The sequence below is a fragment of the Bacillus sp. LQ01 genome (assembly GCF_057624735.1).
Window position 1 is genome coordinate 1,271,141 of record NZ_JBYEZL010000001.1, and the last position, 57,671, is coordinate 1,328,811.

General features: G+C 33.0%; 48 protein-coding genes, 3 pseudogenes and 4 other annotated features (1 of these 55 cut by a window edge). Of the genes and pseudogenes, 34 read left to right on the top strand and 17 right to left on the bottom strand.

Annotated features, from left to right (window positions below; genetic code table 11):
* Positions 1 to 172 precede the first annotated feature (172 nt).
* Both ric and tolA read right to left on the bottom strand, forming a co-directional pair.
* Entirely contained in the window at positions 173 to 880 is a 708-nt protein-coding gene (ric, locus tag AC22L0_RS06765; protein WP_061654572.1) for an iron-sulfur cluster repair di-iron protein, read from the bottom strand.
* 202 nt (positions 881 to 1,082) lie between these two features.
* Positions 1,083 to 2,030, bottom strand: coding sequence for a cell envelope integrity protein TolA (gene tolA / locus AC22L0_RS06770; protein WP_276180292.1), 948 nt, complete (start codon positions 2,028 to 2,030; stop codon positions 1,083 to 1,085).
* Between the two features lie 208 nt (positions 2,031 to 2,238).
* On the opposite strand from tolA, the gene exsG reads away from it, so the two are divergent.
* A complete protein-coding gene (gene exsG / locus AC22L0_RS06775; protein WP_000395679.1) occupies positions 2,239 to 2,391 on the top strand; it encodes an exosporium protein ExsG in 153 nt (50 codons plus the stop codon).
* Positions 2,392 to 2,607: 216 nt separating this feature from the next.
* Positions 2,608 to 2,817, top strand: coding sequence for a hypothetical protein (locus AC22L0_RS06780; RefSeq protein WP_000824207.1), 210 nt, complete (start codon positions 2,608 to 2,610; stop codon positions 2,815 to 2,817).
* 96 nt (positions 2,818 to 2,913) lie between these two features.
* Here the strand turns inward: AC22L0_RS06780 and AC22L0_RS06785 are convergent, their stop codons facing one another.
* Positions 2,914 to 3,753 (bottom strand): arylamine N-acetyltransferase family protein, encoded by an 840-nt coding sequence (locus tag AC22L0_RS06785; protein WP_087967915.1) that lies wholly within the window; start codon positions 3,751 to 3,753, stop codon positions 2,914 to 2,916.
* A gap of 553 nt (positions 3,754 to 4,306) precedes the next feature.
* Between AC22L0_RS06785 and AC22L0_RS06790 the strand changes: the two genes are divergently transcribed.
* A complete protein-coding gene (locus AC22L0_RS06790; protein WP_087967913.1) occupies positions 4,307 to 5,908 on the top strand; it encodes a lipase family alpha/beta hydrolase in 1,602 nt (533 codons plus the stop codon).
* 153 nt (positions 5,909 to 6,061) lie between these two features.
* Here the strand turns inward: AC22L0_RS06790 and AC22L0_RS06795 are convergent, their stop codons facing one another.
* On the bottom strand, positions 6,062 to 6,610 hold the full coding sequence (locus AC22L0_RS06795) for a hypothetical protein (protein ID WP_000536153.1): 549 nt from the start codon (positions 6,608 to 6,610) through the stop codon (positions 6,062 to 6,064).
* A gap of 610 nt (positions 6,611 to 7,220) precedes the next feature.
* Here AC22L0_RS06795 and AC22L0_RS06800 point away from each other — a divergent pair.
* The gene (locus AC22L0_RS06800) at positions 7,221 to 7,496 is read left to right on the top strand and encodes a stage V sporulation protein S (RefSeq protein WP_000427801.1); all 276 of its coding nucleotides are present in this window, start codon (positions 7,221 to 7,223) and stop codon (positions 7,494 to 7,496) included.
* A gap of 220 nt (positions 7,497 to 7,716) precedes the next feature.
* Here AC22L0_RS06800 and AC22L0_RS06805 read toward each other — a convergent pair whose 3' ends face one another.
* Positions 7,717 to 7,956 (bottom strand): hypothetical protein, encoded by a 240-nt coding sequence (locus AC22L0_RS06805; protein ID WP_000071988.1) that lies wholly within the window; start codon positions 7,954 to 7,956, stop codon positions 7,717 to 7,719.
* A 250-nt stretch (positions 7,957 to 8,206) separates the two neighbouring features.
* Between AC22L0_RS06805 and AC22L0_RS06810 the strand changes: the two genes are divergently transcribed.
* Entirely contained in the window at positions 8,207 to 8,578 is a 372-nt protein-coding gene (locus tag AC22L0_RS06810; protein ID WP_069604964.1) for an HNH endonuclease, read from the top strand.
* A 262-nt stretch (positions 8,579 to 8,840) separates the two neighbouring features.
* Here the strand turns inward: AC22L0_RS06810 and AC22L0_RS06815 are convergent, their stop codons facing one another.
* Positions 8,841 to 9,188 carry a YolD-like family protein gene (locus AC22L0_RS06815; RefSeq protein ID WP_000541073.1) on the bottom strand — a complete coding sequence of 116 codons (348 nt, stop codon included), beginning with the start codon at positions 9,186 to 9,188 and terminating at the stop codon, positions 8,841 to 8,843.
* Between the two features lie 189 nt (positions 9,189 to 9,377).
* Between AC22L0_RS06815 and AC22L0_RS06820 the strand changes: the two genes are divergently transcribed.
* Together AC22L0_RS06820 and AC22L0_RS06825 are read left to right on the top strand one after the other, a co-directional pair.
* Complete coding sequence (locus AC22L0_RS06820) at positions 9,378 to 10,451, top strand: response regulator aspartate phosphatase (RefSeq protein WP_000109862.1); 1,074 nt, start codon at positions 9,378 to 9,380, stop codon at positions 10,449 to 10,451.
* Positions 10,448 to 10,573, top strand: coding sequence for a hypothetical protein (locus AC22L0_RS06825; RefSeq protein ID WP_000709202.1), 126 nt, complete (start codon positions 10,448 to 10,450; stop codon positions 10,571 to 10,573). Before AC22L0_RS06820 ends, AC22L0_RS06825 begins: the two co-directional genes overlap by 4 nt.
* Positions 10,574 to 10,869: 296 nt before the next feature.
* Here AC22L0_RS06825 and AC22L0_RS06830 read toward each other — a convergent pair whose 3' ends face one another.
* Positions 10,870 to 11,664 carry a hypothetical protein gene (locus AC22L0_RS06830; protein ID WP_087967911.1) on the bottom strand — a complete coding sequence of 265 codons (795 nt, stop codon included), beginning with the start codon at positions 11,662 to 11,664 and terminating at the stop codon, positions 10,870 to 10,872.
* Positions 11,665 to 11,773: 109 nt separating this feature from the next.
* Between AC22L0_RS06830 and AC22L0_RS06835 the strand changes: the two genes are divergently transcribed.
* The 10 genes and pseudogenes from AC22L0_RS06835 to AC22L0_RS06880 all read left to right on the top strand — a co-directional run bounded on the left by AC22L0_RS06835 (position 11,774) and on the right by AC22L0_RS06880 (position 22,369).
* A complete protein-coding gene (locus AC22L0_RS06835) occupies positions 11,774 to 12,421 on the top strand; it encodes an HD domain-containing protein (RefSeq protein ID WP_000165969.1) in 648 nt (215 codons plus the stop codon).
* Positions 12,418 to 14,313, top strand: a complete 1,896-nt coding sequence (locus AC22L0_RS06840) for an ABC-F family ATP-binding cassette domain-containing protein (RefSeq protein WP_087967909.1) — start codon at positions 12,418 to 12,420, stop codon at positions 14,311 to 14,313. Before AC22L0_RS06835 ends, AC22L0_RS06840 begins: the two co-directional genes overlap by 4 nt.
* A gap of 75 nt (positions 14,314 to 14,388) precedes the next feature.
* Positions 14,389 to 15,120 (top strand): Bax inhibitor-1/YccA family protein, encoded by a 732-nt coding sequence (locus AC22L0_RS06845; RefSeq protein ID WP_001260655.1) that lies wholly within the window; start codon positions 14,389 to 14,391, stop codon positions 15,118 to 15,120.
* A gap of 105 nt (positions 15,121 to 15,225) precedes the next feature.
* The gene (locus AC22L0_RS06850; RefSeq protein WP_000975130.1) at positions 15,226 to 15,480 is read left to right on the top strand and encodes a DUF4318 domain-containing protein; all 255 of its coding nucleotides are present in this window, start codon (positions 15,226 to 15,228) and stop codon (positions 15,478 to 15,480) included.
* Positions 15,481 to 15,641: 161 nt separating this feature from the next.
* Positions 15,642 to 15,800: pseudogene (locus AC22L0_RS06855) on the top strand (single-stranded DNA-binding protein); the annotation flags it as partial.
* A 940-nt stretch (positions 15,801 to 16,740) separates the two neighbouring features.
* Positions 16,741 to 16,935 (top strand): helix-turn-helix domain-containing protein, encoded by a 195-nt coding sequence (locus AC22L0_RS06860; protein ID WP_001992799.1) that lies wholly within the window; start codon positions 16,741 to 16,743, stop codon positions 16,933 to 16,935.
* Between the two features lie 29 nt (positions 16,936 to 16,964).
* The gene (locus AC22L0_RS06865) at positions 16,965 to 17,687 is read left to right on the top strand and encodes a DNA-methyltransferase (RefSeq protein ID WP_001992829.1); all 723 of its coding nucleotides are present in this window, start codon (positions 16,965 to 16,967) and stop codon (positions 17,685 to 17,687) included.
* Positions 17,687 to 18,745, top strand: a complete 1,059-nt coding sequence (locus AC22L0_RS06870; RefSeq protein ID WP_267414328.1) for a DNA cytosine methyltransferase — start codon at positions 17,687 to 17,689, stop codon at positions 18,743 to 18,745. The genes AC22L0_RS06865 and AC22L0_RS06870 overlap by 1 nt, the downstream gene beginning before the upstream one ends.
* A 4-nt stretch (positions 18,746 to 18,749) precedes the next feature.
* Positions 18,750 to 20,906, top strand: a complete 2,157-nt coding sequence (locus AC22L0_RS06875; protein WP_267414326.1) for an AAA family ATPase — start codon at positions 18,750 to 18,752, stop codon at positions 20,904 to 20,906.
* On the top strand, positions 20,906 to 22,369 hold the full coding sequence (locus AC22L0_RS06880; protein ID WP_267414324.1) for an LlaJI family restriction endonuclease: 1,464 nt from the start codon (positions 20,906 to 20,908) through the stop codon (positions 22,367 to 22,369). Before AC22L0_RS06875 ends, AC22L0_RS06880 begins: the two co-directional genes overlap by 1 nt.
* Positions 22,370 to 22,606: 237 nt before the next feature.
* Here the strand turns inward: AC22L0_RS06880 and AC22L0_RS06885 are convergent, their stop codons facing one another.
* From AC22L0_RS06885 to AC22L0_RS06900, 4 genes are read right to left on the bottom strand one after another with little or no spacing between them, the layout of a single operon-like run.
* Positions 22,607 to 23,296 carry a hypothetical protein gene (locus AC22L0_RS06885; protein WP_267414323.1) on the bottom strand — a complete coding sequence of 230 codons (690 nt, stop codon included), beginning with the start codon at positions 23,294 to 23,296 and terminating at the stop codon, positions 22,607 to 22,609.
* Positions 23,297 to 23,304: 8 nt separating this feature from the next.
* A complete protein-coding gene (locus AC22L0_RS06890; RefSeq protein WP_267414321.1) occupies positions 23,305 to 24,906 on the bottom strand; it encodes a site-specific integrase in 1,602 nt (533 codons plus the stop codon).
* A 27-nt stretch (positions 24,907 to 24,933) separates the two neighbouring features.
* A complete protein-coding gene (locus AC22L0_RS06895) occupies positions 24,934 to 27,855 on the bottom strand; it encodes a helix-turn-helix domain-containing protein (RefSeq protein ID WP_267414319.1) in 2,922 nt (973 codons plus the stop codon).
* A 32-nt stretch (positions 27,856 to 27,887) separates the two neighbouring features.
* The gene (locus AC22L0_RS06900) at positions 27,888 to 29,114 is read right to left on the bottom strand and encodes a hypothetical protein (RefSeq protein WP_267414318.1); all 1,227 of its coding nucleotides are present in this window, start codon (positions 29,112 to 29,114) and stop codon (positions 27,888 to 27,890) included.
* A 197-nt stretch (positions 29,115 to 29,311) separates the two neighbouring features.
* Here AC22L0_RS06900 and ssb point away from each other — a divergent pair.
* A pseudogene (gene ssb, locus AC22L0_RS06905) lies at positions 29,312 to 29,497 on the top strand (single-stranded DNA-binding protein); the annotation flags it as partial.
* Between the two features lie 338 nt (positions 29,498 to 29,835).
* On the opposite strand, the gene AC22L0_RS06910 reads toward ssb, so the two are convergent.
* The gene (locus AC22L0_RS06910; protein WP_000714950.1) at positions 29,836 to 30,396 is read right to left on the bottom strand and encodes an AAA family ATPase; all 561 of its coding nucleotides are present in this window, start codon (positions 30,394 to 30,396) and stop codon (positions 29,836 to 29,838) included.
* A 417-nt stretch (positions 30,397 to 30,813) separates the two neighbouring features.
* On the opposite strand from AC22L0_RS06910, the gene AC22L0_RS06915 reads away from it, so the two are divergent.
* The 10 genes and pseudogenes from AC22L0_RS06915 (at position 30,814) to ileS (ending at position 45,022) form a co-directional block, all read left to right on the top strand.
* On the top strand, positions 30,814 to 31,941 hold the full coding sequence (locus AC22L0_RS06915; RefSeq protein WP_087967907.1) for a conserved virulence factor C family protein: 1,128 nt from the start codon (positions 30,814 to 30,816) through the stop codon (positions 31,939 to 31,941).
* Between the two features lie 3 nt (positions 31,942 to 31,944).
* Positions 31,945 to 32,328, top strand: a complete 384-nt coding sequence (locus AC22L0_RS06920; protein WP_487272178.1) for a thiol-disulfide oxidoreductase DCC family protein — start codon at positions 31,945 to 31,947, stop codon at positions 32,326 to 32,328.
* Between the two features lie 83 nt (positions 32,329 to 32,411).
* Complete coding sequence (locus AC22L0_RS06925) at positions 32,412 to 32,846, top strand: BrxA/BrxB family bacilliredoxin (protein ID WP_000063706.1); 435 nt, start codon at positions 32,412 to 32,414, stop codon at positions 32,844 to 32,846.
* Between the two features lie 49 nt (positions 32,847 to 32,895).
* Positions 32,896 to 33,672 (top strand): class I SAM-dependent methyltransferase, encoded by a 777-nt coding sequence (locus AC22L0_RS06930; RefSeq protein ID WP_087967905.1) that lies wholly within the window; start codon positions 32,896 to 32,898, stop codon positions 33,670 to 33,672.
* Between the two features lie 40 nt (positions 33,673 to 33,712).
* Positions 33,713 to 33,927, top strand: a binding site (T-box leader).
* Positions 33,928 to 33,972: 45 nt separating this feature from the next.
* A complete protein-coding gene (argS, locus tag AC22L0_RS06935) occupies positions 33,973 to 35,661 on the top strand; it encodes an arginine--tRNA ligase (RefSeq protein ID WP_087967903.1) in 1,689 nt (562 codons plus the stop codon).
* Between the two features lie 112 nt (positions 35,662 to 35,773).
* Positions 35,774 to 36,103: a DUF2085 domain-containing protein gene (locus tag AC22L0_RS06940; protein ID WP_000621475.1), complete on the top strand. Its 330-nt coding sequence runs from the start codon at positions 35,774 to 35,776 to the stop codon at positions 36,101 to 36,103.
* A 29-nt stretch (positions 36,104 to 36,132) separates the two neighbouring features.
* Positions 36,133 to 36,351 carry a hypothetical protein gene (locus AC22L0_RS06945; protein WP_000498601.1) on the top strand — a complete coding sequence of 73 codons (219 nt, stop codon included), beginning with the start codon at positions 36,133 to 36,135 and terminating at the stop codon, positions 36,349 to 36,351.
* A gap of 117 nt (positions 36,352 to 36,468) precedes the next feature.
* Positions 36,469 to 36,954, top strand: a pseudogene (locus AC22L0_RS06950) (class I SAM-dependent methyltransferase); the annotation flags it as partial.
* 377 nt (positions 36,955 to 37,331) lie between these two features.
* Positions 37,332 to 41,534: a bacteriocin-processing peptidase family protein gene (locus AC22L0_RS06955; protein WP_087967901.1), complete on the top strand. Its 4,203-nt coding sequence runs from the start codon at positions 37,332 to 37,334 to the stop codon at positions 41,532 to 41,534.
* 92 nt (positions 41,535 to 41,626) lie between these two features.
* Positions 41,627 to 41,867 (top strand) — a binding site (T-box leader).
* Between the two features lie 53 nt (positions 41,868 to 41,920).
* Entirely contained in the window at positions 41,921 to 45,022 is a 3,102-nt protein-coding gene (ileS, locus tag AC22L0_RS06960; RefSeq protein ID WP_098326818.1) for an isoleucine--tRNA ligase, read from the top strand.
* A 51-nt stretch (positions 45,023 to 45,073) separates the two neighbouring features.
* Here the strand turns inward: ileS and AC22L0_RS06965 are convergent, their stop codons facing one another.
* Both AC22L0_RS06965 and AC22L0_RS06970 read right to left on the bottom strand, forming a co-directional pair.
* Positions 45,074 to 46,159, bottom strand: coding sequence for a DUF418 domain-containing protein (locus tag AC22L0_RS06965; protein WP_030025508.1), 1,086 nt, complete (start codon positions 46,157 to 46,159; stop codon positions 45,074 to 45,076).
* Position 46,160: 1 nt separating this feature from the next.
* On the bottom strand, positions 46,161 to 46,745 hold the full coding sequence (locus AC22L0_RS06970) for a TetR/AcrR family transcriptional regulator (RefSeq protein ID WP_000045224.1): 585 nt from the start codon (positions 46,743 to 46,745) through the stop codon (positions 46,161 to 46,163).
* 328 nt (positions 46,746 to 47,073) lie between these two features.
* Here AC22L0_RS06970 and AC22L0_RS06975 point away from each other — a divergent pair, with 328 nt between their 5' ends.
* On the top strand, positions 47,074 to 48,585 hold the full coding sequence (locus tag AC22L0_RS06975) for a M36 family metallopeptidase (RefSeq protein WP_000482274.1): 1,512 nt from the start codon (positions 47,074 to 47,076) through the stop codon (positions 48,583 to 48,585).
* Positions 48,586 to 48,692: 107 nt separating this feature from the next.
* Here AC22L0_RS06975 and AC22L0_RS06980 read toward each other — a convergent pair whose 3' ends face one another.
* The gene (locus AC22L0_RS06980; RefSeq protein WP_001167912.1) at positions 48,693 to 49,172 is read right to left on the bottom strand and encodes a hypothetical protein; all 480 of its coding nucleotides are present in this window, start codon (positions 49,170 to 49,172) and stop codon (positions 48,693 to 48,695) included.
* A gap of 222 nt (positions 49,173 to 49,394) precedes the next feature.
* Positions 49,395 to 49,608: a binding site (T-box leader), on the top strand.
* Positions 49,609 to 49,713: 105 nt separating this feature from the next.
* Here AC22L0_RS06980 and aspS point away from each other — a divergent pair.
* The 3 genes from aspS to AC22L0_RS06995 all read left to right on the top strand — a co-directional run bounded on the left by aspS (position 49,714) and on the right by AC22L0_RS06995 (position 53,878).
* A complete protein-coding gene (gene aspS / locus AC22L0_RS06985; RefSeq protein WP_000377332.1) occupies positions 49,714 to 51,012 on the top strand; it encodes an aspartate--tRNA(Asn) ligase in 1,299 nt (432 codons plus the stop codon).
* 207 nt (positions 51,013 to 51,219) lie between these two features.
* Positions 51,220 to 51,468 (top strand) — a binding site (T-box leader).
* Positions 51,469 to 51,584: 116 nt separating this feature from the next.
* Positions 51,585 to 52,925: a sodium-dependent transporter gene (locus AC22L0_RS06990; RefSeq protein ID WP_000814539.1), complete on the top strand. Its 1,341-nt coding sequence runs from the start codon at positions 51,585 to 51,587 to the stop codon at positions 52,923 to 52,925.
* Positions 52,926 to 53,002: 77 nt separating this feature from the next.
* Positions 53,003 to 53,878 carry an alpha/beta fold hydrolase gene (locus AC22L0_RS06995; RefSeq protein WP_002100944.1) on the top strand — a complete coding sequence of 292 codons (876 nt, stop codon included), beginning with the start codon at positions 53,003 to 53,005 and terminating at the stop codon, positions 53,876 to 53,878.
* 36 nt (positions 53,879 to 53,914) lie between these two features.
* On the opposite strand, the gene AC22L0_RS07000 is transcribed toward AC22L0_RS06995, so the two are convergent.
* Together AC22L0_RS07000 and AC22L0_RS07005 are read right to left on the bottom strand one after the other, a co-directional pair.
* Positions 53,915 to 54,490: a nucleotidyltransferase family protein gene (locus tag AC22L0_RS07000; protein WP_087967897.1), complete on the bottom strand. Its 576-nt coding sequence runs from the start codon at positions 54,488 to 54,490 to the stop codon at positions 53,915 to 53,917.
* A gap of 24 nt (positions 54,491 to 54,514) precedes the next feature.
* Positions 54,515 to 55,312, bottom strand: coding sequence for a lipid II flippase Amj family protein (locus tag AC22L0_RS07005; protein ID WP_000028915.1), 798 nt, complete (start codon positions 55,310 to 55,312; stop codon positions 54,515 to 54,517).
* Between the two features lie 190 nt (positions 55,313 to 55,502).
* Here AC22L0_RS07005 and AC22L0_RS07010 point away from each other — a divergent pair, with 190 nt between their 5' ends.
* A complete protein-coding gene (locus AC22L0_RS07010) occupies positions 55,503 to 56,168 on the top strand; it encodes an HAD family hydrolase (RefSeq protein WP_000278478.1) in 666 nt (221 codons plus the stop codon).
* A gap of 204 nt (positions 56,169 to 56,372) precedes the next feature.
* Positions 56,373 to 57,671 carry the 5' portion of a GntP family permease gene (locus AC22L0_RS07015; RefSeq protein WP_000424327.1) on the top strand. The gene runs 141 nt beyond the window's last position, so only the first 1,299 of its 1,440 coding nucleotides appear in the window; the start codon lies at positions 56,373 to 56,375; its stop codon lies off the right edge, out of view.

Genomic DNA, 57,671 nt, shown 5'->3' on the forward strand with positions numbered 1-57,671 from the left:
GGATTATATTTTTATTATAGAAAATATAATAAGGGGGAGATGTGATATTTATCACATCTTTATAATGATTCACAAATTGTTAAAATTCGGTTTTATGTGAAGGGGATGTGAATATTTTTCGCGAAACGAAAAAGCAGGCCATAAGTATTTACACTCATGTCCTGCACTTGATTTATGCTTTCGTAATGGCACGCGGAAATAAAATATTATTTTCTAAATGAATATGCTCAAATAAATCAGACTCTAGCGCTTCGAGGCGTTGGTAAACAAGTCGATAAGTACCGCAAGCACCTTCTGGAGGAGTAAAGTCATTTGTCACTTTACGAAGTTCTTTTATAATATTTCCAGCATGATTGTGCTCATTTTCTAGTTCATTTACTACTTTACGTAACTTAGCATAGTTTTCATTAGTTGGATTTTGTTCAAATTCTAAAATTAATGGAAAATCTTCCATTTCTTCTTTAATTAAATGCTGTTCTAATTCCATTCTAAGTTCATGAAATAGCTTATGAATTTGAGCAAAATGAGGCTGACTTGCCCCATGAACACGTAATACTTTTGTCACATATGGACTTAACTGTGGTAATTCTTCATTTAAATAGCGGTGATGCTTATTTATGACATAATCAATCAATTCACGATAAGAAGCATTTTTCCAATCAATTTCCGATTCATTTAATCGTTTCGTATTATGATAAAGCGTATTTAACTCTGTAAGCACTTCAGTAGCTGATAAATTTCTTTCATGAATTGCATCAATAAGTGGCTTATTACCGCCACAACAAAAATCTATTCTATATGATTTAAAAAGATCACTAGCTTTCGGAAATTGTGTAACAATCTCACCAACAATTGAAGTTTCAGTAAATGTATGTTCCATATGAATGCCTCCATAAAATTTTAATGTAATATCTGAATTAAGAATAGCGATAAATTAAAATCTATGTAGTGATTGAAATCACTTATTCTGTGTCGTTTTTGAGAATAATAAGAAGAATGTTATTAAAATAAGGGGGAAAGTAATAAGTGGTAATATTTTACGTTAATAAAAAAGAAGCTTAGTAAAAGCTTCTTTTTTATTACTATTTTTCACATGCAATTCCATCGCCATCACGATCAAGATGAGAGCTATAACCTGGTTGCCCTTTATGTAAAGGAGCTTTCCCAGCTGCTCTAACTGCAGCACAATTTTTGTAGTATGCACTATCAGTATTACCATTAGCTGGTTGTGTTTGAGCTTGCTGTGCTTTTTGTTCTTCTTGTTGTTTACGAGCTTGTTCATCAGCCTGACGTTTTTGTTCTTCTTGTTGTTTACGAGCTTGTTCATCAGCCTGACGTTTTTGTTCTTCTTGTTGTTTACGAGCTTGTTCATCAGCCTGACGTTTTTGTTCTTCTTGTTGTTTGCGAGCTTGTTCATCAGCCTGACGTTTTTCATCCTCTTGCTTACGAGCTTGTTCATCAGCCTGACGTTTTTCATCCTCTTGCTTACGAGCTTGTTCATCAGCCTGACGTTTTTCATCCTCTTGCTTACGAGCTTGTTCTTCGGCTAGACGCTTCTCATCTTCTTGCTTTTGAGTTTTTTCGTCCGCCTCTTTCTTTTCTAGCTCTTTTTTCTGTTCGCTATCTTTTGGCTCTTCATTATTAGAGGCAACTTTTGTACTAGTTGCTGTCGTTTTTTCAGAAGAAGGAGCTGAAATACCTAATAACGCAACAAAAATGACAAATAATACAGCTGTAATAATAAATTGTTTTTTCGCTACACCTGTTTTCTTAATAACAGATAAGATTGCTAGAACAAGGAAGAATATAAATAGAATGAAACTTAAAGTAGAAAAAAACTCGACGACGGGGTGTTCCGATTTTGTTGTACCGGCCGTTATTAATATAATAGAAATCATAAAAAGAATAACGGTAGGACGTCCATATTGTTTTGCTTTTCCATTTTTCTTAAAGAATGAAATGATACATAAGATTAAAAGAATAAAAGCAATAAAAAATAAAGCTGCACCAATATTACTTAAAATCGACATTTTCATACCTCCATTTGTAAGATTCTTCTTATTGATTATATAGGAATTTATTGGATATTACACGTTTTGTATAAATTTAGAAAATTAATATTTTTAATAGACTCATAAACATTTATTTTATATATAAGGAAAAATGGATATATTTCCTATTACTTTTTGAAAGAGATTTCATAAATTATAGTATATCGATTGAAAGGAGGAGATTTGAATGGAATTTCAATTGTTGGTAACTTGTATATTACAAGAAGGTAATGCTTACTTTTTAGTAACGAAGGTAGATGATGTTATTACGTTAAAAGTACCGATTACTGCGGGAGTAGCAGGTTTATTTTTAGCTTTAGGTGTACCAAGATGTTCTTAATTTAAATCTATAGTAGAAGAGGAAGGGACATGCCTTCCTCTTCTACTATTACATAATATAATTATGTAAACTTAAATATCATATTTGTGATAGCACGTTTGAAATGGACATGCATATACTATAATGTTTCATTGGATGTTAGCGGTGAAAGGTAGTTTTAATAAGTGCATCCAGTGATATTTTTAAGCTATGAAAATAAAAGAGGTGCTATTATATATGAAAAGAAAAACATTGGATATTCCAGTTACATTGCGAAGAGAGTGGTTTTTAATAGAGTTAGCTCATTTAACGAAAAAATATGGAATTGAAATTGCAACTAGTAAAATGGATGCTGCACCGTTTTTAAGAGATCAAGTTACGGAGTCAAAGATAGGGAAAGGGCTACAATACGATAAATATGATGATGAGTATATAATTGAAAATTAAAGGGTAACAACAAAATTAAATTAATTTATAACAAAATATAAAATAAAGCAGATTCTAAATATAGAATCTGCTTTATTATGAAATACTTGTAGTCAACTAGCCTCTTTCTAGTGTTTTTCCTACATATTTCTCTTGCGTTATTCCAAAAGAGTCACGAAGAATGCGAGCATAATCTTTAGATTCTATTGGTCGTTTATTTTTGGTGCCTTTAAAGGTTTCTGTATAATTTTTATTTGTTAATGATATGTGACCATAAGTAGTTAATTTACAAGTGATAGCTCCTTTATTAAAAGGAGATTCTTTATGCTCTACAATCACTTTTTGAATGTTATTCACTTTTTTCTCATCTATTGGATCTACAGTGAAAGCATAGCCTATTTTCCATTCGTTTGAAGGTTCAGATTGTAAGAAACTTGTAGATTCCCCGTTAGCTCCTTTTCTCATTTCTAAAATATGCGTACCTTTTCGAGTATTTCGCTTACGAATTCGATATTCTCCTGTTTGAGAGGAGATGACTTCTCCGTTAAAAGGGACTGGATGTAAAGGGAGATGAGATGCAAAACCTGCATCCACAACATAATCTTTATCCTCATGACTTAATATGATAATGACATGACCATCATCGGGTTTCCATTTATTATCGTAAAGATCATAAACAGTACCGGCTACTTTGTATACTTGAAACCCACAATCAATTAAAAAATAATACAATAGGGAGTTTAATTCATAACAAAGTCCACCTCGTTTTTGAATAAGTAACTTTTCTATTAAGTTATCTTTTGAGATATTTTTAATAGTACCAGCCATAATATCAAGATTTTCATAGGGGAGAATCATTCCCATCTTCAAGAGAATTTCATCTAAATCATCAAATGTTATTTCTTTTGCAGGAATTTCTAAGCGTTTAAAAAACTCCTTTTGTAATTTGGTCATCATAAAGTATTCTCCTTTCTTTTTACAGAATTTTCTTCTGCTCACCGATAGGTTAGTACTTCTAAAAAGTTAATTCAAGTGTGCGGAAATTATCATAATATATGTTTCTGGAAATATGATTTTCTATTCGGAAATTTCAGTTTAATTTTTAATCGTAGGAAAGTCTTATAATACAAGCTCCTTTAAAATTAGTTTGTATTTAATGAAAAGAAAGTACATATCTTTATTATATTTTTAAATAACTAACTAGTAATAAAATGTTTTTTTACTAAAATTTTTTCAAGATTTGTATGCTTTATATAAACAATAATGATTTAAAAAATATCTGGGTGTAGCGAAGTTAACAATTATTGAGAAACTTTTTTGTCGTATTCTATCAAAAGGAAGAGGTAGAAACAAAGAGAATAACGAGAGTTAAGGAAGAGGGTATACAACTAGTAACCTTCTAAAAATAGGGCTAACATCTTTTAAAAATAAAAGATTAGCTATTATTAAGGAAGGGAAAATATAAAATATTATAAAGAACACCTTCTTTCAAAAAAATAGGGGGAGTAATATGCGACTGATGAGAAGATGTGTGGCCTTACTAATTGTATTTTTTATCATGGCTCCAACGATTAGCACAAATGTACAGGCAGAAGTTGTAAAAGAGCTTGGAAAGGGGTTTCCTGATACAGAAGTATTCACACCTGGAGAATGGTTTTTAGGCCAAAAACCTGCTAATTATGATGAGAATAAACCGCCAATTCTCTTTGTACAAGGAAGAAATGGTAATGCTGATAGTTGGTATGGAAAGACAGTATATCATGATATAAATGATATGTATGATTATGCTTTAAAAGCAGGCTATCAAACAGTGTTTATACAATTGTATGATGCTGCAGGGAAAGGTTCGGCTAGTCAGTGGGATAACGGAAAATTGTTAGCACAAAAACTTGAAGAAATATATAATTATTTCGGTAAAAAAGTTAATATTGTAGCGCATAGTAAAGGTGGTATTGATACACAAGCCGCATTAGTTGAATATGGTGCGAATCGATTTGTTGGAAATGTTATTACACTTGCTACACCGCATCACGGCTCAAATTTAGCAGATTTGTCATATAGTTGGTGGGCAGGTTGGCTTGCTTCTATATTAGGTCAAAAAGATGATGGTACGTATTCGTTACAAATAGGTGAAATGGCAAAGTTTCGTTCAATAATAGATAACAACCCAGCAGCTAAATTAAACCGTTACTATACGGCTACTGGAACTAGCTGGGGGCCAACATTTTCTGCATTATCTATGGGCGGGTTATATTTATCATCGTACGGTTCAAATGATGGACTAGTAAATGAATGGAGTGCGAAGCTATCGTACGGTACACATTTATTTACAGATTCCAGATTTGATCATGACAATATAAGAAAAGGATCAGCTGTTTTTGTACGAATTGAACCATATTTACGTACGACAAATGTGGGATTACCAGCTTTAGTAGCATCCAGCACTAGTTCAAATGAAGATCTAGAACAATTAAATACAACTTCAAATCAAAATATTTTAGGAGGCGAATTACCACAAAATCAGTGGATAGAGCAAAGTATTTCTGTTGATAAAAAGGCTGAAGGAATAGTTTCTGTACTAACTGCTTCTTCTGATGTAGAAGTACAAATGGTATCTCCAAAAGGAAAAATCTATGCAAATAAAGATAGCGCTATAACTACTGGTGAAGGCGAATCTTTCTTTAATGGGGCGACAATTAGAACATTTAAGTTTGATAAATTGGAAGTAGGCGAATGGAAAATCAAAATGATGGCGAAGCAGTCGAAAGATGCATATTTAGTTGTAAGCGATTACAAGGATGACGCACCATTTGTTCTTCGAATGCCTACAAAAGTTAAAGTAAATAAACCTGAGTATAAACTGAAAAAATCACCTGTGGCACCTGAAATGAAAGGGGATCTTTCCATAACAGTAAGAGTCGTTAATAAAGAAGGTAAGTTAGTCTCTGAATTTAATGAATTACAAAATGTTAATACGAATACATTTACAGGTGCTTTGAAAGATATAAAACAACCGGGAGTATATAACGTTACGATGGATATAAAAGGGATGAATAAAGAAGGAAAACCATATAATCGTACGATTGTTAAGTCGGTTTATGTAGAGAAATAAGGAAGAATAAATAAGTATAATAAAAAAGTGCAGAAATCTTGTGTTAGAAAGAATTCTGCACTTGTTTATGTGGGGAGAGATAATAAAAGTTGAAAAAACTGTTATTCAATAAAAAAAGATGCTGAAATAGCATCTGAATGTGAAGAAATAATTTTAACTTAGTTTTGTAACTGTTAATTCAACTGAATTTATACCATTGTCACAAGTTACAATACTTTGACGATTAAAACCACTATTATTTCTAAGTTGAAGAGTTGAATTAGCAGGCACTGTAACAATCGTTTCGCCAACGAGTTGAAGACATTCGTTATTTGATGAAGTATTCATTTGAATAGCGAAGTCACCTTGACTATTAGCAAGTGGATTGTTATTTAAAAATATAGTTATGACTGGGATATGTGGAAATACAGGATTTAAAGTAGTATTAATACTGGAAATGAACGAAACTCTATAATCACCAGCTTGTCTAAAGTGTATAGTAGTAGGATTTAGTAAGGAAACACCTCCTGCTAAAGGTCCAACGTGATTAAATGGAAAAGGATCTCCAAAAGGAACAGTTATAAATTCAGTTTGCCAAAAAGTTCCGTATGCAGGACAGCTTCGTTTATGTGAATGGTCACATGAACATTTTTTATTTGAACTGGAAGAAGATTTGCATGAGCATTTTTTATACGAGTTTGAAGAATGATAGTATGAACCCAAAATATTACCTCCTATTCTTAATAAATTTAAACCACATAGTAGTTTATGAAGATGAATCACAATTGGCGTGTATGCTTGTACTATAAAAGGAAATAGATTTGGAATATAAAGTGGTCAAATGATGAAGTGTAGTATTTGGGTATTACCTGTAACACCTTTTGAAGATGATAAGGTTTATAATTTGATAGAAAAATAAATGGAATTTCTAAATAGATTGAAGTAACGAGGAAACGTTTATCCCGCTATTTTCCGAGCAGTAAGACTCCCATCTCAAAATTCAGCGAAAGCAAAGAAGTTAGGTGGGGGATGAATTAAACCCCCACTCATTAAAATTTCACTTTACTATATTTATTTAGTCTGACAAAACAGAAATATTACCTTTAGCTGTATGGATGTTATCATTTGGTGAAGTTATAATATTTAGCTATATTTATATTAGGTTATTCAGTTTATTTTTTATTTGCGTAGATGAGCAGGAAAAAGTCAGAAAATATAGAATAATATACATATGAAGCATCGTTTGTTTTTGGTGTGAATAGTAATTAAAGATACGCTAAAATATTTAAAATTGTAACGAAAGAGAGATTAAATAATAGAGGGAGCAACTTACATGGAAAATATATTAAAGGTATCTTCAAAATCAAGCCCAAATTCAGTCGCAGGTGCAATAGCAGGAGTACTAAGAACAAGTGGTAATGTGGAAATTCAAGCGATTGGGGCTGGAGCTATAAATCAAGCGATTAAAGCAATTGCGATTGCAAGAGGGTTCGTCGCTCCAAGTGGTATTGACTTAGCTTTTGTTCCAGCGTTTCAAGAGATTTCTATCAATAATGAAGAAAGAACAGCGATTAAATTAATTGTAGGCCCTAGAAAGAAAAGGTCTTAGTAGAAGAGAGCGTTACTATAAGGGAAAAAGGCCAATAGACTTCCCAGGTTAGATACGCTATTTTATGTAACCGATCCTTGGGTGCGGACACGGCATTATACCGGACTCATGTCTGTTAATTTCTCCTTAAATTTAGCGCGTGTTCTAGATACTTAAAAATGCCAAATCCTTTGTGATATAAGGGATTTGGCATTTTTGATGTTTTTAAAAATAAACAACCTTAAAACTGCTCATTTAGAAGATTTAGTTTTAGTAGCGGCCATTGAACGTTTTTATGATAGTTTACCTGATAAATGGTCTTTCTAATTCTTGCAGCTATAGACTGTTCGTGTTGGTATCTATTCAAGTCAATTTTATTACGCTCCATAACCTTTGTTTTAATTTGATTCAGTGTTCCTGCTCCATCTAGTTCGGTTAATATTGCTATAATTTCATCTAGCCATGAAGTGCTGTTGGACATACATATACCTCCTAATAAAACATGTGTACTTATTTTTATTTTAATCTTTTAAATTTATATATTCATATATTGATTCAACAAAATTAGCAAAATATAAATCTATTGATAATATTATTAAAGCGTTGAATGAGAGCTTTATTCTTTCTGAGGATGAGCAAGAGGAAGATATGTATCAGGCTAATATTGATTCGGATTTTAGTAAAGTAAAGATTGCAGAAGAAGAGAAACCGGAAAATCGAAAAAAACTAAAATGGAATCTGGTAGGGAAGTATGGCCTCGTGATCCGAAAAAAGCTAAACAAGCTATTAAACAGGCAGAATTTAAATGTGAAATAGATGACACACATGAAACATTTGTATCGGAAGCCAGCCGAAAAAATTATATGGAGGCCCATCATCTAATACCGTTAAGAATGCAACATGATTTTGAAAATAGTTTAGATGTTGTTGGAAATATAGTTAGTATATGTCCGAACTGTCATAGGTTGATTCATTATGGAAGAGACAAAGATAAGAAAAAAGTTTTAGAACTTCTCTTTGAACAAAGAAAAGATTCTTTGAAGAAGTTCGGTATTGAGGTATCTCTCAAAGAGCTATTTGGATACTATGGAATTCTAAAATAAGAATATTCATAGCTATAGTGAAGGTAGAATGTTTCATACTTAAACATAGCTATTATTGTGATGGAAATTTAAATTTCGTCTTTTGAAAGTATCAATAATTTGTATTATTTTTATAGGGTTATATATTTTTCTTTTGCTCTGCTGTATAGCAGAGCTCTTTTTTTTTGTCGTACAAAAGCCACCTATATATGTGAAGTGCACCCCAATTGTTAGGCTGTGTCTAACAATTGGGGTGCACTTCAGTCCTGTCGGGCGGCTTCTTTTAATTTATATTCACCAATTCATCAAACTTAAACTTAGTATTCAAACCAAAGGCATCTGTACAATATATAGTTTTCGTCATCGGTTCAATATGTAATACATTTATGTACATGTCTTGCACCATTCCATCACGATAGTATGAGATATGTATTTCTTCTTCCTCGTGAAAAGATTGCATTAACGCTCTTTCTATTCGTTCCATAGTATCTTGTGTTAAAAAAGGTTTAGGTACTTTATATTGTTCCTCAAACATTCTATGTATTTCCTCGTATTGCTCCGGTATTGAAGCAAACGGATTCCATTTCACCATACCTCTTCCACGTACTACAGGAAAGCTGTTATATCCCATGATGTAATACCTCACTTTTGTTTTTTTAACGCCACTACAAACAAACATGTGTTCTTTTTTAAGGTTTGAAAAGGGACCATTTTGTTAACATGAATATTCAAAAATAATTTTTTAAGTTAGAATATTCAAAAACTTATTTATGCAAACAAGCATGTCATGATAACATTTAACAAAAGGGGGTAGAAGTAGATGAGTGTTGACATTATTTCTAAAGAAGAAATCACAAAATTATTAAACGAATGGTATCAAGCTATGATTTCACAACGTGTATTACAGTCTCAGAAAATAAAAGAAGATATTGCAAATAAAATCAATAATATTAAGGAAGACCAAACAATATTAGTCTACTACGCTTTATTGAATGCACGGTATAAACTGCTAATTCGGGATATGGATAGTACAAAAGATATTCTGGACAAAATCGAGCCTTTACCAGAGTCTACAGAAACATTTTTAGAGTACTATCATCATTTATTTAAAGCAATTTACGCTATTAATAAAGCAAACCATAGTGAAGCAAGAATGCAATTTGAAAAAGCTGAAACGTTTTTAGAGTACATGCATGATGAAATTGAAAAAGCTGAATTTAATTATTGGCTTGCAGTCCATTACTATCACGTATTAAAACCGATCCTAGCAGTTCAATTTGCTACAAAGGCGAATGAAGTATTTTCAATTAGTCCAGGGTATGAATTAAAAACTGCAGCATGCTTAAATACTTTAGGAATGGCACACATTCGACTAAATGAATTCGAAAGTGCAGAGGAATATTTACTTTCAGCACTAGGTACCTTCCAAAAATCTAATGATGAACTTCTTATTAAACGAGTTAAGCATAATTTAGGACTTTTATACGCAAGTCAAAACATGCCAGAGTTAGCAATTAAACACTTAGAGGATTCATTAGAAAATAACGCTAAAACTATGTTTCTTTTAGCAAGAGAACATTTTAAGTTAGGTTATAGTCATATCGCTAATGAATATATTGAGAATGGCTATAAGATTAGCGACTTATGTTATCGCCATCATTTCCGAATTTTAAAAGCAGTACATAACTATGTACCGCAAGAAGAATTAGAAAATGTGGTTATAGAAGGTATTTCGTATTTTGAAAAAGAAGAATTATATGATTGGGTAAAAGAATATGCTTCTCTTTTAGGTGAAAGATTCTATGGTTCAGAAAATCACAGAAAAGCAAGCAAGTATTTGCACATCGCTTTAGATGCAGACAAAAAGAGCATAGAAAGAAGGGCGCTAAAATGAAAAAAGCAATCTTATTAATGATGATGTTATCCGCTGTTTTTACTTTTGGTCTTACTAATGTAAAAGATATACCACAAAACGAAGCAATTGAAGTGTTTATGGATCATGGAGAACATATTTAAAACCTAAGGAAGAGGGCGCTTATAGTGTCCTCTTTTTAATATCTATTATTTATATGATGAGGTTGCAGGTACGTCTTTTGGTTATTGTTTGATAAACGTAAGATGTTTCTAAAAATGTGTATACAAAGGTGTAATTTTGTACTGTATATGTTCACGTACTATATAAAAAAGTATGAAAATCTATAAAAATAATTATTTCAATAAAATTTGTTTTAGATATTAAAAAGTGCCAAAACCCTTGTGGTATAAGGGGTTTGGCACTTTTGTGTTTTTTATATTTTATCAAATAAACAATTCTAAAACTGTTCATTCTTCTCCCAAGATTCAACGATATAATGTGCGATCGTCGGATTGAAGCCTTTACCAACTAAAAACATAATCGCAGCAACTTCTGTTAATGCGTGTTCATGTGATGTATGTTTTGCTTCATTTAAACCGTAATCTACCCATGGTTTTACGAAATCTAGTACGGGTTTCTTGAAAGGTAAAAACTGTGTACCGACAACTTGTTGAATTTGTTGTTGTGTTGGTTCAGTAATTGGTCCAGGTGGTAAGATTTGTGGTTGTGTAATGTCTAGTGTTGGTCCAGGTGGTAAGATTTGTGGTTGAGTTGGATCTATTGTTGGTGGTTTAGGTGGTGAGACACGTGCGTCGTAGTTTGGTTGATACATTTGTTGTTGGTATTGCGGTTGTTGTGGTTGAGTTGTGTATGGGTTTTGTGGTGCTGCATATGGATTTTGTTGATATTGTTGTTCTTGGTTTTGTGGTGCTGCATATGGATTTTGTTGATATTGTTGTTCTTGGTTTTGTGGTATTACATATGGATTTTGAGGATATCGCTGTTCTTGATTTTGTGGTGCTGCATATGGATTTTGAGGATATTCATAATTTGGACGTGTGTCATATGGATTTTGTTGAAATTCAGTTTCTTGGTTTTGCGTTGTTGCATATGGGTTTTCGTCATATTGTGGTTCTTGCTGTTGTAACTCTTGTTCTTCGTATTGTTCTTCGTATTGTTCTGTGTATCTCTGTTCTTGTTGTTGAGGATACAATGGTTGCCTTGGATAAGGCGGTTGATTATTATAGAACATGTTTATTCCTCCTTCATGATGATGCCTACCACCTAGTGTATGGGCGGACAAGAAAATATGTGATGAAAAAATGCGGGCGTGTTACAATAAGTAACTGGGTGAAGATAAAATGACAAAACAAGAAAAAATTCAAAAAACAATTACTTTTGTAAAACATATTTTAGAAAAAGATGCGAGTGGGCATGATTGGTATCATATTGAACGTGTACATAAAATGGCGATTTCTTTATCTGAGCAAGAAGGTGGAAATCGTTTTATAATTGAAATGGCAGCATTACTTCACGATGTGGCAGATGAAAAGCTAAATGAAAGTGAAGAAGCAGGAATGAAAAAAGTTTCTGATTGGTTAGAAGAGCTACGTGTTGAAGAAAAGGAAAGTAAACATATTCTTCATATCATCGCCAATATGTCTTATAAAGGTGGCCATGGCGGTAAAGTGGATTCACTTGAAGGGAAGCTTGTTCAAGATGCGGATCGCTTAGACGCCCTTGGAGCAATTGGAATAGCTCGTACCTTTGCATATGGCGGGGCGAAAGGGAGATTAATGTATGACCCAACTATTCCGCCGCGTGAAGAAATGACGAAAGAAGAGTATAGAAAAAATAATGATCCATCTTTAAATCATTTTTATGAAAAACTTTTGAAATTAAAAGATTTAATGAATACGAATGCAGCAAAACAAGAGGCTGAAATTCGTCATCGTTATATGGAACAGTTTATTGAACAATTTATGAAAGAGTGGAATGCACAAATATGAAAATGTTAACTGTGGAGAACTTATCAAAATCATATGGAGAAAAGCCGTTATTTGATGGATTATCATGTAGTATTACAGAAGGACAACGTGTCGGAATTATCGGTGTAAACGGAACTGGTAAATCGACATTATTAAAAATAATTGCAGGATTAGAAACTCCTGATACAGGTGATATGACGTATTCACGTGGGTATACAATTAGTTATTTATCACAGCAACCAGAGTTTGATGAAAAACTAACAGTATTAGAGCAAGTGTTCCATGGTGATACACCTTTAATTCGTCTTCTTCGTGATTATGAAAAAGCACTATTAAATATTGAAAAAGATCCAAGTAATGAAAAAGTACAGGAACAATTATTTGCAGTGCAGCAACGTATGGATGCAATGAGTGCATGGGAAGCAAATGCAAGTGCGAAATCTCTTTTAACGAAATTAGGAATTACAGATTTCACTGCAATTGTTGGGAATTTATCTGGTGGACAGAAAAAACGTATCGCAATGGCACAATGTTTTATTGAAACACCTGATTTATTAATTTTAGACGAGCCTACGAACCATCTTGACCATGAGACAGTTGAATGGTTAGAAGAATATTTAGCAAGATATACAGGTGCGGTATTACTTGTAACCCATGATCGTTATTTCTTAGATCGTGTGACGAACCGTATTTTTGAATTAGATAATGGTAAATTATATAGCTACGAAGGAAACTATAGTACATTTTTAGAAGCGAAAGCACTTCGTGAAGAGCAAGAATTGGCACAAGAATCGAAACGCCAAAATTTATATCGTCGTGAACTTGCTTGGATTCGTCGTGGTGCAAAAGCCCGTTCTACGAAACAAAAGGCGCGTATTCAGCGTTTTGATGAGCTAAAGGAACTAGAAGGACCAGCTGCAAAACAGTCAGTTGATATTGCACTAAGCGGAAGTCGTCTAGGAAAGAAAGTACTTGAGTTAAAAGATGTAACGAAAAAATTTGGCGATAAGACGGTATTACATAATTTTAATCATATTGTGAAACCGGGTGATCGTATCGGAATTATTGGAGCGAATGGAAGCGGGAAATCTTCGCTATTAAATATGCTTGCAGGTAAGTTATCTCCTGATAGTGGTGAAATTGAAGTTGGGCAAACTGTAAAAGTTGCTTATTATACGCAAGAAAATGAAGAGATGAATTTAAATCAGCGTATGATTGAATACATTAAAGAGATTGCAGAAGTTATTCATACGACAGATGGAAAAGTAATTGGTGCATCTCAAATGTTAGAACGTTTCTTATTCCCGACGCATTCACATGGTACACCGCTTGGTAAACTATCTGGTGGTGAAAGAAGACGTTTATATTTATTACGTATTTTAATGGGAGAACCAAACGTACTTTTACTTGATGAACCTACGAATGATCTAGATACACAAACATTAACAGTACTAGAAGATTATTTAGAAGATTTCCCAGGTGTCGTTTTAACTGTATCGCATGACCGTTACTTCTTAGATAAAGTAGTAGATGAACTGTTCATCTTTACTGGCGGAGGCGAAGTGCGTGAATTCCTAGGTAGTTATACAGATTATTTAGAAATGGAAAAAACGAGAGAACTTATGGAGAAAGCGGAAGTTCAAAAAGAGAAAAAAGTAGTAGAAGAAGCTCCAAAACAACAACGTAAACGTAAACTTTCATATAATGAGCAGCGTGAATGGGAAACGATTGAAGATACAATTGCCGAACTTGAAGAGAAAATTGAGTCAATTGGAGAAGAACTTGCGAAAGTTGGATCTGACTTCACAAAGGCACAAGAATTATCTGAAGCACAGCAGAAAACAGAAGAAGAGCTAGAAAAAAAGATGGAAAGATGGAGTGAACTATCAGACATCGTTGAAGGATTAAAATAAAAACAAGCTGCATATATTGAAAAGTAAAGAGAAAAACTTTACACTATTGGTAGAACCTATTTTAGGAGGGAAAAAATGAGAACATCTAATCCAATGTTGAAAAAAGAGGCATTCCGTAAAGAGGGAGCAAGCGCTTCTGCGATGACGATTGGCGGAACAGTAGGCAAAACGTTCATTATGCTTATCTTGCTACTTGCAACGTCTGTCTATTCATACATACAGATGATGCAGGGGACGATGAAGATGCCAGTATTAATTGGTGCTTTAATCGTTGCGGCAATCATCGCATTCGCGTCTATGTTCTTCCCGCGTATTTCACCTTTTGGTGCACCAATCTATGCAGCGGTAGAAGGGGTTGTGTTAGGAAGTATTTCAGCAGTTTATACAATGAAATTTGGCGATTCTATCGTTTTAAATGCTGTATTACTAACAATCTCAATTCTATTTGCAATGTTAGTGTTATATGCAACACGCGTAGTAAAAGTAACGGATAAATTCCGTACAGGCGTGATGGCAGCAACACTTGGAATTATGGTTATGTATTTAGTCGTATTCCTACTAAATATGTTTGGCGTAACTGTTCCATACATTCACCAAGGTGGTACAATCGGTATTATTATTAGTGCAGTTGTTATTGTAGTTGCTGCATTAAACTTATTACTAGATTTCGATTTAATCGAAAATGGTGTACGTAGTCAAGCTCCGAAATATATGGAGTGGTATACTGCGATGGGACTAATGCTTACATTAGTATGGTTATACTTAGAAATTCTTCGTTTCGTTTCTTACTTTACGAAAAATGACTAATAAAAAAATCCTGCATGAAAAATGCAGGATTTTTTTATTTTCAAAGATATATTGAATGTATGGTATAATATGGATGATAGCAACTTGAAGTGAAGGAGATGGAATATGATGAAAGAGAAGAAAGGGATTATGAAAAAGCTATTTTCTAAAAGTTTTTTCATAGAACTAGATGATGCTTTAACGTATCCATCATCAAAAGTCATTACTTCAGCAATAGAGAGATATGCGGCTGAATGCAATGAAAGACTAAAATTTGAGAGTAAAGTTAAACCGATTACTTTCTACTTAGAAAATGTAATGTACCGTGCTGAAATAAAGATGGCTCGCGGAGGATATTACATATCTTGTACTGAAGTGTAATAAATTTTGAAACTATACATGTTTGAACTATGTATGGTTTCTTTTTTTGTTTTGTAAGGTCCAAAATAATACTTTCTACTTACGGATATATCATTTTGTGCTTTTTACCATTCAAACATTTCTCCTTACAATGAAGAAAAACATGTGAGGTGGTATAACTTATGATGAATCGAGTTGTATTAATCGGTAGATTGACAAAGGAGCCAGAATTATACTACACAAAACAAGGCGTCGCTTATGCACGAATATGTGTTGCGGTGAATAGAGGATTTCGAAATAGTTTAGGTGAACAACAAGTCGATTTTATTAATTGTCAGATAATATCTCCATAATCTCTAATGTACATAATTGTATTTTTAATCCCATCTATTAGCAGTATTAACGTTGAACTGAAATAGGTAGCTGTACAAAATTAATAACATGTACAAAAAGTATAGGTCATCATGATATATAATTGTACATAATAAAATAAACCTATATATAATAAATTAAAAATATTGCAAGTAATATAATTTGTGGTTTTATAAAAAAATTGATAATTTATAATAAATTTTGATAGAAATCATCTTTCTTCAATAGTTCATTAGAGGTACAGTGACTTTATATATTAAATATTAATAATAATCTAATTAAATGAAATGTTTAGATGTCTTTTTACCAAAAATCAAACAGAATTGTCTAGTTGGGTGTAGGGCATATCGACAACAAAACGTGAAGTTTGTACACTAAGCAAAATTTAGTATAAACCTACATTTATACTTAGAGTGAACGTTTTAAAAGTTAATCCAAGAATTAAATATGCTATTCCATAGTAGAATGATTTTAATTGAGCTTTATTCCAAACCAACATAATCACTTCCGATGAAAATAAAAATAGTGAAAATTTATTTTTCATGGGGATAATTTAGAAGTATTACGCCATTTACAAAATAATTATAGTAATTCAGTAGATATGATTTACATTGAAATATTAATAGGTAATTTAATACAATGTAAAATTAGCAGAGAGTGCTTGAATTAAAGGTTTCAGAGCCTATGCGGAATCTGAAGCCTTTTTATTTTGGTTTACATTTAGAGGAAGAGATAGTTTTATAATTTTTTTCTAAAGGAGTATTTAAATTAGAATGGGGTGTTACTGTATAAAAACAATAGGATTTAAATATCAACTAATATCAACTAATATTAAAATATATTGTAAAACAGAGTGACTTAAGGGTATAATATGAGAGTTATTTTTTTAATAGCATTGGAGTGAAAACCATGAATGAAAAAATTAATGATAGCTACATCAACATAGATGACGCTGCAAAATATTTAGGTATAAAAACGGTTACTCTGCGTAATTGGATAAAAAATGAAAATTGTGATATTCCGGCTCATAAAGTCGGAAGAATGTGGAAGTTTAAGTGTTCTGAGCTTGATGAATGGATAAAAAGTGGCAAAAGTGCATTTTAGTTAAATGCAAGGGGAAGGAAAGTATAATCATGATTGAAAACATTTTATATAATGATGACTGCATAAAATCAATGAAAAAAATTGAAACAAATAAAATTGATTTGATAGTTACTGATCCACCATATAATCTTGGGAATTTTATGAGAAACCGAGATACCAATCTAAAAAAAATGAGGGAAAATTTTTTCGCTACTGCTGGATGGGATGATATGGAATTTGATGAGTGGAAAGATTCAATGGACTCTTTTTTTGAAGAATCAGCTAGAGTTATGAAAAAAGGCGGATCTATGATTGTTTTCATGGCAATAATCAAAGTTGAAACATTAATTAGTTTAGCGGAAAAACATGGATTCTATTATAAAACCACTGGGATATGGCATAAAACAAACCCAATGCCGAGAAATATGAATTTACATTTTGTGAATTCAACAGAAGCATGGGTTTATTTTACGTATAAAACAAGAACTGGTACGTTCAATAATGAAGGAGCCTTATTCCATGATTTTATTGAAACTTCTTTGACATCCAGCACCGAAAAGAAATACGGGAAACATCCAACTCAAAAACCAGAAAGTTTGATAAAACATTTCGTAGAGCTTCTTTCTAATGCCAATGATTGGGTTCTTGATCCGTTTATGGGTAGTGGCACAACAGGTGTGGTTACGAAAAGACTTAGTAGAAATTTCATTGGTGTTGAATTGGATCAAGAATATTTTAATATTGCACAAAGCAGAATTGAGGAGATTGAGTAATGAAACCCACAGTAATTGATTTATTTGCGGGTGTTGGTGGGTTATCACTTGGTTTTGAACAAGAAGGTTTTGAGGTTGTATTAGCAAATGAATATGACGAATCAATAGCCAATGCATATAAAAAAAATCATAGAAACACTAAAATGATAGTCGGTGACATAGCGGAATTAGATATAAAAAATGTTTTTTGTCCATACGTTGGAAAAATAGATGTGATAATTGGTGGTCCACCATGTCAAGGGTTTTCTCAAAAAGGACAGCGAAAAACTATTAATGATGACAGAAATTTTCTCTTTAAGTATTTTGTCTCGGTTGTTGGATTGATTAAACCGATGTATTTCGTTATGGAAAACGTTCCCAACTTGCTGACGGCTGAAAAAGGCTACTTTAAAAAGGAAATATATGACTTGTTTAAGTCTTTGGGATATTCGCTAAGTTCAGGTGTTTTGAATGCTGCAGATTTTGGAGTGCCACAAAATCGTAAAAGGGCCGTTATTATTGGAAAAAGAGGACTCGCCCCAGCAGAATTCCCAAAACCAAAAAATGAAAAAAATACCATTTGGGATGCGATTAGCGACCTCGCCTTTCTAGAATCAGGTGAGGGAAATGAGGTGCAGGATTATAGAAAAGCTGCAGAAAGCTTCTATCAACAAGTGATGAGAAAAAAAAGTACGCAATTATATAATCATGTTGCAACTAATCATTCTAAAGTAGCTCTTGAAAGATTGAAGTTAATCCCACCGAATGCCGGAAGAGAGGTATTACCCAAAGAACATCTGACTAAATCCATATATAGTGGAACATGGACTCGAATGAGAAAAGATGAAGTATCTGTAACGGTAACAACTCGTTTTGATACGCCGTCGTCTGGTAAATTTACTCATCCATTTCTAAATCGTGCAATTACGGTAAGAGAAGCCGCACGAATTCAATCATTTCCGGATGACTTCAGATTCTTTGGTACAAAAACTTCTCAAATGAAGCAGGTTGGAAATGCTGTACCACCAATGCTCGCAAACTCTATAGCGAAGACAATATTAAATGACATGAGGAGATAATTACATGACACGTCCCTATCAATTAACTAAGTATGATGAGATTGATTTAAAGTTAGGAATCAAATCATCGTTACCAGAAGTTAAAAGCACACTAGGACTTGCAATTTTGTTTTTTGAAGCATCAGAAGGGAAATCAGAATTAAAATATTCAAAATCTCAAGGTAATCAAATCATTATTGATGATAGGTTGAAATCAAAATTGTTGAAAAAAAACCAGGATATTTTGAATGATGCAAGTATTACCGAAGAAGATTTTATTGAAATAGTGAATAAAAATCCTCTATTCAAGTCTCAATTAGAAGCTTTAATCGTTGTATTTGAGTTGATTTGGAAGTTAGCAGAAGTTGATTTTATTGATGATAAGCCTGCTAGTGCTGAGAGAACAGGTGGAGCAAGATTTGAAAAAGAAATTAATTTTACCATCAATGCTGATGTAATTCACGAGGTGATTGGAGACGACCGAGATGAGTACTATAAAGTATTGTTATCTTGGATTGGACTAACTGTTGAAAAAGAAAAGAAATACGAAGATAGATTAATTTCAATTCTTTCTATACTTTCTGAAGGTGCAATCTATAAATTGGTTGATGGAGAAAATGATATTATTTTCAACCAAAATAGTATTTACAAAGCACTTATTGATACAAAATCCAGTGTCAATATTAAAAGTGATAAGGAAGCAAAAGGTTCTCTAAGAATATTAAATTCTGCTCTAAAAGATGAACTGAATCCAAACGTATCATACAACAACTGGGTTGTTTCTGGAGTTGACGATAAAGAACTAGAGTTAGAAGAGTATCAAAAAAGAGTAGAGACCTTCCTTAAGTTGTCGTCGCAAAAAGTAAATACGATTGTCAATGAAGTTGATATTAATAGTGAAGCTGAAGAGAAGAATTTTTCTGAAGAAAGTTCTTCTTCGAATTATATAACTAACTTTAAAACAGATTTTCCACATAATCGAATTATTTTTGGAGCTCCAGGAACAGGAAAAAGTTATACTTTGGAAAAAGAGCGTAAAAAGCTACTCTCTGATGGTGGTGAATGCGAAAGAGTAACATTTCATCCTGATTATTCTTATGCAAATTTTGTAGGAACTTATAAGCCAACAATGGTAGAAACAGACCCACTTTTAAATGTAGACGGGGATGAAAAGAGTATCTTATCTGTGTTATTAGATGATAAAAAAACAGCACAGGAAAAATACGATCTACTGTATGATAAATTTAAAGATGGTGACTTAACACGTTTGCCGTTATTACTCGGGCTTTATACAGATGATAAATTTAATACCCGCAAGAAAGATGGTACTAATGCTGCAGGGGATAATAGTGTTGAGCGAAACCACGGAAGAGCAATACGTCGGTTTGTGAACTTGATTTCGAACAAAAATATTGTGTCTGAAATTTCGTATGAATATGTTCCAGGACCATTCATGAGAATATATGTAAAGGCATTGAAAAATGCTAGGACTTTAAACCCTAAACCATATCTATTGATAGTTGAAGAAATTAATAGGGCTAACGTAGCCGCTGTATTTGGAGATGTATTCCAGTTATTAGATCGAGATAATGACAATGTTAGTGAATACTCTATCCAAGCATCAGAAGATATGAAGAAATATCTTGCTAAGGAATTAGGTGGAAATCCTAATGAATATTCTGAGATAAAATTACCTGATAATATGTTTATTTGGGCTTCAATGAATAGTGCTGACCAAGGTGTATTCCCTATGGATACTGCATTTAAACGTAGGTGGGATTTCACTTATCAAGGAATTGATGAAGGTGAAGATGACATCAAAGAGTGTGAAATTTCTCTTGGCGAAAGTGGTGCTAAAGTAAATTGGAATCAATTAAGAAAAGCAATTAACGAAGAACTTCTTAGCTATAATGTGAACGAAGATAAGTTACTTGGTCCACATTTCATTTCTAAAGGAGCATTGCAAGATAGCCAAATATTTAAGGAGGTGTTCAAGAACAAGGTGATTATGTACTTGTTTGATGATGCCGCTAAACAAAAGAGACCTAGTCTGTTCTCAGGAGCAGTTAATCCAAGGTTATATTCGGCTATTTGTAGTGATTTTGATAAGAGAGGTATAGAAATATTCGCAGAAGGCATTCGGAATAAATTTGCTGTCTTTTCTGTAGAGGATGAAGAATAATGAATTCTATTTTTCTACGAGAACAAAAAAGATACAATCAGGAATTGCTAGTTAAACTTTTTAGTTGTTCAGAAGAAGAATTAGTTTCAATTTTAAAGAAACTAAAACAATATGGCGTTTTAAAGTCTGTGAAAAAATCTGATGAACAGAAAGCTTTATCTGACTTGTTAGATGAAGATATAGAAGTCGCTGATGTTGAGGTCGGCGAAAATGAGAATTTATACGTCTTCACGTATGTAGGTGTTATTACGATTGATAATCGCTTATTAATAATTTATCCTAAATATTTGCTGAGTATTGATACTCCAACTGAAGAAATGAAAATAGTCCTTAAAGTTATTGCAAAGTACAATTCTAAAGAACAAATTATCAGAATGTACAATGAAACCAGTGACAGTAGCGCTTTCAATCTTTTAGCAGTAATATTGTTTTTACTGAACGATTTCTATGAGTATGGGTCGTATATTAGCAGTAAAGATATAATTGAGATTAATGGAACAGGGGAAATTTTATGGGATAAGACCATAAATGAAACATTCACTTTGCTTTCAAATAATAGACCAATTTATCCAGATTTATTAACACGAAAAAGGATAAATGATGATTTTGATTATTTCAAACGTCTACATGAATACATATTGACTAAGGGTACAAAAGAATTGAGCGATGCTAATTTACTAAATCTTTTTGACATAATGGGCGTTGCGTTAACTGATGAAGAGATTTCAGACTTTGGAGATAAAGAGTATATTCTAGACCGAATTGAAAAAGAGTTGAATATTCAATTTAATACTAGGAAGCAGCTTCTTTTAAAGACAATGTATGCATATATTTCTTATGGTGGTACATTGGCTGATATGGATAGCTTTAGTATGTATGGAACAAATTCCTATAACCTAATTTGGGAAAAAATATGTGCGGAAGTATTGGATAATCAGCTTCAAACGCCACTTTCGTTTTTAAAGTTACCGAAGCCACTAGATAAGAAATATACTAAAAGTGACACTTTAATTTCGATAATAGAAAAGCCAATATGGAAATTTGAAGATGAAAATGGAGAAGAATATGAACACTCAGCCAAGAAGACATTAATTCCCGATTTAATTTCTGTTAATCTAGTTGATGATAAGTGCCAATTTATAATATTTGATGCAAAATACTATAATTTATTTTTGAATTCTAAAAAATTAAGTGGTCAGCCTGGAATTGAATCTATCACCAAGCAATATTTATATCAACAGGCATATAAGGAATTCACTTCAAAACATGGAATAGATGATATAAAAAATTGTTTCCTGTTCCCAACAGAAGAAGATTCAATTCAAGATAAAGGATATGTTCAATTATCGATGCTACACGGTTTAGGACTTGAAAATATCCAGAATAGAATGTTACCAGCGAGTATGATGTATGATTATTATTTAAAAAATAAGAAAATGAGTATACTAAAATTAAAACTATAAGTTTAAAATACCTAGTAATGAGATATACGCTAGGAAATTTTTGAATACCTAATATACAAACAGTTCGTGTAGATTTGAAATAAAGTCGCACTGTTTAAAATAAAAATGCGATGAAATAAAGCTGATTTTTTCAATAAAACATTGATTTAATAGGTTTTATCTTATCTTTTAATCAATCTCTTTTATAAAAGAATCCATTTAAAAAATGGATTCTTTTTGTTTGGTACATGTTCTTTATTATTTTTCATTGAAAAAATCAGGAAACATCTCTTGTAGTTTATTGATAGGTTCCTCTAAATTATTTTTTTCTGAGGATTTTATTGAGTCTTTAGAAGTTTCGAATAGAGTTTTAAAATTTGTTAATCTACTGTTTTTATCAACGCTAGCGTTGAAATCTAAAAGATTGTCTTTGAGTCCTGTTTTTTCTTGTAAGTGAGGGAAGGTACTAGAAAGAGTTAATTGATCGTAAAGGTTTTTATAATGTTCAACTTGTACTTTAAGCTTTTTAATTTGCAAATCTTTTTCAGCAGCAATTTGCTTTATATGGATAATTTTTTGTTCATCTTTTTTTAGGGTATGGAGTTCTTCATACAACTTAATAAACATTGTTTCAAATTCATGAAGTGCATTAATAATTTTAGGAGTATTACCCTTATAAATTTCAAAAATTTGTTCTATGTTTGGAAAATATACCTCATCATCTTTGTTTACACCAATTGTTCGATAAATAGGTTTATTTAATTCAGCTATAGTTTTTTCTAATCTTCTTTTCCAGGTGTTTCTTCCAATGCCGGTCTCTTTTTCAAGAAGAGAGTAAGTTAAATGTACGTGTCCTAATCTGTTTTTTACTTCTAATGCAAGTTCTTTTAATTCCTGATCAGTAAAAATTCTAGGTCGTCCTGAATTTTTTTGTCTTCCTTTTAGCATCAGTTTTTTCACTCCTCTATAAACTTTGCATCAACAATAGCCTTGTGGTCCATATACTTTAATAGTTGTCTAGAATGTTTAGTTAGAAGAGACTCGTGATAGTTCACTCGTTCATGTGACTTCGATAAACTAAATTCTTTAATATATTCAAGATGATCATTGATTCTATTTTCTAAGTCCCTTGAGTATGATTCTAACCATTTAATCGCCTCGTCATATTCATCGATAGATGGATTGAAAAAGTAATGATTAACACATATTCTACAATCCTCAACGCAATTATTAGGGAAATTTTTATCAGTGCAGTAGCCATAATCAACTTTCTGGTACTGGTCTGAGTTTTTAGGTGAATATAATATTCTGTTATCAAAAATTTTTCTTTTAGTTCCCAAAAAGCCACCAGACATTTTGTTTTGAGCTTGTTTCTCAACTATAGTTTGAGTAAGTCTGTATACATATGATTGAGCAAATAATTTGGCATGAGAATAATAGTTTGACGCATGTTGTATAGTTGTTTGTCCAGCTAATCTGGCGATGGATAAAACATTAAATCCTTGTAAGAACATGTTAATGATTGCAAAATGCCTTGTATCACCCGGAGAAATCTTATCTAAAGAGTGCTGTGAATACATCTGTTCAACTATTTCTGTATAAAAGTTATTCATTAAAGTTTGAAATTGATGTTTTAAAATTCTATTTGAGGATCTCTTAATACCTCTAGAAAAAAACTGACAATAAAATTCTTGTGGGAATAGATTATCTGTATGGATGTTATAAGTATTCAACACATATTGAAAATCTTTAATCGCCTTAGACATATCATCAGTAATAAGAATATGTTGAAAATATTCTTGTTGTTTGGGGGTATCGAACTTTTGTTTCGATCTCGGAATAACAATCCATGTTTTACCATCATTTTTTTCATATAGACAATTATATTTCATTCTTAAAAATTCATTGGGTCTCATGGGAATAATATTTGTAATAGTCCACCATAAAATTACAGGATAATATTTATGGTATCTAGGTAGGACTATCTTATATTTAAAATCATTAATTATTTCATCAAAAAGCAGAACATGATAAAAATTGGGTAAATCTCTATTTTTCCATTTAGGTGAAGGGAATGAGTCGCATATTTCTATGTATTTTTCATGTCCTGGCAACGGTGAAAATTTCAAAAACTCTTTAAGTACAAGTGCAAATGTTGAAGCCCATGGTATGCTGAAACTAGAAAGTAATTTTTCGAATTGAACTGTGGAAGTTACACCCTCGGTTGCTAAAATTATTTTCCTGAGTATATTGAATTCAGTTTCTATAGTTGAAGGTGAGATACCTGAAGCGCGTCGTAATAAAAGATAACATTTAATAATGGTGCATAATTTTTTATATGAAAATAATTTATGAAATGACAGCTTAAAAGGTGTATTTTGGATGTTACATGGAATAAGCCATTCATCATCATCAAAAGATTTTGCTATTATATATCCATTGATAAGTAAATCGTTAAAGATATTTTCGAATTTGGAAACATTAATATCGTTGTAAGTTATAGATTCAGTAACGGCTATTAGCGTGCTCCCCATATTTATTATCTTTTTTAATTGCATAATATATATCCTTTACATAGTATTTTTTTATAAAAGTAAATGTTGTTTAACTTTCTCTAATATTTTTGTTTTTTCTTTTAAAGGAAGAAAAGAATTGACGACATTAATACCAAAACCTTTAATTGCTTCGTCAATTAATAAAATAATATTGAGAAGAAAAAACGAATCCCTTTTTCTAATAGCATCATACTTGGTGTTCTCTAATGAACTAGTTAACCGCTTAAGTTCACTAATGGCTTCAATTAACACCATTTTTTCAGGGATAAAATACTCACAAGAATAACATGTTTTTAGATTTTTTCTTTTACAATTAGGATATACAAGACATTGGCCCGCTTTTTCTTTCGAAGGCATTTGATTTGTAAATAATTTTATTGCAAGTGTTTTCAGTTCTTCCATTGGAAGATACTTGATTTCATCTAAAACACGGTTCTTATTAGTATGAATGTTTTGCAAAAAGATCGCCCATTTTTCTAGTTCCATAGGTGAAATAGAATTACGTAGCTCTTTAATAGTATCGGTTCGTTCTTCAATTGTTTGTCCATGTTGTAAGTCTTCTTTTAATCTAAGTAAAATATAGTTGTATAACCACCCAAACATACCACGGTTTAACAAGTTTATTGAGACTCTATTTATGCTACCATCTTTATTTTTTGCTTGAATGTAAATAGCAGTTGTATCTGAATTTTTGTGTGATCTAGTGTTTTTTGTAATTTCTAGGGCTAAATCAGCATCTTCACCATCTTCTTCTAAGATTGAATAAAAAAGATAAGTCATGGTACTTCTATTCATGGTTAAACAGTCAAAATCTTTTAATTGAGGAGAGGGATTAAAAAAGTTTAAATGCTGATCCATTCCGGATACTCTGGTTGATACAATTTTTTTGCCAAAAAAGAAAGTACCAAGTATAAGAGAATTTTCAGGAAGTGCAATGTAATTTTGTATATTTCTTTTATGAAGTTCAGAAATGACAAGTGAATGCGCTAAGCTCTCTATTAAGTTTGGAGATACATAGAAGTTATAAAGTACAGAAACTTTGTTTGCGACGGCATTTCGAAGCTTAATATAAAGTTGATTAATAATACTTTGTGATTCTTCCATGGTTAATTTATTGGTTTTGAACCAAGATAACTTGTCTGCTCTTATAGAATCCAGTTCTATAGAAGGGAATTCATGAACAATATCTGTTCCTCTCCAATTATTGGTGAGAAGAATTATTGTGTACGCCCACATATTGGCGTAGTATCTACATTTAGTAGCGTTAGTAATATGCATTTCAATGTTTTGAACGTGAGTATAATATTGGTGATAAACTTCAAATGAGTATATATTTTTTTCTGAATAAGCAGGATCTTTTTTTGAGTAGTAGTATAAATATTTTTTTTCTCTATTTATTCCATTTTGATTTTCACAATATGACAAAAACTGAACGAAAATTTTTTTTAGTTCATTAGATAAGGTTTTGTTGGAAAGAAAAAGCTCTATTTTAGCATTCGAAGTAGTCCATATTTCCTCATGGAAATAAGAAAGCATTTTATCATATAAATTAATAAATTTTAATGTATAGCCTCTTAAGGAGGATGGTCTAGCATTACTAGAATTAATCTTGATGTCCACCCATTTTTTGTAAATAGACGATGTTTTTATTAAATCAGTGGGAGGAGGATGGTTATGATAATGGTTCAGTAGGTCTTTTAAAGCTTTATGTGTATCGTAAACAGTATCTAATACATATTGTAGACTTTCTAAATACCTATTTGCATTTTGGATAGGGATAAAGAGCCTATTATTTATTTTTATAGCACCTGTCAATAGGCCTTTTTTTATATCTAAACGTAGTTTATCAAATGTAAATCCTGAAATAGAGCGTAGGGTATTCAAATCGTAATGATCAATTAAATGTAGCATTCTTGTTTTATGATTATAGTAGTATTCTTTTTGGAAATTCTCTAAATCAATTTTTGATACTAGCCAATGGTATCCACCAGCTGCAGGCACTTTTGTAGAATTAGGGAAGTAGTCTTTTAAAAGCCCTCTTAGCCAAATTGTTGGAGCTTGTAGTTTTTCTGATGCTTGTTTAACGGTTAAGAAATTTGTCATGTGTTTGTTTTTTTCTTGTTTCTGTGTTGCTGTATCTACATGTGTGTAATAATCTTTTTTAGTAAAATAATTTAATAGGTTGGTGAGTTCGTTTTTATGACAATAATATTTATTTAGATGCATTACATAATTTGGTATTCGCTTTGTGTGTATTAGACGTCGGATTGAGCTATCTGTCACATTAATTCGGTGTTTTTTAAGTTGACTTATTATTTCATTAATGGAAAGAAATTCTTTAGGGTTAAATTGATCTATATAGCCAATCTTCTTTTTTATTAATGATAAATGAGACTTTAGAAAAAATATATTTCCTTTAGAATGAGGGAGTTTAAAAGTGCTGATTTTATTTGCATATATGTATTTGTAAATTCGTTCTTTGGGGATTCCCAGTTCTAGGCTAAGTTCATTAATTGTATAGTAATCCTCAATTTTTTGTGAAGGAAGATGTGCGTTAGAATGTTCGAAATAATAAATTTTTAGTGTTTTTATTTCTTCTTTATGAATATAAAGTTTATTTTTAAATTTCATATATCTTTTTATTAACCCAGTGGAAACCTTTTCGTGAATCCATGATGTTCCTCGTATACTCAAACCGTCTTTTTTTAAAACTTCAAAAACTTCATATACTGTTAGGTAGGAGTTTCTATCATCAACAGGATTTAGGTTAGCTTTTTCTTTTGTTTTTTCTATCTCGTCTATATCAATATACATACGTCCTTTAATGTTTTTTATCTTTGAGATAAAGCCCCTTTTAATATATTTATAAGCTGTAGATTCGTGAATTCCTAGTGCTTTACTAAATTCCAGTACAGTTAAGTATTGGAGTTCGCCATTATTTTCAGTAGACATTTGTTCACCTCTTTTTTGAAGGGAATATAGTATTAATCAAATTTATTTCTATCAATAAGACGAGGTATATAATTTTCATGCATATTATCGAATTTACCTTCAATTTTTTTTCTCATTCTATCCGTCTTAACCATATATGTTAAAGAGGATAATAAGTTATTATCTCCACGATGAAAAGCTATTTCAAGAGGATTATCTGTATTTTCGGCAATAAGGTTAGTGAAAGTCCCTCGCCCTATATGAGTAGACCAATCTGCAAGGAGTAAATGATTCGCAAGAATTTGTTCTTCTGAGTTACCGTATGTTTTTAAGAAATTTATAAAATTACGTTTTAGTTTATTAAAATATTGACTGTAGCTTTTTCCTGACATAGCTTTTCCATCTCTATTTATAAAGAGAGCACCTGAGTCAGTATGATCTTTATATAAATTAATATGATCTGTAAAAAGAACCTTTCCCCAGTCAAATATTTGTAGGATGGCCTGATTTCTAGGCTTTTTTACGCTACTGGATCCAGAATGATCTTTAATATCCTTTCTGAAATTTTGATTTTCTAAAGTGAGTAGAAAATCTCCAGTATTTAATTTTCTCTTTAAGTTTGAACGTTTCAAATTGACAACCTCGCCTCTTCTTAAGCCACCAAATATTTGTAGATAGACTCCTAATGCGATTGGCTTTGTTTTTAGGGTAGCAATTTCTAATAATAGAGGAATGTATTTTGCTGGTAACATATGTTCTTGCTTTGAGACTGTTTTGGTGGGATAGATGACTTCAAAAGGGGATTGGAAATAATATGTTCTTTGATAAGTCTCTTTTTTTATAAAAAGGGTTTCATTTACTTTTGGTAAGCATCCTTTCTTTTGAAGCCAAATATAAAATAATGTCAGTGTTCTTTCAGCATCTTTAACAGTACCTACCGTTCTTTCTTTGCGAGATAGATTATTAAGAAAATCATTTCCATGTACTAGTTTTAATTCTTTTAGATTATTAATCCCTAACTGTTTCTTGTTAGTTAATAAGTAGTTTAGAAAAGAAACCGTATTATTACAATGTTTTCTTTGGGTATTGTAAGCATTATATTTCCAATTGCTTAGTATAAAATCGCTTAATGGATGTACAATGTGTATGTCATTTGAAGTTTCTTTAAGTCCAATAATTGAGAATTTCTTATTTGTTATATCACCTTTACTTGAAGTATTCCATTCTAGCCAAACAGGAATAGAGAAAAACTTATAATTTTCTAATTGTAGAGTAATCATTTTTACTGTCCCCCCCAATCACATAATTTTGTACATTAACTTTACGGATTTGGTCGAAAGATATGTGTATAAATCTATAATATATTGTCGCTTTTTTGTGTACAACAATAATTTCTTAAAATTTAGAATTTACTTGTTTTTATAGTGTTGGATAGGGATAAATATGTACATGAAGTTTAAGTACATACTTATGGAGATATGTCGTTTGGCGCAAATCGGCTGAGAATGTAGCTGAATATTGTAAGAAGGGGTCGCTCGTTGGGATTACAGGGCGTATTCAGACTAGTAATTACGATGATGAACAAGGCAAGAGAATATATAGAACTGAAGTTGTGATTGAGAGTATTACCTTTTTGGAGAGAAGGCGGGAGGGGGCATCGTAATAAAAGGTGATTTTAAGTAATAGCTTCGGAAAAAATTGTGGAAAGTATTTTAATAAACTTAAAGAGGGGATACCGCCAGCTTTTTTGAAAAAATAAGTAAAGAGTATACAAAATTTTAGAACGTTTTTTGGCTAATCCAGTAACAAACGAGAATCGTAAAACCCATCACAGGATAGGAATGTATAAAAAGATGAATCGAGTGATAGAAAATAAAAAAAGGGATTCCTTCTGAGAGTAAGGAATCCTCCTTTTTGTTGCAACCGATAATAGGACGTTATGTTAATTAGAAATGTATACGATATTCATAAAATCCGAACTGTTCAATTTGTTAAAAAAAACTATAGTTGAAATTCTTTCTTTATAATTTCAGCTACTTCTGTAGCATTTAAATTCGTATTATTGATCCTTATATAATTTTTCTCTGTAATTTCTCCTTCTCTTGAATTTAATCTAAAATTTTCAAATGTGCTTAATAAATTTTGTTCAGATTGTTCAATCTTTCTTTTCGTTGGCTTATGTTCAAGTCGATGAGGTGTTTTATTTCGTTGAAGTCTTTCTTCTACATCAGCTTCTAATTCAACAAAATAAATATCAACCCCTTGGGAACGAAAAATATTACATATACTTTCAACATCATCCCAATCTTTCTTTTCATTAAACGCCCATACGTATGTAAAAATCATTCCATAATGTTCACTCTTTGAAAATGATTGAAATATTTCCTTTCGGAAAAGATGGGTTAATCGCCACATTTCCGAAGAGAATCCATACAATGGCTCCAATAAATCAATTGTCATATGGTTATGAAATAATTTTAAATCAGTCATCTTTGCTAGTTCTTGTCCAACTGTCATTTTCCCAACTGCTTGTGGCCCAAATATCAAAACAAACTTTTTCATCGAATTCCCTCCAAAAAATAATAAGACATTAATTATAAAATAAGAGATTCTGTAAATGTATCACAATCAAAATATTTTGTAGAATCTATATACTTTTCTGCCTTTTGTATTTATAAAAATAGTTGTCTTCCAATAACGAAAATTATGTAAATAAGCTATCCATATGGATAGCTTATTATATTTTTTTGCTTAGCGTGTTTTTTTCAAAAATAATGGCGATGCCTCAAGAAATGGATAAAAAATAAAAATCATCGGAAACGAAAGCTTTTAAAATCCCGTTCCTAATTTAAAATGTAAAAAGAATGAAATAGTATGGTAGCGGGAAGAAAGTAGTAAAATTAAGCATCCGAGTAGGAGTATAGAGTGATAACATGTTACAATACAGCTAAGAACATGCAATAAAGGAGAGTTTTTTACGTGAAGATTAAAGCAATTGAACCGACGCCAAGTCCAAATACAATGAAAGTTATTTTGAATGAAGTATTACCATCAGGAGCGCGTAATAATTATACAAATGAAAATAAAGAACAAGCACCAATGCAAGTGCAAGAAATTTTGAAAATTGAAGGCATTAAAGGTGTGTATCATGTAGCCGACTTTTTAGCAGTGGAGCGAAATGCGAAGTTCGACTGGAAAGTTTTATTACAACAAGTTCGTGCTGTTTTCGGCGAAGAAGTAGTAGAAGGAAGTGAAGAACAACAACTTGCTCATTTTGGGGAAGTGAAAGTGTTTGTTCAAATGTTCTTTACAATTCCGATGCAAGTAAAGTTAACAGATGGAACGACTGAAGAACGTGTTGGTTTACCTGATCGTTTTAAAGAATCAATTATGAAAGTTCAAATGTCTGCACCAAACGTTGTAAAAGAACGTAAATGGGTGGAACAAAGTACACGTTACGGTAATTTTGAAGAAATTGGGAAAGAAGTAGTGGAAGAGATTGTTGCTGCTTATTCAGAAGAACGTGTAAATGAAACGGTTAAAGAATTATTAAATCAAGCAGGTGCTGTTGAAGTAACGATTCAAAAGCGTGAGCCATATAAAGTAACAGAAGAGATGATGAAAGATTCTGACTGGAAAAACCGTTTTGCAGCATTAGAACAAATGGATCCTACTGAAGAAGATATTCCAGTGTTGAAGATGGCGTTAGATGATGAAAAAGTTTCAATACGCCGTTTAGCAACAGCGTATTTAGGTATGGTAAAAGGTGATGAAGTATTACCGTTATTATATAAAGCTTTATTAGATCGCTCTGTAAGTGTTCGCCGTACTGCAGGAGATTGTTTATCAGATGTAGGTGATCCGGCAGCGATGTTCGTTATGATTAAATCTCTGAAAGATCCAAGTAAATTAGTACGCTGGCGTGCAGCGATGTTCTTATTTGAACTTGGAGATGAAAGTGCGATTCCAGCATTAAAAGCAGCGCAAGATGATCCAGAGTTTGAAGTAGCGATGCAAGCACGTCTAGCATTAGAGCGTATTGAAGGCGGAGAAGAAGCAAAAGGTTCTGTATGGAAACAAATGACGGAGTCACGTAAAGGGGAATAATGTATGATTGTTTTCTATGATAGTTGGTGTCCGATGTGTACGGCCGTTGCAGAACGTACGAAAAAATTAGATAAAAAGGGTAAGATGAAATTTGTTTCATTTCGAAATGAAGATGTAGTTGAGAAGTATGAGCTTTCTCAAGAACTACAAAGTAAGATGGAACAAAGACTGTATATTTTTAAAAATAATAAGTGGTATGACGGCATTCAGAGCATAGATGTATTAGCAAAGGCCGGTCCATCTTATTGGTTTGCAGTTCCTTTTATAAAGCTATCTATCGTACTTGGTTTTGGAAGTAAAGTATACGATTATATCGCTAATAATAGAAAACTTGTTCCAGTGGGACATTGCCGCGGTGGGGTTTGTGAAATCCCTACAAAAAAATGAAATCATCGTTATCTTTCTTTTGCACCTATTAATAGAGCGTGATATGATGAATTTGGAATGAAAGTTGAAGGAGAGATTACAAGATGTCAAATGCTTATGAAGAATACATGCGCCAAATGGTAATCCCAATGCGCCAAGAGTTAGTGCGTTCTGGGTTTGAAGAGTTAACTACAGAAGAAGCTGTAACAGAATTTATGGAAAATACATCAGGTACAACTTTAGTAGTTGTAAACTCTGTTTGTGGTTGTGCAGCTGGTTTAGCACGTCCATCAGCAGGTCAAGCGGTTGTTCGTGCTGAAAAACAACCTGATCATCTTGTAACTGTATTCGCAGGTCAAGATAAAGATGCTACTGCAAAAATGCGTGAATACTTCGGAGAAATTCCTCCATCTTCACCATCTATGGCATTATTAAAAGGAAAAGAAGTTGTTCACTTCATTCACCGTCATGAAATTGAAGGTGCAACTATGGACGAAATTATTACGAACTTAGAACAAGCTTTCGAAAAGAATTGCTAAAGAAGGGGGAGAGTAAATCTCCCTCTTTTCTTTATATAGAGGTGAAACCATGATCGTAACAACAGCAGGAAGAACGAACAAAGAAATGACAGATTATGCAAACGAGGTAGCAGCAGAATTAAATGCTTCTTTCGTTAAACGTAATGACATACCAGTACATAAGCTACATGAGCAGTATGAACAAGATGTGCTTGTCGTAGGGAAGAACCGATTAGCTATTTATCCAAAAGGTACGGAAGAATCGTTTTTCTTTCATCCGAACTCAGCGATGTTTCGTGTGAAAAGGTTAATGCGTGGAGAACACGATCCGTTTGTACAAGCCACGCAATTAGAGAGAGGAATGACAGTGTTAGATTGTACGCTCGGGATGGCATCAGATAGTATTGTAGCTAGTTATGTTGTTGGTGAAAGCGGAAAAGTAACAGGACTTGAAGGCAATGAGTATATGGCTTATATTATGGAAAATGGTTTGAAAACATGGTCTTCATCCGTTTCTGAAATTGATGAAGCAATGCAAAGAATTCAAGTAAAGAAAACGGAGCATTTTTCATTTTTAGCGCAATGTGAAGACAATAGTTACGATGTCGTTTACCTTGATCCGATGTTTGAAGAAACTGTCATAGAATCCGACGGAATTAAAGGATTAAAACACTTCGCTTTGTATCATGATATTACTGACGAAACAATTGCGGAGGCAAAACGAGTGGCGAGAAAACGTGTCGTTTTAAAAGATCATTTTCGTAGTTCTAGATTTGAAAAACACAATTTTTATGTATACAAAAGAAAAAGTGCTAAGTTTCACTTTGGTGTAATTGACCCTTGCTAATTGTTTGAAAAGATGTATAATAAGCAATAATTAATTAAATATACTGTCTGTGATGAAGAGAGTAGTCTTTTTTAGAAGGAAAGCGAGCTAGGGATGGTGTGAGCCTAGTACGGAAGAAAAAGATGAAGCGCACTTCGGAGATGCTTCTTGAACGAATAGTAGAGAAAGCCGAGGCCCCCTGTCCTCGTTATAAACGGGAAAGTGGTTCGTAACGAACAACAAGGGTGGTACCACGGGTTAAAACTCGTCTCTTTTTTAGAGACGAGTTTTTTGTGTTTTAAAAAATAAGGAGGTTGTATCATGGATTATAAAATGCAGTTTGTGGAAAGTTTATCTAATATTTTCACGAATGAATTAACGCAAAAACAAATTTTAGATTTAATTGAAACACCGAAACAAGATGAATTTGGAGATGCAGCGTTCCCATGCTTTTCATTAGCGAAGCAATATAAAAAAGCACCAGCTCTTATCGCAAAGGAAGTTGCTGAGAAATTAAATAATCCGTTTTTTACGAAAGTAGAAGCCGTTGGTCCTTATGTAAATGTATTTTTCAATCGTGAAACTGTAAGTGATGCAGTATTAAAAACAGTTTTAGCGGAGAAAGAAGAGTTCGGTCAAAACCACTTTGGCTGTGAAAAAACAGTAGTAATTGATTATTCCTCTCCTAATATCGCGAAACCTTTTTCGATGGGGCATTTACGTTCTACAATGATAGGAAATTCGCTGAAACATATCGCTGAAAAATGTGGTTATGAAGTTGTAGGGATTAATTATATAGGAGATTGGGGAACACAGTTTGGAAAGTTAATTACGGCTTATAAAAAATGGGGAAATGAAGCAGTAGTTAAAGAAGATCCAATACGTGAGCTATTTAAGTTATATGTCCAATTCCATGAAGAGGTAAAAGACGACGAAGAACTAGAAGAAGAAGGACGTGCTTGGTTTAAGAAATTAGAAGAAGGTGATGAAGAAGCGGTAGAGCTTTGGAATTGGTTCCGTCATGAGTCCCTTAAAGAATTTTCTCGCATTTATGAACTTCTCGGTGTAGAATTTACTAATTTTCAGGGAGAAGCATTTTATAATAATTTAATGGAAGATTTTATTGGGATTTTAGAAGAACATGAGTTGCTTGAAGAATCAGAAGGTGCATTAGTCGTTAATTTAGAAGAAGAAGGAATGCCGCCTTGTTTAATTAGAAAATCAGATGGTGCGACGATTTATGCAACGCGTGACTTAACGGCAGCTTTATATCGTCAAAACACTTATGGGTTTGATAAAGCGCTATATGTTGTTGGTCCAGAACAAAGCTTACATTTCAATCAATTTTTCACCGTATTAAAAAAACTTGGCTATACTTGGGTTGATGGTATGGAACACGTACCGTTTGGCTTCATTTTAAAAGATGGTAAGAAAATGTCGACACGTAAAGGAAGAGTTATTTTACTTGAAGAAGTACTCGAAGAAGCAATCGAACTTGCAAAACAAAATATTGAAGAGAAAAATCCAAACTTAAAACAGAAAGAAGAAGTAGCAAAGCAAGTCGGTGTTGGTGCAGTCATCTTCCACGATTTAAAAAATGAGCGTATGCATAATATCGAATTCTCATTAGAAAATATGCTGAAATTTGAAGGAGAAACAGGACCTTACGTACAGTACACACATGCACGTGCTTGCTCTATTTTAAGAAAAGAAAGTGTAGAATTTGAAACATGTACGTTTTCTTTAAAAGATGATTATAGCTGGAGTGTCGTAAAATTACTTAATGAATTCCCTCAAGTAATTGAAGCAGCTTTCAATAAAAATGAGCCATCTATTATTTCGAAATATATATTAGATGTAGCACAATCATTCAATAAATATTACGGTAATGTTCGTATATTAGAAGAGAGCGAAGAAAAAGACAGCAGACTCGCATTGGTTTATGCTGTGACGGTTGTATTAAAAGAAGGATTACGTTTACTTGGGGTGGAGGCACCTGAGGAGATGTAACATAGTAGTAAACTGACAAACTGGGTCTAGTATAAACCTGGTTTGTTTTTTTATTGGATATATATTTTTTTTGCAAAATCAATTAAAATCTTTTTAGAGAGGGTGATTCATATTGATTCGAACTTTTATTTTACAAATTCCTTGTCATAGAAGATTAGATAGGAGTTTTTTTAAACTACAAAAGTACATACCTTTATGTGCGCGTTGTACAGGCATGCTTATTGGTATTTTAATGTTTCCAATTTATTTTTATATGACACCTTCATTTCTTTTGGCAATCATACTATCATTTTTCGCTCAAATTCCGTTACTTATCGATGGGTTCACCCAAAAGTGGAAATGGAGAAGTAGCTCAAATTTGCTAAGAATAACTACTGGTGTATTAAGCGGTAATGGTATGGGATTATTCATTTCCTCTAGTGTTATATGGATATTATCTTAAGATATATAGTAATGGAGGTATTTACATAGATGTTCTGGATTTACTTAATTCTAATTTTTATTTCAGGTGGAAGTGGAATTGGTTTTATGATTCAAAATAAGTATACAGAAGCAATAATAGCTTTTGTTATTTGTATACTATTGTTTGGGCTACTGTATTATTATCTTAAAAGAAACAAAAGAAAGAGAAAAGCAGATTGTGACGATTTAGACTGTACGGATTGTTTTGATTGTGATTGTACTTGTTAAATTTTTCTTCCAAATAAAAAGCTAGTGTATTATTAAAAATACACTAGCTTTTTTGCTTTGAAATTTTAAGAAAAGTGTAGGAATACGGCTATTATATAGAGAACTTTAGTTTTGTATATAAAAGGAGGCGGGAAAATAATCTGTTTTGAACCACATTGGATTTCTAATATGGCTTCTTATTTACTAGATGGGGAGAAACAATCGGAATTTATTCAGCTAGGTGTTTTGCAGAAATTATTTGAAAGTGATACGCAAAGAAATGGTAAAGATGGCAATATAGGCATGAAAATACCGATATATTTAAGTGAATTAGGTGTGAAAAATATTGAATGTAGAGTAAGCGATAAAGTGAACTTTTTAGATTCAAATATGCATCACAATGATAAAAACGATTTGTATCAATCATTAAAAGAAGAGGGGATTGCAGGTGATCCGGGTGATAAGCAACAATTTGTAGAACGTTTAATAGCCAGAGGATTAACATATGATAATGCGCTAGCTCAATATGAAGCTGAACTACGATTTTTTAAAATATTTCATGTGTATTCTTCTTTTGTATACGCTCCCAATATGAAAATTACATTTGGTGACATAGTTTGTTAAAAGGTATGATGTATAAGGCTTGTCGTTTAATGTCGATAAGTCGATATTCGACATATAATCGCTGATAAATGTTAAGAATCGGTCGATATAATTTGAAAATCGCCGATAAAATGAAAGAATCGCTGATATATTTGAATTATCGCCGATATAATTTTATGTACTAATTTCAGCTTCTACAAGATTAAAACCGCATGTTACGTTATTCCATATAATCAAACAAAATACGGAGAAAAACAATCATTTTTACTATATTTTGTTATAAATTTGAATAATATTAATTAATACCATCCATTATAAGAGATTTTAGTTGAATACATACTATATGGTGTGTAAAATCTAAGCAAGTAGCAGTATAAATATAAATTCGAGGTGAATGCATGCTAGATTTTAAGCAGTTAGAAACTTGTTTAAAAGACAAGAGATTTGTAGATGGATTACAGGAAATAAATAATGAAATTGCATATATAAAAGAAACGAATACTTTATCCTCTGTGAAGAATTGGCTTGCCAATATTCCTTCGCATAAGGAGTTCGATATATTAATTCGCCTTACTGATGAAGGGCTTATGCACCAATACAGTTCATTCCTCATTCGTTACGCTTATAAAAAATTCCCAAATATGAGAACGCTCTCTTTATATTGTGATGAGTTAATTGATGAGCGGAAAATTCTTGAAGCGGAGCAGTTGTTAAAATCTTCTTTAGAAGAGTTAAGTAAAGAAGAAATAGATGCAGATTTTTTAGCGAAAACATATTTTACGTTAGTACGATGTCTTTTAGAAATGAAACGAAACGAAGAAGCGTTAATATATATGCAAAAAGCAGAGGAGTACAGTGCGCGCGCAGTGTTTGATAAATGGGGCTACGTTTATATGCATACAGGTGAATGGGAGAAAGCGGAAGAACAATTTATTGCTGGCATGCAGCATGAAGATTGTGAAGAGTTATCTACCTATTTATTATCACAATTGTATGCGAATAAAGGAGAACAAAAACGCGCGATACAGTTAATCGATGATGCGATTGTAAAATTCCCACAAGTACCATATTTTCATTTTGAGAAGATAAAGTATTTATTAGATTTAGAGCAATATGAAGAGATGTTAGCGGTAATAGATAATATAAATACTCAGCTGCCATATCATGCCTATAATACTTACTTTGTACATTTACGTGCAGAAGCGCTGTACAAAATGAATAAATTTGCAGATTTACAAAAACTATTAAAAGAAGAAAAGGGTTTAAAAGAATCTTTATATCATAATTTAGAAAAAAATCCGGATGGAAAAAAGGTTCACTTGCCGATAGTTCCTATTGTACAAAAGGATAATTATTGTGTTCCGACAAGCTTAGAGATGATGTTGCGTATATGGGGAGAGAAACGTACACAAGATGAAATAGCAGAGTTTATTTTTGATATGACAGGTTCGAAGTTTTCAGATACTGTTTCTTATTTAGAAGAATTAGGTTATGAATATCGTTATTTTAAAGGGAATGAAGAGAATTATAAGAGACTGATTGACGAAGGAATTCCTGTTTTATTAAGTATAGATATTGAGCATGCTTCACACGTACAAGTTCTATCTGGATATGATGATACATTGCAAGCTTTCTATGTTCAAGATCCAAACTTTATAGAGCCAGTTCTTGTGGAATATAGTAAAGTACAAGAAAAATATCGTTATACAGGCTGTTTAGCAATCACGTTTGTTCCGAAAGAAAAGAAGGAGCAACTAGAGTTTCTAAGTGAAGAAGAAAATCGTTATTTTAAATCTATTTTTTCTCTTACGGATCATTTAGATGAACATGACAAAGAGGGAATTAGTAACCTAGTACAATTTTTAAAAGAAACGAGTGATAATCCAAATACGTGGTTATATACGATAAAGCACTTAGATGTTGAAGTAGATAAAGAATTTATTTTATATTGTATCGATAAGTTAATGGAAAAGTTTCCGAACTCGGACTTTGTTAAATTGCATGGTGCACAGTGTTTTATTCGTCTTCAGGAAGTAGAGAAAGCGGAGCAAATGCTGACAAGCGTTGAGAAGAAAAATAATCGTGCTTTATATCATTTAATAAACGGAAGATATGCGTTTGAACAGGAAAGTTATCTAGAAGCGATTTCAAGCTTTCGTTTATCGTTACAATTAGACGCAGATCAGCCTATTGCTTGGAGTTTTCTAGCTTTATCCTATATGTATATTGATCAATCTGAAAAAGCATTGCAATACTCTCAAGTTGCGTTAGAGCGTAGTCCTGAAAGGTTCACTTTAACAAATCACGGTTTAATATTAATAGATTTAGAAAGATATGAAGAAGCATATGAAATCTTTAATGACTTGTTAAAAGAGTACAAATATGAAGCGCATGTATGGTATGAACGAGCGAGATGTGCACATCAACTAGGGAAATTATATTTAGCAATAAAAGGGCTTAAAGTAGCGATTCATTTGGATAGTAATGCACCTTACATTTATACGAAACTTTCGGAAATATACGAATCTGATTTGAAGGATGAGGAAAGTGCGAAAGAAATTTTATTAAACGGTATTGAGAATTGTGATGATAAAGCACCTCTTTACGTAAAATTAGGTGATTATCATTTTCAAAATGATAGCTTGGAAGAAGCAGAAGTATTGTATAAGCGTGCTTTAGAAGAAAATGATGAGGATGTTTATTCTCACTTCGGACTTACACAAGTTTATATGGCAAGAGAACAATATAAGGAAGCAAAAGAATATATTCTTGGTCTTGAGAAGCAAATTGAAAAGAGCCAAGATTTCCTCATGAATGCAGGAATGGTTTTATGGGATGCTGAAATTGAACTTGGTGGAAATGAAGAAGGGTTTAAAGTAGCACTATCTAAGTTAGAAAATGGTATAAAGAAAAGTGATTATAATGTAGCAAGTGCGTTAGATGAATATGTGAATCGAATTAAAGGAACGGAATTTGTACAACGAGGTATAGCATTTTTAAGAACGTTACACAAAGAAAGAAATGAAGTAAGTGAGTACGGTTGTTATGCAGGTATTTTATATGAATCTATTGGACAGTACGGCCAAGCGATGAAAAGATATAATAAGGCGATAGAACAAATGGAAACGGCATTACCGTATTACCGAATTGGCGAAACACTTATGGCATTAGGGCAATTGACGGAAGCAAAGCAGGCGTATGAAACATGTTTAGAGCTTGATGGGAATTTCGTAGGTGTACATTTACAGCTTGCGGAAATATACGAAAAAGAAGAAAACCGTTCTAAAGAACAAAGTCATATGGTTCAGGCGATGAAAGAAGAGCCGTTGCATATTAATATGGAATATTTGGCACAGCTTTCAGTAGAAATGAACCTTCAGGAAGAATTGCTGATTGAACTAGAACAATTAGCGGACGAAGTACCTGAAATATGGCGTTTAGATGCGATTGCATATGTGTATGGAGCGATGAATGAAACAGATAAAGAACAAGCACAGATTGAATACGCGCTACAATTAGATGGTGAGCATATAGAAGTACTATATCATTATGCAAAAGTATTAGTGAAAAAAAGAAATGTAAAAGCAATTGAAGTTGCAATGAAAGTAATACAAAAAGATTTTGATAATGAACGTATATTTGATGTTTATGTAAAAGCAGTAGAGCAACATAAAAAATTGTCTAACATACGAGATTTTCTTCATACATTAAAGGTGAAAAAAGCAGAAAGAAGTGCAGCATTCATGTATGCTGCAGCTGCGGTTACGGAAATATGGATTGAACGCCAGCTGCATGAACAGCCGAAACGATCTATCATTACGAGAGCTTTTTATCGTATGAAAAATCGTGCGAAAGAAATTTCAATGGTTACTATGATAATTGATTTATATGAAATCTCTTTAAAGTTAAATCCGAAAAATAGTATGGCAGCACAGCGATTTGCGCTATTTTATGAGAATGTCGAGATGAATAAAGAAGCAATAGAGATTCTACACACGTCACTAGAAAATAAATGGGATTATGACGTAGCGAAGCAACTTGTAAATCTTTTCGTTGAGTGCGAGGAAGAAGATATGTTAAGAGATGCTTTGGAATTAACGAAACAAATGGTTCGAGAACTACCAGATGATTATGATACTCTTCTTCTGCAAGCACAAGTATTCTTTAAAGCAGGGGAAGAAAGAAAAGCAGAAAAGATTATCTTACAATTAACAGAGCAAACACCGTTTGTAAGTAGAGCATTTCTTGCTTTAGGAGAAATATATCAAAGTCAAGAAAGGTTTGAAGAGGCAATTCATGTATTAGAAAATGCTTCTGTACATCATCCAAATGAAACAGCAATTCTTCTTTCTTTAGCATCTTCATATCATGGTGTCGGCCAAACGATAAAGGCGGAAAAAATAACAAATGAAGTATTAATAATTGACGCGAGTGATTTGTTAGCAAGATATGATCGTGCTTGTTATTTAGCGCAGTTAAATAGAAATGAAGAGGCGAAGGAAGAGCTTGAATTTGTCCTTCGTGAGGATGAATCGGGATTCTTTGCTGAACTTATTGAGGATGATGAAAATTTAGCAGCATTGCGAGAATTTGAAAAGTAATTGTATAAGAATAGGGAAAAAAGATAAGGATATATTTTGAATTAGTTGACAATTAGTTGCTAAATGGCATAAAATAACTTTTAACAAAGTATACAAATCTGAAGACGAGAAAGAGTAAAATAGTGAGCTGCTCTCCAGAGAGCCGGTATATTGCTGAAAGCCGGTGTGCAGACGTTATTTGAAAATCATCTCCGAGGAGCCGAGGCTGAAAGTAAGTAAGCCCGGACGGATGTCTACCGTTACAAAGAACACGTATGATAGTACGTTGCTAAGTGCTATTAGTGAAAAAGCTAATAGAATTAGGGTGGTATCGCGGGTAAACCCGTCCCTACTTTATAGGGACGGGTTTTTTGTGTGCTTTAAAATATTCAAAGGAGTGATTGTATATGGAAAAAGTAGATGTAAAAGAATCAGCTGTAGGAAGAGAAATGCGAATTCGCAAACAGTGGAACGAACAAAATATTTTCGAACAATCAATTCAGAATCGAGAAGGCGCACAGTCTTTCGTATTTTATGAAGGACCACCAACGGCGAACGGACTACCGCATGTAGGTCATGCACTTGGACGAACAATTAAAGACTTAGTAGCAAGATATAAAACGATGGCTGGTTATAAAGTGTTAAGAAAAGCGGGATGGGATACACATGGTTTACCTGTAGAATTAGGCGTTGAGAAGCAACTTGGTATTTCTGGTAAACATGAGATCGAAGAATATGGCATTGAACCATTTATTCAAAAGTGTAAAGAGAGTGTTTTCACATATGAGAAGCAGTGGCGTGAATTCACTGAAAGTATTGGTTATTGGGTAGATATGGATGATCCATATGTAACTTTAAAGAATCCATATATCGAAAGTGTATGGCATATTTTGGGAACAATCCATGAAAAAGGATTGTTATATAAAGGACATAGAGTTTCACCATACTGCCCAAGCTGCCAAACCTCATTGAGCTCACATGAGGTTGCACAAGGGTATAAAACAGTAAAAGATTTAAGTGCAACTGTGAAGTTTAAAGTGAAAGATAGTGAAAATGAGTATTTCTTAGGTTGGACAACGACACCTTGGACACTTCCAGCAAACGTTGCGCTTGCTGTCCATCCAAATATGGAATACGTTAAAGCAAAACAAGAAAGTCATGTATACATTGTTGCGAAAGAACGTGTACAAGAAGTATTAAAAGAGAACTATGAAGTATTATCTGTTCATAAAGGCGAAGAATTATTAAACACATCTTATACAGCGCCATTTCCGATGAAAGAAGTTACAAATGGTTACCGCGTTATTGCAGCAGATTTTGTAACGGGAGATAGTGGTACAGGACTTGTTCATATTGCTCCAGCATATGGAGAGGACGATTATAGAGTCGTTCAAAGTGAAGGATTGTCATTCTTGCACGTTGTAGATGAAAAAGGTGAGTATACAGAAGCAGTACCATTTTTGAAAGGGAAATTTGTAAAAGATTGTGACGTGGATATCGTTCGTTATTTAGCGAAGGAAGGTTTACTGTATCATAAAGAAAAATATGAACATAGCTATCCGCATTGCTGGCGTTGTGATTCACCACTACTTTATTATGCAGGAGAAAGTTGGTTAATCCGAACAACTGCAATTAAAGATACATTTTTACAAAATAATGATTCTGTTACTTGGTATCCGGATCATATGAAACATGGACGTTTTGGTAAGTTTTTAGAAAATATGGTGGATTGGAATATTAGCCGAAATAGATATTGGGGAACACCATTAAACGTGTGGGAATGTGAAAGCTGCAATCATCAGTTCGCACCGAAGAGCATTGCCGAATTAAGAAAGTATAGTACGAAAGAAACACCAGAAGATTTGGAATTGCATAAGCCGTATGTAGATGAAGTACAAGTGTGCTGCGGGAAATGCGGAGGCACAATGAATCGTACACCAGAAGTGATTGATGTTTGGTTTGATAGTGGTTCTATGCCATTTGCACAATATCATTACCCATTTGAAAATAAAGAGTTATTTGAAGAGCAGTTTCCAGCGGATGTTATTGCAGAAGGAATTGATCAAACACGCGGCTGGTTTTATAGTTTATTAGCAGTATCAGCACTATATACAGGAAAAGTACCGTATAAACGAGTGTTATCACTAGGGCATGTTTTAGATGAAGAAGGGCAGAAAATGTCTAAAAGCAAAGGAAATGCACTAGATCCAGTTGATTTAGTAGATAAATTTGGTGCAGATGCGCTAAGATGGGCTTTACTTGTTGATAGTGCCCCGTGGAATGCGAAGCGTTTTTCTGAAAGAACAGTACTGGAAGCGAAATCTAAATTTGTAGATACATTAGTCAATGTGTATAGCTTCTACGTTTTATATGCAAATTTAGATGAGTATAATCCGAAAGAAACGTATGATGTAAAGCTTACGAAATTAGACGAATGGGTATTATCAAGATTGCATAGTACAACGGAAAAAGTGAGAACTGCACTTGATGATTATCAATTTACGAATGCAGCTCGTGAAATTGCAGCACTTGTAGATGAAGTGAGTAACTGGTATGTAAGACGCTCACGTAATCGTTTCTGGGAATCTGGTATGAACGCTGAGAAAGCAGCTGCGTATGAGACACTTCATGAAGTACTTGTAACAATTAGTAAATTAATTGCACCATTTACACCATTTGTCGCGGAAGACATTCATCTGAATTTAGAAGGAAGCAGCGTTCATTTAGCCGATTATCCAGTTGTAAATGAATCACTACTTCAGCCGAAATTAGAAGCGGAAATGGATGCTGTTTTACAAGTTGTTGAACTTGGAAGAAGTAACCGTAATCAGCATTCTTTAAAAGTAAAACAGCCGCTAGCAGAACTTGTATTACTTGAGCATAACGAGAATGATATGGATTGGGAATCTTATCGTGATATCGTTATGGATGAGTTAAATGTAAAAGCGTTCCATGTTGAACTCGATGAAACAAAATACACATCATATCAATTGAAGCTTAATTTTAAAACAGCGGGGCCGAAGTTCGGTAAAAATGTGAATGCAGTGAATGGTTGGCTAAAACAATTATCACAAGAAGAAGTGCAAAACTTTGTATCAACAGGAAGAGCAGTTTACGAAGCAACACCAGGAGAAGAAGTAGTTGTAACTGCTGAAGATGTGTTAGTTGAGAAAGTTGCAAAATCAGGATTCTCTAATACGACTAACGGACAATATACAGTTATGTTAGATACGAATGTAACGGAAGAATTGTTGCAAGAAGGAGTAGCGCGTGAATTCATTCGTGCGGTTCAAGAATATCGTAAACAGTTGAATTTACCAGTTAATTTACGAGTCGATGTTATTCTTGATACAGAAGTAGAGCTACAGCGAACGTTAACGAACCATAAAGATTTATTGGAAGAAAACTTACTCGTTAAACAATTTACATTTGGTCACTTAACGAACGAAGACGATGAACTTTCTTTAGGTGAAACAAAACTTAGAATTAAATTAAGTGCAGCTAATTAAAGAAAAAAGGAAGTTGGAATGATTCCAACTTCCTTTTTGTATGATGGAAATTTATCCGGCTAATTTCCTCATAATCCATTCGATAGGACCTCTAGAAAATTTCTTTCTCCATAACACACTAATTAAAATGCTGAAAATGAAAAATGCAGTAGCAAATAATAAAACGAATAGTAGTGATTGATTTTCCATTCTATTTAATAGAATTAATGTCCCAATACCGATAAATACATGACTGACATAATGAGTTAATGTTAATTGTCCTGTTTGCACAATGGAAGTGACAAACCAATTATTTCTATATTTTTCAGCGATATAGAGGCAAATGATTAATATAGCAATAGAGGATCCTGTAGCAGATAAAATATATAATACATTTGGTAAGATGGGTCCTGTATTAAATAAAAATATGGCGGTCTCTCTGCCGATGTATGGAATAAAAAAGTGTGTAAGTCCTTTTGATAAAAGTTCTGTCAATATTGTGATTGTAATACCGAGTAAGAGTAATCTTTTTTTTATTTTTTTATTATGAAGATCTAACCTGCCAATTAACATACCGATTAAGAAGAACGAGAACCAAGGGAAAATAGGGTGATAGCCATTAAAGAATAAGTTGCGAAGAAAACCCTTTATTGTCCAGAAGTCTACATAATTTATAAATGGAGTTGGACCTACCCAACCCTCGAAAGTATTGAAAGTAAGCTGAAGAGATTGTGCGAACAATAAAATAATGATAGAAAGAAAAAGTAATAGTTTTTTGCGTACTGTCATGAGTAATGCAGCAACGAAAAGGTAAACACCATAGTAGTGTAATATATCCCCAGTCCACTCCATTACATATAGTAGTAATCCTAAAATAAATAAGAAAAGTGATCGTTTCCATATGGTCTTTCGGCTATTAGAAATTTTTATTTGTTCATTGCTAGCAACGGCTGACCTAGTCATTAAAGTTATACCAATGCCAGCAAGTATAACAAACAAAGCAGAGGCTCTACCTTCAAATAGTGACATGAAGGTTATTAAAAAAGGGGGACCATTTCCTTCTGCACCTGTTATCACCATGAAATTAACAAGTAGCATACCAAACATCGCCCAAGCTCTAGCAAAATCTAAGCCGATAATGCGTTTTTTTGTATTCACTTCAACCCCTTCTTTCAAAAATGTTATTTACAGCTTCAATCCAAATTTGTTTATAATCTATCTTTGCATCAATCATCATAAAATTTCCGATATTATCAAGCACTAATGCTAACATATGAGCTTTTGAAACTAGATTTTTATTTTCAATTAATTGAAGTTCATTTGCTTTTGTAAGGAGTACTTCAAATCCATGTAAGTATTCTGTTTGCACAGTTAGTAATCGATCTTTGTACATCTTGTTTCTTGAAGATAGTAATACATATTCTTGTAACACTCGGTTAAAATAAGGGTCGTTTCGCTGTTCATCAATTATTTTAAGGCCAATTGCAATACATTTTTCAATAAAATTTGATTTTGTAAACTCTTCTGTATGGAAATAAGAAGAGAACTGCATAGCTTTACATAATTCAGTAAAAATACATTCAATTAAAGCATCTTTAGACTTAAAGTAGTAATATATAGATGGTTTTGCGATACCAACCTCCTCACCAATCATCGTATAAGTTGTTTTAACAATACCGTACGTAGCAAAAAGGCGATAACTTGCTTCCATTATTGAAGAGAGTGTTTCTTCACTTTTACTCATATAGATCCTCCTAAAAAAAGGTTATTTAAATCGTATCATTTACAAGTGATTTTTTCAACCTACCGTTAGGTAAAAAAAGTCTATTTTTTAAACAGTAATATGAAAAGCTTTAGGGATAAGGAATGGATTTAGAAATTTCTTTCTAAAGTATTGTGTTCACTTTACACATAAATATTGAGAAAATTTCACTTACCCTAAATGGAAAGGTAATAGAAGTGTTCATAGAGAATTACTCGTAGATTCAATTTTTATCCATCCGTTTTGCGGGGAATGATTGCCTAGTGGTAATGGGATAAGGTTGAGCTACTTTATTAGGGGGAGTGGTTCTATGTTTAATAAAAAAATGGTGGCAATGGCAATGACCGTGCCGTTAGTAATGGGGACGATTTCTACGGTTTCGGCATTGGAAAAACAACAGCAAGTAAAGTTAGAAGCTTATTCGCCACAGAAAAAAGCAACTGAATATTTAAAAGAAAATGCTGCGCAGTATGGATTGAAAACAGACCTTTCAGACTTGCAATATATTTCTACAACAGAAACGTCAGTAGCTTCATATGTTAGGTTCCAACAAGTTGTTAATGGTGCACCTGTATTTTCAAAACAAATAACAGTTACGCTTAACGGAGAGGGAAAGGGAGTACTCGCTGTTTCTGATTATCAGCCTGTTACAGGTGTGAAGGAAGTAACGACAAAAATTAGTGAAAAAGATGCAATACAAAAATCAATGGCGTATGTTGGAGAAGCAAGTGAGCAAAATTTATGGGCTCCTACAGATAAAGAGTTCGGATATATTGTTGAAGAAGGAATTGCTCGTCCAGTATATAAAGTTGTAGTCCATTCTAATAATCCATTTGGTGCATGGGAAACATTTATTGATGCAGAAAATGGAAAGTTAATTAAAAAGGTTGATATAAACCGAAAAGCTGAAGGGTCAGGAAAAGTATTTTTACCTAACCCAGTCGTATCTAGCGGTAGTAAAGTAGGCTTAAAAGATAATAACGATGCAGATTCAACAGCTCTAACGAACCAACTGAAAACTGTTACGTTAAAAGGTTTAGATGGAACAGGATTTTTAATTGGAGAATATGTAACGATTTCTTCAAAAGCGAAAACAAAATCTACGAATTTACAATTTAACTATACACGCGCAAATGATAGCTTTGAAGATGTTATGTCGTACTATCATATCGACACATTGCAACGTTACATTCAAAGTCTAGGTTTTAAAAATATTAATAACCGTTCGATAAAAGTGAATGTTAATGGTACAACTGATGATAACTCATTCTATTCTCCATCAACAAAAGCTTTGACTTTCGGTACTGGGGGTGTTGATGATGCAGAAGATGCTGGTATTATCGCACATGAATATGGGCATTCGATTCAAGATAACCAAGTTCCTGGCTTTGGTAGTTCAGCAGAAGGTGGAGCGATGGGAGAAGGATTTGGCGACTTCTTAGGTGCTACATATGAAGATGCAGTATCGACTACTGGATATGGTAAAGCATGTGTTGGAGAATGGGATGCGACAGCTTATTCTAGTTCAGATCCAACATGCTTACGCCGATTAGATACGAATAAAGTATATCCGAAAGATATAACGAATGAAGTGCATGATGATGGTGAAATTTGGGCTCAAGGCCAATACGAAATGGCACAAGCTTTTGGCCGTGATGTAGCAACAAAAATCATTTTACAATCACACTGGTCATTAACACCAAACTCTAAATTCAGTGATGGAGCGAAAGCGATTAAGCAAGCGGATGCTCTTTTATATGGCGGACAACATGCTGCTGATATCGATCGCATTTGGGCAGCGAGAGGCATTAGTACGAATTAATATAAAAAGTCGTGGCATTTATAAGCCACGACTTTTTAATTTGCTTACGAACTGGTACTAGTAAATAAAGCTATATCAATGATAGTGTGAATATATCCGTATCCCATTTACTTTTTAGCTTCTTTAAAAACAAAATGCTCTTTAAATTTTCTAGATTCAACTTTTTGACCATTTCGCATCGATCGGAATGGGTGTTCTTGCCATGTAATAATAACATCAACTTCATCTGCTTTTGTAGCAACGGGTAAATTAGCGTGTTCAAATCCAGTTTTTCCACTTGCCAAACGACTTTCCTTTAGGGAAAAGAGTTCATATTTCGTTTTCTTATTTGGTTCGTTGCGGAATACTTCGACGTTTACATTATATACTTCACTATTCCCGACATTCTTTACTGAAAAATGATATGTTTGAAATTCATCTTTTTTAGCTTGAAGCATATTCTTGTTTGTTTTTTTCGGTTTATCAATATTCACTTGCCATTGATCAGAGTTTTGAGAGATTGGTAAAGATTTTGGTGAATAGGCATACGTTTCGTTTACTACAATTAAGCAAAACAAAAGGAGAAAGAAACTAATTGCTTTTTGCATATACACACCTCGCGTTAAAATTTTTATTAATATGCGTAAATGAATTAGTTTTTATGTAAAAATTGGAAAATATTAAAGGTGTAATTTTGGATGTAATACATAAGAATATGTATTACAAAATTAACTTTTCACACTTTAGAAGAAGTTAGGAGTTATAAAACCAGAATGTTTCAAAAAAAGCTTGCGTTTTATAAGGTGAGGAGTTAGAATACTCTGTAAATATAAAAAGTGATGATCAGGAAAAGTACATGGTGCAAAGGTCTACAGAGAGCAGCCAGTTGCTGGGAAGGTTGCGATACCGCATGATGGAAAGACACCTGTGAGTGTTGCTTTGAACGTGATTATTAGTAAAAGCAAACGGTACCTACCGTTATCAGGGCTAAGATGGTCAGTATGACAATTTGGGTGGTACCGCGGAAAAAAATCCGTCCCTATTTATAGGGGCGGATTTTTGTATTCTTTGAAAGGGGGTGAGTGACCGTGGATGATGACGATGACAACAATAACGTAAATAAATATAAAATTACTGGAGGGAAAAATAATGGATTCAATAATGAAGCGTTCACTCACAAAAGAATGTAAAAAGCAAAGTGGAAAGGTTGTATTACTTCAAGGATGGGTAAAAAAGATTCGACATCTTGGAAATGTTAGTTTTTTATTATTACGGGACAGAACAGGAGTAATTCAATGTGTATTAGAAAATGAATTGGCTGGATATAAAGTTGATGTAGAAAGTGTCGTCCACGTAATTGGTGAAATAGTCGAGACATCGAAAACAGAATTGGGTGTTGAAGTACTTGCTCATGAAGTGAAAGTAATAAACAGTGCAGAGCCACTTCCATTTGAAATAAATAAAAAGAAGTTACAAGTTGGCTTAGATCAACTACTTAATGAACGAGTAATATCATTAAGGCATGAGCGAACCGCAGCGATTTTTAAAGTGAAATCTACACTCGTTCAAAGCTTTAGTGAATTTCTTATAGAGAACGATTTCACACGGATCTTTACGCCGAAAATTGTTTCGCAAGGGGCAGAAGGAGGAGCAAATGTTTTTAAGCTTCCATACTTCCAAAAAGAAGCTTATTTAGCACAATCACCACAGTTCTATAAGCAAATGATGGTGGCAGGTGGGTTAGAACGAGTTTTTGAAATTGCACCTGTATATAGAGCGGAACATCATAATTCTTCCCGTCATTTGAATGAATATATATCGTTAGACGTAGAGCTTGGTTTTATTCATGATTTTTATGAAGTGATGCAACTAGAAACGGATGTTTTACGATATATGTTTCAACAAGTAGCGAAAAAATGTGAAATAGAACTACAACTATTACAAATAGAAGTACCTGTTATTACTGAAATACCTAAAATTACATTGTTAGAAGCACAAGAAATTTTGAAAAGTAAGTATCGTAAAGAATCTCCTGTAGGGGATTTAGATACAGAAGGTGAAAAGTTACTAGGGAAATATGTGAAGGAAATATATAATAGTGAATTTGTTTTCATTACGCATTATCCGAAAAAAGCGAGACCGATGTATACGATGCCGAATAAAGAGAATCCAGCTATTACTGATTCATTCGACTTATTATATAAAGGATTAGAAATAACGTCAGGGGCACAGCGAATTCATAATTATGAAATGTTACTCGCTTCGTTTAAAGAAAAAGGATTACACCCAGATAAATTTCAATCTTATTTAAATACATTTCGATATGGTTGTCCACCACATGGAGGTTTCGGAATTGGGTTAGAAAGGGTTGTATATAAACTTTTAGAATTAACAAATGTACGAGAGGCGAGTGCTTTTCCGAGAGATTGTACTCGTCTCATACCGTAAAAAGAATCTTCGCGATTATCGCGAAGATTCTTTTTTTATAGTTCGTTTGAAAAGGTGAAAATATAGACTCTTTCTTTTTCTAATAAGCTTAGTAAAAGTCAGTTGAAATATGAACCATTTCGACAAAAAAATCAATATACCCTTGACAGTTACAAATATAACAGATATACTTCATATTAATTTCAAAAGAAAATATATTCTAAATATTAAAATGTGTTGAATAGGAGTAGTAAGGTCATGTATTTGTACAGAGAGCTATGGGTTGGTGTGACATAGTCAAATAACATCCTGAACTCGCCTAGGAGCAGTAAGGTGGAACGGAATTACATTCTTAGTAAATCTTAACGGTTAACCTTCGATATTAGGTTTGTAATCAAACGATTACTACTAAGGTGGATTCATAATGGAATCAATAAGGGTGGTACCGCGTTAAGTAAATGGCTTAGCGTCTCTTTATATAGAGATGCTAGGCCATTTTTTTATTATATGGAAGAAGAAATGGAGGGTTTATTTGAATAGGTTTATAAAATTTATTTATTTATATAAAAAGATTTAATTAGGGGGAAAATGAGATGAAACAGACGGAGCAATGGACTTCGAAATTAGGTTTTATAATGGCGGCAGCCGGATCAGCAATTGGACTTGGTGCGATATGGAAGTTCCCTTATATCGCTGGGAAGAGTGGGGGAGGAGCGTTCTTTTTAATATTTATATTATTTACTGTTTTAATTGGACTACCGCTACTTATAGCTGAATTTATGATTGGACGCAGTACGCAGAAACAAGCAGTTGGAGCATTTAAAAGCATCGCACCAAATACGGGATGGCATTGGATTGGACGCCTTGGTGTTGGAACTTGTTTTATACTACTTTCGTTTTATAGTGTTGTAGGTGGATGGGTATTAATTTATTTATTCAGAGGAATAACTGGACAACTGATTACTCCAGGACAAAATTACGGTACATTATTTACTGAAACAATTGGGAATCCTGCTTGGGCTATTATGGGACATTTCGCTTTTATGTTCATTACGATATGGGTTGTATCAAAGGGTGTACAAAACGGAATTGAAAAAGCAAGTAAATATATGTTGCCAGCATTGTTCGTTTTATTTGTCGCTCTTATTATTCGTTCGTTAACACTTGATGATGCAATGAAAGGTGTGAAGTTTTTCTTACAACCAGATTTCTCAAAGATTACTTCGGAAAGTATTTTGTTCGCAATGGGGCAATCATTCTTTGCAATTAGTATCGGGATTTCAATTATGGTTACGTATAGTTCCTATTTAAATAAAAAAGAAAGTTTACCAAAATCAGCAATAACAATTGTTGGATTAAATTTATTTGTTTCATTATTTGCAGGTCTTGCTATTTTTCCAGCCGTATTTTCATTAGGAATGGAGCCAACAGAAGGACCTGGATTACTATTTATCGTATTACCATCTGTATTTAGTCAAATCCCATTCGGTGGATTTTTCTTAACAGTATTTCTTGCACTATTTACATTTGCGACATTAACATCAGCATTTTCTCTACTAGAAACTGTTGTTTCAGCATTAGCAAATGGTGAACAAGAAAAGAGAACGAAATTATCATGGATGATCGGTTTCGGCATTTTCTTGGTAGGTATACCATCAGCGTTATCATTTGGAGTATGGAGTGATATTACGATTTTCGGAAAGAATATTTTTGATGCAGTAGACTTTTTATCTAGTAATATATTAATGCCACTTGGAGCACTATTTATTAGTATTTTCGTTTCATTCAAAATGGAGAAGAAGGTACTAGAAGCAGAGTTTTTTGTAGGTGGAAATTATGGAAAGAAAGTATTTACTTGTTGGGCATTTTTACTTCGATTTGTAGCACCACTTGCAATAATTATCGTCTTCTTAAATGTAATAGGAATTATTTAATATTAAATGTTATAATATTCAGTAAAAAAAGGGGGGTGGTGATCATAAAGGAAAATTTGATAGAAGCAGGGAAATACATGAATATTAGAGGGAAAAAGCTATACGTTGAAACACATGGAAATCCTAAAAATAAGCCAGTCTTATACTTGCATGGTGGACCAGGAGAAAGTTGTTATGATTTTTCATTTCATCAAGCGGAACGTTTAAAAGATTCTCTATATGTAATTATAATAGATCAAAGAGGTGTTTGTCGCTCAGAAGAAATAACTGAAGACGAAGCTTTTGGATTAAATGATTTGATTGAAGACTGTGAGGAATTAAAAAAAGTATTACAAATTGAGAAGTGGTCTATAATTGGACACTCTTTCGGTGGATATGTAGCATTGCTTTATGCGTCGATATATCCAAGTTCAATAGAGAAAATAATATTTGAAGGACCAACTTTTAATTTTGCATTAACAAGTAGGGCTTTGTTACAAAAGACAGGACATTTATTAAAAAAGTATGGAAAAGAAGAAATAGCAAAAGAATGCTTTGCTTATTCATCTAGCGATGCTAGTTCAGAAGAGTTGTTAGAAGCTTATATAAGACTAAGCGCTGAATTAGAAGAAAAAAGAATGGAGATTTACAATAATAAGGAAAATAGGACAGATGAGAGTTTATACAGTGATGAAGAGTGGGAAATATTTTCAAATCGCTCCAAAATTCACTTTGATAGATTAAAATTAGAGGGAGCATGTCATACATCATTATTATCAAAAATAAAAGATGTACAAAATCTAATGTTATTAATAGTAGGAAAACATGATGTAGTAACGTGTGAAGAACAAATTAAAACATTTAATAAAGATGCCCGAAACGGCAAGTATATCGTATTTGAAGAGAGCGGTCATTCACCTCATTATGAGGAAGCAGATAGATTTGCAGAAACAGTCATACATTTTTTGAAATGAAGAAAAGGGTGCTTCTATAAATGAGAGGCACCCTTTCTAAATTTCTGGATATGTGATTGTGATGTTAGGCCACTTACTTTGCCAATTCTTTTTTATAACTCTGTTTTTGTACATATGTAATCGTTCTTTCGATTCAAGAAAATGAGCTGTTGGTTTCACTTGTAAGGAAAGGACATCTTCAATACCACATGGGGCTGTTAAGATAACGTTGTTTAGTTCATCAAGTGTAACTCCTAAAGCCGTTGCTGTTTCAGGGAATTTAGAAATAGCATTAACAGAAGAAGAATATGGTGGCATATTATTCACTACATGCATACGAGCTTGATTTTTTACAGACCAAGGGATAGTAGCATCAATATTCATTAATTTCGTTTCTAATGATTGTTCGTATATCTCATCTTGATGTAGACTATCATAATAAATCACATCAACATCAGGCATAGCCGTTTTAGCTTCATAGTCATGTAAAGTATCCCAAATTTTAGAACGAACAAATCCGGCACAAATCCACCAATCAGGTAGCTCTAGTGATTTTGCCATTTGTAATATATTCATCATCCATTCGTCGTTTTCTATTAAGCGAATTATATCTTTCTCTGTTTTGATCTTCATTGATAAATTCACCTTTCTAGTAAATTAATGCATCAGTTCAATAATCCATAAAATCCAGTAAGCACCTGGTACAAATAGCAGTTGTGCTAATAATGTGCCGAGAAGTCTAGAAATCATTAGCCAACCATACATTTTACTCATAGATTCAGCACCGCTTTCTGATTGTAGAGCACGTTCTGTTAAAAGAGCAATGCGTGGATCGAGTAATACAGTTAATAAAATAGTGGCGAAACCATTTACAAGGCCAGAAGCTGTACTTGCATTTGTTGCATAATCTGGATTTAAAAAAGAAGCGTAAAGGGCTGAAAGTACCCCTGCTGTATAAATAGCAGTAGCAAACATGTTAATAAGCATAATACGCTTTGGAATACCACCGATACGCAGTCTATGAATCATTTCTAACTTTGGAAAACGGACATATTTTTTTGTGTACTTTAATTTTTGAATGTTATTCGTTTTCATCATTCGAATGAAAGAACCGTCTGTTTCAAAGTTTTGAATGACATATCCAAATAATTTTGTCAAAGTTGGATAAAGAATGATCGCGATTAAAGTACCGATAGAAGCCGATAATAGTACGAGTCGTATAATATGCTCTAAATTAATAGAAGAATCTAGTTTTGCTTCATCGACAATACCACCGATTAAAAAGGCTTGTAGTAAGTTTGATGTTCTTGAAATAAGTAACACCATTCCTACAACAGACAAGGCAACCGCAATCTTCTTTAAACGTACTCCAGCTAATCGAATACTATAAGAGCTTGTTTCAACTGCGTGGATCACAATTGTGAAAGCCATTATAAAAATTAACGTAATTGACATTTGTTTCACCAGTTTCTATTAAAATAATTGTAACTTTTTTACTGTATCATATCTATCGTATTTTGTAACTGAAAGTATGTGACATATGGAAATTGATTTTTCGAAAAAATAGATAATAATAGTATAATAGGGAGAAGTGGAAGAGATGTTAGCACTTATTTATACAGCAAATTAAGTGGAGGAATGAAGCATGTATAAAACATTTCTATTTGATTTAGATGGAACTTTAACTGATCCGAAAGAAGGGATTGTAAACTCGGTTTTATATGCATTAAAAAAAGTAGGAATTGAAGAAGTACATATAAGTGAGTTAGATTCATTTATAGGTCCTCCTATTCAGCAATCATTCATAGAGAGATATAATATGAGTGAAGGGGAGGTTGAACGTGCTGTTTTTTACTTCCGTGAGTATTTAAAGCAGCGTGGATTGTTTGAAAATAATGTATACGAGGGGATTCTGAAGCTCTTGCAACAATTAAAAAGTTCAGGGAATCGCATATTCGTAGCAACTTCAAAGCCCACTGTATTTGCGAAACAAGTTATAGAGCATTTTCAATTAACGAATTATTTCGAAGACATCATTGGAAGTAATTTAGATGGTACGAGAATAAAAAAAGAAGAAATAATTGCTCATATTTTACAAACACATGAAGAACTAAATAAAGAAGAAATGATAATGATTGGTGATAGAAAGCACGATATAATAGGTGCAAATCAGAATGGAATTGCTTCAATTGGTGTTTTATATGGCTATGGCTGTGAAAAAGAACTGACTGAAGTTAGTGCGACCTACATAGTGAAAGATGTTGAAGAACTGTATCATTTTTGTGTAGAGAAAAATTTAATACAGCAGTAAATATAGATTCTAGCAATCCCTTTATAACGTATGACGATGAATTCGTTTCTGTTTAAAGGGATTTTTCATATGTAATCGAATAATTATAATTAGACATTTTTAGCATAAAAATTTGTATGAATAAGAGGAGGGATGTCAGAATTGAAAGGTTAGTAGAAATTTATCAATAAAATTTAGAATATTCTGTTTAATGGAGGGGTAAAATTGGAGTTAGTTATTATATTATTAGCACTAAGTTTACTTATGTTCGTAGCATACAGAGGTTTTTCTGTTATTTTATTCGCGCCGATATTTGCATTATTTGCAGTATTTTTGACAGAACCTAGTTATGTATTACCTTTCTTTTCTAATATCTTTATGGAGAAAATGGTTGGATTTATAAAATTATATTTTCCTGTGTTTTTATTAGGAGCAATATTTGGAAAAGTAGTGGAAATGTCAGGAATTGCAGATTCTATCGCAAAAACAATTATTGAGTTAGTTGGTGAAAAACGTACTATATTAGCGATTGTATTAATGGGGGCTATTTTAACGTATAGTGGTGTTAGTGTGTATGTAGTAGTGTTTGCTGTTTATCCGTTCGCAGCTAAGTTGTTTCGACAAGCTAATATTCCAAAGCGTTTAATCCCTGGAACGATTGTTCTTGGAGCAGTAACGTTTACAATGGATGCGCTACCTGGATCACCACAAATTCAAAATGTAATACCTACAACATTTTTTAAAACGGATATTTATGCTGCACCGATACTTGGGATTGTAGGAGCAATTTTTGTTCTTACATTAGGTTTACTATATTTAGAGAGTAGACGTAAGAAGGCAAAAGCAGCAGGTGAAGGATATTTTGGTTTTAATGATGGAAATACTGAAATGGCAGCATCTTTGCAAGTAGAACAAAAAAATATGCCATTAATTAATAACATTGAAATCACAAGAGCACAACAACTTATTGCATTTATACCACTTATTTTAGTAGGTGTAATGAATAAAGTGTTTACTATTATGATACCGAAGTGGTATCCAAGCGGTTTTGATTTTTCTGCAATTGGTATGAAAGCATTTGGAAAAGTAGAATTAAGTGCAGTAGTAGGAATTTGGTCTGTAGAATTGGCACTTATTATAGGAATCTTAACAACGTTATTATTATATTGGAAGCGAGTAGTAACAGGTTTCCAAGCTGGATTGAATACAAGTATTGGTGGAGCGCTACTTGCAACGATGAATACAGGAGCTGAGTTTGGATTCGGTGGTGTCATTGCAGCACTTCCAGGCTTCGCAATTATGAGAGATGGCATCTCTGCTACTTTCACAAATCCGTTAGTGAATGGTGCAGTAACGACGAATATTTTAGCTGGAATTACAGGCTCGGCATCAGGAGGAATGGGAATAGTATTAAGCGCAATGGGAGACAAATTTATTGCAGCGGCCAATCAATTTGATATTCCATTAGAAGTTATGCACCGTATCGTATCAATGGCATCAGGAGGAATGGATACACTACCACAT

What these genes read in the sequence shown, in the direction of transcription:
- AC22L0_RS06930 (WP_087967905.1), top strand. Translation starts at nt 32,896, where the DNA reads ATGATCGTAACAACAGCAGGAAGAACGAACAAAGAAATGACAGATTAT.
- AC22L0_RS06980 (WP_001167912.1), bottom strand. Translation starts at nt 49,172, where the DNA reads ATGCAAAAAGCAATTAGTTTCTTTCTCCTTTTGTTTTGCTTAATTGTA.
- AC22L0_RS06780 (WP_000824207.1), top strand. Translation starts at nt 2,608, where the DNA reads ATGAAAAGAAAAACATTGGATATTCCAGTTACATTGCGAAGAGAGTGG.
- tolA (WP_276180292.1), bottom strand. Translation starts at nt 2,030, where the DNA reads ATGTCGATTTTAAGTAATATTGGTGCAGCTTTATTTTTTATTGCTTTT.
- AC22L0_RS06785 (WP_087967915.1), bottom strand. Translation starts at nt 3,753, where the DNA reads ATGATGACCAAATTACAAAAGGAGTTTTTTAAACGCTTAGAAATTCCT.
- AC22L0_RS06790 (WP_087967913.1), top strand. Translation starts at nt 4,307, where the DNA reads ATGCGACTGATGAGAAGATGTGTGGCCTTACTAATTGTATTTTTTATC.
- AC22L0_RS07010 (WP_000278478.1), top strand. Translation starts at nt 55,503, where the DNA reads ATGTATAAAACATTTCTATTTGATTTAGATGGAACTTTAACTGATCCG.
- AC22L0_RS06860 (WP_001992799.1), top strand. Translation starts at nt 16,741, where the DNA reads ATGAATGAAAAAATTAATGATAGCTACATCAACATAGATGACGCTGCA.
- AC22L0_RS06830 (WP_087967911.1), bottom strand. Translation starts at nt 11,664, where the DNA reads ATGTTCTATAATAATCAACCGCCTTATCCAAGGCAACCATTGTATCCT.
- AC22L0_RS06920 (WP_487272178.1), top strand. Translation starts at nt 31,945, where the DNA reads ATGATTGTTTTCTATGATAGTTGGTGTCCGATGTGTACGGCCGTTGCA.
- AC22L0_RS06825 (WP_000709202.1), top strand. Translation starts at nt 10,448, where the DNA reads ATGAAAAAAGCAATCTTATTAATGATGATGTTATCCGCTGTTTTTACT.
- AC22L0_RS06845 (WP_001260655.1), top strand. Translation starts at nt 14,389, where the DNA reads ATGAGAACATCTAATCCAATGTTGAAAAAAGAGGCATTCCGTAAAGAG.
- AC22L0_RS06875 (WP_267414326.1), top strand. Translation starts at nt 18,750, where the DNA reads ATGACACGTCCCTATCAATTAACTAAGTATGATGAGATTGATTTAAAG.
- AC22L0_RS06840 (WP_087967909.1), top strand. Translation starts at nt 12,418, where the DNA reads ATGAAAATGTTAACTGTGGAGAACTTATCAAAATCATATGGAGAAAAG.
- AC22L0_RS06990 (WP_000814539.1), top strand. Translation starts at nt 51,585, where the DNA reads ATGAAACAGACGGAGCAATGGACTTCGAAATTAGGTTTTATAATGGCG.
- AC22L0_RS06835 (WP_000165969.1), top strand. Translation starts at nt 11,774, where the DNA reads ATGACAAAACAAGAAAAAATTCAAAAAACAATTACTTTTGTAAAACAT.
- AC22L0_RS06805 (WP_000071988.1), bottom strand. Translation starts at nt 7,956, where the DNA reads ATGTCCAACAGCACTTCATGGCTAGATGAAATTATAGCAATATTAACC.
- AC22L0_RS06865 (WP_001992829.1), top strand. Translation starts at nt 16,965, where the DNA reads ATGATTGAAAACATTTTATATAATGATGACTGCATAAAATCAATGAAA.
- AC22L0_RS06925 (WP_000063706.1), top strand. Translation starts at nt 32,412, where the DNA reads ATGTCAAATGCTTATGAAGAATACATGCGCCAAATGGTAATCCCAATG.
- AC22L0_RS06895 (WP_267414319.1), bottom strand. Translation starts at nt 27,855, where the DNA reads ATGTCTACTGAAAATAATGGCGAACTCCAATACTTAACTGTACTGGAA.
- AC22L0_RS06945 (WP_000498601.1), top strand. Translation starts at nt 36,133, where the DNA reads ATGTTCTGGATTTACTTAATTCTAATTTTTATTTCAGGTGGAAGTGGA.
- AC22L0_RS06880 (WP_267414324.1), top strand. Translation starts at nt 20,906, where the DNA reads ATGAATTCTATTTTTCTACGAGAACAAAAAAGATACAATCAGGAATTG.
- AC22L0_RS06850 (WP_000975130.1), top strand. Translation starts at nt 15,226, where the DNA reads ATGATGAAAGAGAAGAAAGGGATTATGAAAAAGCTATTTTCTAAAAGT.
- argS (WP_087967903.1), top strand. Translation starts at nt 33,973, where the DNA reads ATGGATTATAAAATGCAGTTTGTGGAAAGTTTATCTAATATTTTCACG.
- AC22L0_RS06870 (WP_267414328.1), top strand. Translation starts at nt 17,687, where the DNA reads ATGAAACCCACAGTAATTGATTTATTTGCGGGTGTTGGTGGGTTATCA.
- AC22L0_RS06890 (WP_267414321.1), bottom strand. Translation starts at nt 24,906, where the DNA reads ATGCAATTAAAAAAGATAATAAATATGGGGAGCACGCTAATAGCCGTT.
- AC22L0_RS06800 (WP_000427801.1), top strand. Translation starts at nt 7,221, where the DNA reads ATGGAAAATATATTAAAGGTATCTTCAAAATCAAGCCCAAATTCAGTC.
- AC22L0_RS06885 (WP_267414323.1), bottom strand. Translation starts at nt 23,296, where the DNA reads ATGCTAAAAGGAAGACAAAAAAATTCAGGACGACCTAGAATTTTTACT.
- AC22L0_RS06975 (WP_000482274.1), top strand. Translation starts at nt 47,074, where the DNA reads ATGTTTAATAAAAAAATGGTGGCAATGGCAATGACCGTGCCGTTAGTA.
- aspS (WP_000377332.1), top strand. Translation starts at nt 49,714, where the DNA reads ATGGATTCAATAATGAAGCGTTCACTCACAAAAGAATGTAAAAAGCAA.
- AC22L0_RS06970 (WP_000045224.1), bottom strand. Translation starts at nt 46,745, where the DNA reads ATGAGTAAAAGTGAAGAAACACTCTCTTCAATAATGGAAGCAAGTTAT.
- AC22L0_RS07005 (WP_000028915.1), bottom strand. Translation starts at nt 55,312, where the DNA reads ATGTCAATTACGTTAATTTTTATAATGGCTTTCACAATTGTGATCCAC.
- AC22L0_RS06815 (WP_000541073.1), bottom strand. Translation starts at nt 9,188, where the DNA reads ATGGGATATAACAGCTTTCCTGTAGTACGTGGAAGAGGTATGGTGAAA.
- AC22L0_RS06910 (WP_000714950.1), bottom strand. Translation starts at nt 30,396, where the DNA reads ATGAAAAAGTTTGTTTTGATATTTGGGCCACAAGCAGTTGGGAAAATG.
- ileS (WP_098326818.1), top strand. Translation starts at nt 41,921, where the DNA reads ATGGAAAAAGTAGATGTAAAAGAATCAGCTGTAGGAAGAGAAATGCGA.
- exsG (WP_000395679.1), top strand. Translation starts at nt 2,239, where the DNA reads ATGGAATTTCAATTGTTGGTAACTTGTATATTACAAGAAGGTAATGCT.
- AC22L0_RS07000 (WP_087967897.1), bottom strand. Translation starts at nt 54,490, where the DNA reads ATGAAGATCAAAACAGAGAAAGATATAATTCGCTTAATAGAAAACGAC.
- AC22L0_RS06995 (WP_002100944.1), top strand. Translation starts at nt 53,003, where the DNA reads ATGAATATTAGAGGGAAAAAGCTATACGTTGAAACACATGGAAATCCT.
- ric (WP_061654572.1), bottom strand. Translation starts at nt 880, where the DNA reads ATGGAACATACATTTACTGAAACTTCAATTGTTGGTGAGATTGTTACA.
- AC22L0_RS06820 (WP_000109862.1), top strand. Translation starts at nt 9,378, where the DNA reads ATGAGTGTTGACATTATTTCTAAAGAAGAAATCACAAAATTATTAAAC.
- AC22L0_RS06900 (WP_267414318.1), bottom strand. Translation starts at nt 29,114, where the DNA reads ATGATTACTCTACAATTAGAAAATTATAAGTTTTTCTCTATTCCTGTT.
- AC22L0_RS06955 (WP_087967901.1), top strand. Translation starts at nt 37,332, where the DNA reads ATGCTAGATTTTAAGCAGTTAGAAACTTGTTTAAAAGACAAGAGATTT.
- AC22L0_RS06810 (WP_069604964.1), top strand. Translation starts at nt 8,207, where the DNA reads ATGGAATCTGGTAGGGAAGTATGGCCTCGTGATCCGAAAAAAGCTAAA.